At 70.3% G+C, this 47,645-nt stretch carries 43 protein-coding genes and 2 pseudogenes; 21 read left to right on the top strand and 24 right to left on the bottom strand.

Annotated elements, in window-relative coordinates:
- From A3IC_RS70225 to A3IC_RS69780, 3 genes and pseudogenes are all read right to left on the bottom strand, one after another.
- A pseudogene (locus A3IC_RS70225) lies at nucleotides 1-191 on the bottom strand (hypothetical protein); the annotation flags it as partial.
- A 239-nt stretch (nucleotides 192-430) separates the two neighbouring features.
- On the bottom strand, nucleotides 431-7,678 hold the full coding sequence (locus A3IC_RS62850) for a LamG domain-containing protein (RefSeq protein WP_052173881.1): 7,248 nt from the start codon (nucleotides 7,676-7,678) through the stop codon (nucleotides 431-433).
- 335 nt (nucleotides 7,679-8,013) lie between these two features.
- Nucleotides 8,014-8,352 carry a hypothetical protein gene (locus A3IC_RS69780; RefSeq protein ID WP_169400944.1) on the bottom strand — a complete coding sequence of 113 codons (339 nt, stop codon included), beginning with the start codon at nucleotides 8,350-8,352 and terminating at the stop codon, nucleotides 8,014-8,016.
- Between A3IC_RS69780 and A3IC_RS71490 the strand changes: the two genes are divergently transcribed.
- Complete coding sequence (locus A3IC_RS71490) at nucleotides 8,257-8,739, top strand: transposase (RefSeq protein ID WP_245599702.1); 483 nt, start codon at nucleotides 8,257-8,259, stop codon at nucleotides 8,737-8,739. The genes A3IC_RS69780 and A3IC_RS71490 overlap by 96 nt on opposite strands.
- Here A3IC_RS71490 and A3IC_RS57395 read toward each other — a convergent pair.
- Nucleotides 8,645-10,360 (bottom strand): ATP-binding SpoIIE family protein phosphatase, encoded by a 1,716-nt coding sequence (locus A3IC_RS57395; RefSeq protein ID WP_020553873.1) that lies wholly within the window; start codon nucleotides 10,358-10,360, stop codon nucleotides 8,645-8,647. The two genes, A3IC_RS71490 and A3IC_RS57395, sit on opposite strands and share 95 nt — an antisense overlap.
- Before the next feature lie 166 nt (nucleotides 10,361-10,526).
- Here A3IC_RS57395 and A3IC_RS72670 point away from each other — a divergent pair, with 166 nt between their 5' ends.
- Nucleotides 10,527-10,649, top strand: a complete 123-nt coding sequence (locus A3IC_RS72670; protein WP_020553872.1) for a hypothetical protein — start codon at nucleotides 10,527-10,529, stop codon at nucleotides 10,647-10,649.
- A 540-nt stretch (nucleotides 10,650-11,189) separates the two neighbouring features.
- Here A3IC_RS72670 and A3IC_RS0130485 read toward each other — a convergent pair.
- On the bottom strand, nucleotides 11,190-12,074 hold the full coding sequence (locus A3IC_RS0130485; RefSeq protein ID WP_020553871.1) for a LysR family transcriptional regulator: 885 nt from the start codon (nucleotides 12,072-12,074) through the stop codon (nucleotides 11,190-11,192).
- Between the two features lie 84 nt (nucleotides 12,075-12,158).
- Here A3IC_RS0130485 and A3IC_RS0130480 point away from each other — a divergent pair, with 84 nt between their 5' ends.
- From A3IC_RS0130480 to A3IC_RS0130470, 3 genes are read left to right on the top strand one after another with little or no spacing between them, the layout of a single operon-like run.
- On the top strand, nucleotides 12,159-13,367 hold the full coding sequence (locus A3IC_RS0130480; RefSeq protein ID WP_086018497.1) for a thiolase family protein: 1,209 nt from the start codon (nucleotides 12,159-12,161) through the stop codon (nucleotides 13,365-13,367).
- Entirely contained in the window at nucleotides 13,364-14,032 is a 669-nt protein-coding gene (locus A3IC_RS0130475; protein WP_020553869.1) for a 3-oxoacid CoA-transferase subunit A, read from the top strand. The genes A3IC_RS0130480 and A3IC_RS0130475 overlap by 4 nt, the downstream gene beginning before the upstream one ends.
- A 59-nt stretch (nucleotides 14,033-14,091) precedes the next feature.
- Complete coding sequence (locus tag A3IC_RS0130470; protein ID WP_040877409.1) at nucleotides 14,092-14,709, top strand: 3-oxoacid CoA-transferase subunit B; 618 nt, start codon at nucleotides 14,092-14,094, stop codon at nucleotides 14,707-14,709.
- A 395-nt stretch (nucleotides 14,710-15,104) separates the two neighbouring features.
- Here the strand turns inward: A3IC_RS0130470 and A3IC_RS0130465 are convergent, their stop codons facing one another.
- From A3IC_RS0130465 to A3IC_RS57390, 3 genes are all read right to left on the bottom strand, one after another.
- A complete protein-coding gene (locus A3IC_RS0130465; protein ID WP_020553867.1) occupies nucleotides 15,105-15,896 on the bottom strand; it encodes an IclR family transcriptional regulator domain-containing protein in 792 nt (263 codons plus the stop codon).
- Nucleotides 15,896-16,666, bottom strand: a complete 771-nt coding sequence (gene pcaD, locus A3IC_RS0130460) for a 3-oxoadipate enol-lactonase (RefSeq protein ID WP_020553866.1) — start codon at nucleotides 16,664-16,666, stop codon at nucleotides 15,896-15,898. Before pcaD ends, A3IC_RS0130465 begins: the two co-directional genes overlap by 1 nt.
- Nucleotides 16,667-16,845: 179 nt before the next feature.
- Nucleotides 16,846-17,754, bottom strand: a complete 909-nt coding sequence (locus A3IC_RS57390) for a LysR family transcriptional regulator (RefSeq protein WP_020553865.1) — start codon at nucleotides 17,752-17,754, stop codon at nucleotides 16,846-16,848.
- Between the two features lie 164 nt (nucleotides 17,755-17,918).
- On the opposite strand from A3IC_RS57390, the gene A3IC_RS0130450 reads away from it, so the two are divergent.
- The 4 genes from A3IC_RS0130450 to A3IC_RS0130435 all read left to right on the top strand — a co-directional run bounded on the left by A3IC_RS0130450 (nucleotide 17,919) and on the right by A3IC_RS0130435 (nucleotide 20,817).
- On the top strand, nucleotides 17,919-18,521 hold the full coding sequence (locus A3IC_RS0130450; RefSeq protein ID WP_026218916.1) for a hypothetical protein: 603 nt from the start codon (nucleotides 17,919-17,921) through the stop codon (nucleotides 18,519-18,521).
- Nucleotides 18,518-19,294: an SDR family NAD(P)-dependent oxidoreductase gene (locus tag A3IC_RS0130445; protein ID WP_020553863.1), complete on the top strand. Its 777-nt coding sequence runs from the start codon at nucleotides 18,518-18,520 to the stop codon at nucleotides 19,292-19,294. Before A3IC_RS0130450 ends, A3IC_RS0130445 begins: the two co-directional genes overlap by 4 nt.
- Nucleotides 19,295-19,589: 295 nt before the next feature.
- Entirely contained in the window at nucleotides 19,590-20,147 is a 558-nt protein-coding gene (locus A3IC_RS0130440) for a nuclear transport factor 2 family protein (RefSeq protein WP_020553861.1), read from the top strand.
- A gap of 40 nt (nucleotides 20,148-20,187) precedes the next feature.
- Nucleotides 20,188-20,817: a response regulator transcription factor gene (locus A3IC_RS0130435; protein WP_020553860.1), complete on the top strand. Its 630-nt coding sequence runs from the start codon at nucleotides 20,188-20,190 to the stop codon at nucleotides 20,815-20,817.
- On the opposite strand, the gene A3IC_RS0130430 is transcribed toward A3IC_RS0130435, so the two are convergent.
- The 4 genes from A3IC_RS0130430 to A3IC_RS57385 form a co-directional block, all read right to left on the bottom strand.
- On the bottom strand, nucleotides 20,807-22,090 hold the full coding sequence (locus A3IC_RS0130430; RefSeq protein ID WP_020553859.1) for an amidase: 1,284 nt from the start codon (nucleotides 22,088-22,090) through the stop codon (nucleotides 20,807-20,809). The two genes, A3IC_RS0130435 and A3IC_RS0130430, sit on opposite strands and share 11 nt — an antisense overlap.
- Nucleotides 22,087-22,353 carry a hypothetical protein gene (locus A3IC_RS0130425; protein ID WP_040877408.1) on the bottom strand — a complete coding sequence of 89 codons (267 nt, stop codon included), beginning with the start codon at nucleotides 22,351-22,353 and terminating at the stop codon, nucleotides 22,087-22,089. The genes A3IC_RS0130430 and A3IC_RS0130425 overlap by 4 nt, the downstream gene beginning before the upstream one ends.
- Before the next feature lie 244 nt (nucleotides 22,354-22,597).
- Nucleotides 22,598-23,110, bottom strand: coding sequence for a flavin reductase (locus tag A3IC_RS0130420; protein WP_020553857.1), 513 nt, complete (start codon nucleotides 23,108-23,110; stop codon nucleotides 22,598-22,600).
- A gap of 115 nt (nucleotides 23,111-23,225) precedes the next feature.
- Entirely contained in the window at nucleotides 23,226-24,755 is a 1,530-nt protein-coding gene (locus tag A3IC_RS57385) for a PAS domain-containing sensor histidine kinase (RefSeq protein WP_020553856.1), read from the bottom strand.
- 133 nt (nucleotides 24,756-24,888) lie between these two features.
- Here A3IC_RS57385 and A3IC_RS0130410 point away from each other — a divergent pair, with 133 nt between their 5' ends.
- The 9 genes from A3IC_RS0130410 (at nucleotide 24,889) to catC (ending at nucleotide 32,475) form a co-directional block, all read left to right on the top strand.
- The gene (locus A3IC_RS0130410; protein WP_020553855.1) at nucleotides 24,889-26,067 is read left to right on the top strand and encodes an acyl-CoA dehydrogenase family protein; all 1,179 of its coding nucleotides are present in this window, start codon (nucleotides 24,889-24,891) and stop codon (nucleotides 26,065-26,067) included.
- Nucleotides 26,068-26,096: 29 nt separating this feature from the next.
- Complete coding sequence (locus A3IC_RS0130405; RefSeq protein ID WP_020553854.1) at nucleotides 26,097-26,477, top strand: hypothetical protein; 381 nt, start codon at nucleotides 26,097-26,099, stop codon at nucleotides 26,475-26,477.
- A 19-nt stretch (nucleotides 26,478-26,496) separates the two neighbouring features.
- Entirely contained in the window at nucleotides 26,497-27,774 is a 1,278-nt protein-coding gene (locus A3IC_RS0130400) for an aromatic ring-hydroxylating oxygenase subunit alpha (protein ID WP_020553853.1), read from the top strand.
- The gene (locus A3IC_RS0130395; protein WP_052173880.1) at nucleotides 27,767-28,288 is read left to right on the top strand and encodes an aromatic-ring-hydroxylating dioxygenase subunit beta; all 522 of its coding nucleotides are present in this window, start codon (nucleotides 27,767-27,769) and stop codon (nucleotides 28,286-28,288) included. Before A3IC_RS0130400 ends, A3IC_RS0130395 begins: the two co-directional genes overlap by 8 nt.
- Nucleotides 28,285-29,040: an SDR family NAD(P)-dependent oxidoreductase gene (locus A3IC_RS0130390; RefSeq protein ID WP_020553851.1), complete on the top strand. Its 756-nt coding sequence runs from the start codon at nucleotides 28,285-28,287 to the stop codon at nucleotides 29,038-29,040. Before A3IC_RS0130395 ends, A3IC_RS0130390 begins: the two co-directional genes overlap by 4 nt.
- 13 nt (nucleotides 29,041-29,053) lie before the next feature.
- The gene (locus tag A3IC_RS0130385) at nucleotides 29,054-30,010 is read left to right on the top strand and encodes a PDR/VanB family oxidoreductase (RefSeq protein WP_020553850.1); all 957 of its coding nucleotides are present in this window, start codon (nucleotides 29,054-29,056) and stop codon (nucleotides 30,008-30,010) included.
- Between the two features lie 148 nt (nucleotides 30,011-30,158).
- Complete coding sequence (locus A3IC_RS0130380; RefSeq protein ID WP_026218914.1) at nucleotides 30,159-31,262, top strand: mandelate racemase/muconate lactonizing enzyme family protein; 1,104 nt, start codon at nucleotides 30,159-30,161, stop codon at nucleotides 31,260-31,262.
- Between the two features lie 47 nt (nucleotides 31,263-31,309).
- A complete protein-coding gene (gene catA / locus A3IC_RS0130375) occupies nucleotides 31,310-32,167 on the top strand; it encodes a catechol 1,2-dioxygenase (RefSeq protein WP_020553848.1) in 858 nt (285 codons plus the stop codon).
- Nucleotides 32,168-32,181: 14 nt separating this feature from the next.
- Nucleotides 32,182-32,475 carry a muconolactone Delta-isomerase gene (gene catC / locus A3IC_RS0130370; RefSeq protein WP_020553847.1) on the top strand — a complete coding sequence of 98 codons (294 nt, stop codon included), beginning with the start codon at nucleotides 32,182-32,184 and terminating at the stop codon, nucleotides 32,473-32,475.
- A gap of 98 nt (nucleotides 32,476-32,573) precedes the next feature.
- Here catC and A3IC_RS69010 read toward each other — a convergent pair whose 3' ends face one another.
- Nucleotides 32,574-32,906, bottom strand: a complete 333-nt coding sequence (locus A3IC_RS69010; RefSeq protein WP_020553846.1) for a hypothetical protein — start codon at nucleotides 32,904-32,906, stop codon at nucleotides 32,574-32,576.
- A gap of 14 nt (nucleotides 32,907-32,920) precedes the next feature.
- Nucleotides 32,921-33,070 (bottom strand): annotated as a pseudogene (locus A3IC_RS73705) (creatininase family protein); the annotation flags it as partial.
- A gap of 17 nt (nucleotides 33,071-33,087) precedes the next feature.
- On the opposite strand from A3IC_RS73705, the gene A3IC_RS57380 reads away from it, so the two are divergent.
- The 3 genes from A3IC_RS57380 (at nucleotide 33,088) to A3IC_RS0130340 (ending at nucleotide 35,455) form a co-directional block, all read left to right on the top strand.
- The gene (locus A3IC_RS57380; RefSeq protein ID WP_158696154.1) at nucleotides 33,088-33,444 is read left to right on the top strand and encodes a hypothetical protein; all 357 of its coding nucleotides are present in this window, start codon (nucleotides 33,088-33,090) and stop codon (nucleotides 33,442-33,444) included.
- A 470-nt stretch (nucleotides 33,445-33,914) separates the two neighbouring features.
- Nucleotides 33,915-34,517 (top strand): aminotransferase class I/II-fold pyridoxal phosphate-dependent enzyme, encoded by a 603-nt coding sequence (locus A3IC_RS57375; protein ID WP_321184149.1) that lies wholly within the window; start codon nucleotides 33,915-33,917, stop codon nucleotides 34,515-34,517.
- Nucleotides 34,514-35,455: an ornithine cyclodeaminase family protein gene (locus A3IC_RS0130340; RefSeq protein WP_020553842.1), complete on the top strand. Its 942-nt coding sequence runs from the start codon at nucleotides 34,514-34,516 to the stop codon at nucleotides 35,453-35,455. Before A3IC_RS57375 ends, A3IC_RS0130340 begins: the two co-directional genes overlap by 4 nt.
- A 180-nt stretch (nucleotides 35,456-35,635) precedes the next feature.
- Here A3IC_RS0130340 and A3IC_RS0130335 read toward each other — a convergent pair whose 3' ends face one another.
- From A3IC_RS0130335 to A3IC_RS0130290, 10 genes are read right to left on the bottom strand one after another with little or no spacing between them, the layout of a single operon-like run.
- Nucleotides 35,636-37,216, bottom strand: a complete 1,581-nt coding sequence (locus A3IC_RS0130335) for an AMP-binding protein (RefSeq protein ID WP_020553841.1) — start codon at nucleotides 37,214-37,216, stop codon at nucleotides 35,636-35,638.
- A gap of 52 nt (nucleotides 37,217-37,268) precedes the next feature.
- Nucleotides 37,269-38,159, bottom strand: a complete 891-nt coding sequence (locus A3IC_RS0130330) for a phytanoyl-CoA dioxygenase family protein (RefSeq protein WP_020553840.1) — start codon at nucleotides 38,157-38,159, stop codon at nucleotides 37,269-37,271.
- Between the two features lie 10 nt (nucleotides 38,160-38,169).
- Nucleotides 38,170-39,048, bottom strand: a complete 879-nt coding sequence (locus tag A3IC_RS0130325; protein ID WP_020553839.1) for an NAD(P)-dependent oxidoreductase — start codon at nucleotides 39,046-39,048, stop codon at nucleotides 38,170-38,172.
- Nucleotides 39,045-40,535, bottom strand: coding sequence for a flavin-containing monooxygenase (locus A3IC_RS0130320; RefSeq protein WP_020553838.1), 1,491 nt, complete (start codon nucleotides 40,533-40,535; stop codon nucleotides 39,045-39,047). The genes A3IC_RS0130325 and A3IC_RS0130320 overlap by 4 nt, the downstream gene beginning before the upstream one ends.
- A 13-nt stretch (nucleotides 40,536-40,548) precedes the next feature.
- A complete protein-coding gene (locus A3IC_RS0130315; RefSeq protein ID WP_020553837.1) occupies nucleotides 40,549-42,033 on the bottom strand; it encodes an aldehyde dehydrogenase family protein in 1,485 nt (494 codons plus the stop codon).
- Nucleotides 42,030-43,529: an amidase gene (locus A3IC_RS0130310; RefSeq protein ID WP_020553836.1), complete on the bottom strand. Its 1,500-nt coding sequence runs from the start codon at nucleotides 43,527-43,529 to the stop codon at nucleotides 42,030-42,032. The genes A3IC_RS0130315 and A3IC_RS0130310 overlap by 4 nt, the downstream gene beginning before the upstream one ends.
- A complete protein-coding gene (locus A3IC_RS0130305) occupies nucleotides 43,516-44,277 on the bottom strand; it encodes a gamma-glutamyl-gamma-aminobutyrate hydrolase family protein (RefSeq protein ID WP_020553835.1) in 762 nt (253 codons plus the stop codon). Before A3IC_RS0130305 ends, A3IC_RS0130310 begins: the two co-directional genes overlap by 14 nt.
- A complete protein-coding gene (locus tag A3IC_RS0130300) occupies nucleotides 44,255-45,340 on the bottom strand; it encodes a Zn-dependent alcohol dehydrogenase (protein ID WP_020553834.1) in 1,086 nt (361 codons plus the stop codon). Before A3IC_RS0130300 ends, A3IC_RS0130305 begins: the two co-directional genes overlap by 23 nt.
- A 22-nt stretch (nucleotides 45,341-45,362) precedes the next feature.
- Nucleotides 45,363-46,742, bottom strand: a complete 1,380-nt coding sequence (locus A3IC_RS0130295) for a glutamine synthetase family protein (RefSeq protein ID WP_040877393.1) — start codon at nucleotides 46,740-46,742, stop codon at nucleotides 45,363-45,365.
- A complete protein-coding gene (locus tag A3IC_RS0130290) occupies nucleotides 46,735-47,412 on the bottom strand; it encodes a hypothetical protein (RefSeq protein WP_020553832.1) in 678 nt (225 codons plus the stop codon). The genes A3IC_RS0130295 and A3IC_RS0130290 overlap by 8 nt, the downstream gene beginning before the upstream one ends.
- Nucleotides 47,413-47,645 lie beyond the last annotated feature (233 nt).

Here is a 47,645-nt window from a genome sequence, read left to right as displayed (position 1 = left end):
ACCCGGGCCGACGCGGACGGCACCGCGCGGTCCGGCCACGACAGTCGCGGCCTCGGGGTCGTCCGGCGCGGCACCACGACCTCGTGGCGCAGAGCGGGTATCTCCGCGTCCTCCGACGCGTGCGACCGCGCGAACAGAGCGAGCCACGTGATCACCCGAACGACGAGCCGGTACACCAAGTCGACCGCCATGACCGGTGATCATCCGATCAGACGAACACGCTGGTCAAACCCTGCGGCCGAGTATTCGACCAGGACAGGCGAGAACGCCCTACACGCGCGGCACCCGAGGCGACGGGCGAGGGCGCGGCACGGCGCCGGCCCGCGCACCTGAAGGCACCGGCGGGGACCCAAGTGCGGGTCCCCGCCGGTGTGTTCGCTGTGCTCTCACGGCCGCCGGGGATTCCGGCGGCCTGGGGTGGGCGGCGGCGTCAGGTGATCGTGACGGTGGTCGGGCCGCCGAGCGGCGTGTAGCCGTCGTTGTGCAGGTACCAGGCCGTGTACGTTCCGGGGGCGCATCCGGTGGTCGGCAGTGCGACGGTGCCCGTCGCGGCGGGGGCGTACCTCCAGACAAGGGCTTCGCCGTTGCCGGGGCTGGTCCCGGCGCGGTAGAGCCCGACCCAGTTCTTGGGCGCGACGGTCGCCGACGGTGTGGAGTAGGCGAAGGTGATCTCGCCGCCGCGGGCGACGGTGGGGTTGGCGGCCATCAGCACGGGTGTCGTGGCCGGGGCGGGTGCGGCGGGCAGCGCGGGTGCGCCGGGGTTGTAGTAGGCGGTGACGCGGGCGGTGATGGCGTCGGTGTAGGGGACGAGGGTCGGGAAGCGCGCGGCGATGGTGTCCTTGGTGGCGGTGGCCAGCGCCGCGGGACTGCCGGTGGACCGGGCCAGGTGCGGCTCCAGTTGCTTGAGCAACTGGTAGTCGCTGGGGATGCCGAGCGCGCCCATCGCCCTGGCCAGGGAGGGCGCCGCCGTGCCGGTGTCCTGGACGCGGCTGACGTACGTCACCCGGTGCAGGACGCGCCAGCACGGGGGCTTGCGGTCGCCCTGCCGGGTCTGGCGCAGCGCGCGGGCGGCGGCCCCGGTGTCTCGGTCCAGCCATTCCGGGTCGATGACCTTGCCGTAGAAGTCCTCGTAGTTGTCGCTGGAGCTGTCGAGGTAGAACGTCATGAACCGGTAGGCGTCGACCCGGCCCGGCGCCAGGACGGGCTTGCGGTCGATGTCGAAGACGGGTTTGCCGTCCTCGTACTTCTGCAGGTTGCGGCCGGGGTCGGCGACGACGTCGAGGCTGAACGTACGGGTGGCCTGTTTGGTCTTGCTGCGGGTGATCGCGTAGGCGCTGCCGAAGGACATGCTGAGGTTGAGCTTGATCTCCCAGGCGACGGCCTTGACTTCGACGCCGACCGTGAGGGAGTCATTGGTGACCAGGCTGTACTGGCCGGAGACGACCTCGCTGACCTGGTTGGTCGTGGTGGTCGTCTCGGAGAACAGGCCGCCGGCGGCGGTCCACACGAAGGTGTTGGCCATGTGCCGGCGTGACGCGTCCTGGGCGGCCTTGCGTGTCGCCGCAGGGTCGGAGCTGTCCTCCTCCTGGGGCGGTTTGACGCCGCCGAGCATCCCGCGCAGGACCCGGTCGGCCTGGTCGCGCACCGGGTTGCGCGACTTGCGGGAGGCAAGGGTGGTGTGGCTCGTGGAGAGGGACTCGTAGAAGCTCTGGAGTTGCTGTTCCTCGCGCTGGATGCGTCGTTTGAGGGCGTAGGCCTCGCGGGGTCGGTAGTAGCTGTACTCGCCGTTGTCCCCGGCGTTGGGGAACGCGGGGTCCGGGAAGGGCTGCAGGGCCCCCGACGTTCCCTTGGGGGCGTAGCCGACCAGGCCGTCGAGGGAGCCCTGCTTGGTGTAGCGGGGGTTGATCGGGAAGGCGAGGATGTTCCAGTCGCGGGGGATGTCGGCGTTGGGGACCATCCGGTAGGCCACCAGTGCTCCGGTGTGGGCAACGCGCAGGGCGTAGAGGTCGGCGGTCGCGGACTGGACGACGGCGAAGCCGGTGTTGGCCGGCACCCACCGGCGTCCCGCGGCCGGATTGACCTGGCCGCTTGCGGCTGCTTCCTCCCACTGGCCGGTGAGGCTGACCTTGCTGGTGCGCGTGGTCCCGGTGCCCTGCGAGACCTGGACGTTGTTCGACCAGCCGTGGGAGTTCTTCACCTCGGTCTCGTACTTGGCCACGCCCTTGACCTGCAGGGGTTTGGCTTCGCCCACGCCGAGCGGTGCGGTGACGATGTTGGTGACGTACGTGAGCGAGCCTTCCAGGGACATCTTGGCGGAGGCGTCGGAACTGTCCTTCCTGTCATGGGAGATCGTGTTGGTGATCGAGTCCGCCTGGACGAAGGCCACCGATGCCGTGCCGGAGTATTCGCCCGTGCCCCAGACCAGGTTCTCGGACGGCACGGGCGGGGCGCCCTCCAGGAATCCGATCAACTGTGGGTCGAACTGCGCCTGTCCGACCCATGTCGTGGTCAGGTTCCCTATCTTGTACCCGGTGCGCAGGTGCCACCGGTTGTGCCGGATGTACGCGTAGACCCGCTTCATGACACCGGCGGGCCGGCCATTGGCGTCGACTTGCAGGTCGCCGTACTCGGATGCCGCCGGCGTGGTGTCGACGCCGGAGTTGAAGGTGCTGGAGATGCCGGTCAGTGCGGACCGGACCTCGGGCGCGTCCGTGGAGATCGGCGCGGTGGAGACCACGTTCTGCGGCGCCGGGGACGACGGGGTCAGGTCGACGCCGCGCGGTCCGGCGTCCTTGACCTTGGCGCCGGGCGTGGTGGACGCGCCGTCGAACGGGTAGTACACGACCAGGTCGTTCTGCTCGCCGCGCAGTCGGCCGAACATGTTGTCGAGGATCTGCTCGCGGCTACGGCAGGTCCGCCACACCCGGAGTTCGTCGAGTGCGCCGACGAACGGGGCGCCGAGGTCCACCTCGGTCTGCCCGGCCGGCGGCGTCGGGGCAGGCGCCCCCTGCGAGATCTGCGCCGTCGCGGGCACGCCGTTGACGTAGAAGGTGCCCTGGTTGCCGTCCAGGTCGGGGGTCCGGATGCGACGTGCGCCCCGGAGCTTCGCCGGGAAGGCTCCGCACGCGTCCTCGGTGATCGGGCCGTCCTTCTCGGGGAAGTTCCACCAGGCGACCAGTCCCGGGGTGTCGGGCTTGACCGGCAGGCCGATCTGTTTGGCGTCTCTGGCGATGTTCCAGATCCGCACGTCCATGAGGCAGCCCCGCAACCGGTTCGCGTCGTTGCCCCAGCGGGTGCGACCCAGTTCGCAGTCCTCCTCGTTCCCGATCGGCGGGGCCCCCTCGAACTCGTAGGTCGACGTCGACACGTAGGTGCCCGCGATGTACATGGTGATGGCGTGTTTGCCCCTGCCGTCGCTCTTGCGGGTGATCGCGAGTCGGGCGACGGACTTCACCTGCAACGGCTTCTGCGAGCGGTAGCTCGTCACTCCGCCCCGGCCGTCCCCGGATTCGAACGCGAACCCGAGGTGCCCGTCGGCCTCCACCCACATCGAATAGGGCACGGCCGTTCCCGCGCGTCCGCCGCCGAGCGCTCCCTTGCCGACCAGGCCGTGCACGACCCCGAGTCGGTCCAGGTACACGCTTGCCTCGATGGTCAGGTCGCCGGTCAGATCCAGTCCCCCGGGTCCGCCCGCGTCCAGGTGTCCGCCGTCCGTGGCCATTGCCCACTTCTGCTTGTGTGCGAAGGCGATGTGCGACCAGTCCCCGAACGGGATCTTCGCCGTATTGAGGGAGAACCCCTGCTCGCCGACGGTCACCGCCGGCCGGTAGCCGAGCAGCGGGGACCGGGTGCTGCGGAAGGGGCCGGTGAGTGTGGCGTCGTGGCCGTTGCCGGAACGGTCGACCGTCAGCTTGTCTTCGAACTGCCAGTACGCCAGCAGGTCGGCCTCACCGCCGCGGAGCCTGCGCTGCAGACCCGCCCTGATCTGTGTCTCGCTCCTGGTGGTGCCCCATACCCGCACTTCGTCGATGCCGACCGGAGAGGAGAGGGCCTGCGGTTCAGCGCCGATCCGGGTCCTGAGGGGACCGCCGGTGAATACCACCGTCTCCGTGTAGCGGTGGGCGCCGCCGGGGTTCGGGTTGTTGCCGGAGGCGTTGATCAGCCCTACGGCCGCGCCGTCCCGGTACACCTGGAACCGACCCGACGAGAAGACGACGCTCCACTGCTCCCAACTGCCGAAGGTTCCCGTGTTGGTGGTCACGAGGTTCAGGGGGGTGGGCCCGGACACGGTGATGGAGAGCGCACCCTGCAGGATGTCGATGGAGAACGCGGTGTCGCTGCCCTGGCCGTAGGTGACGAGGTTGCGGTGATTGCCGTTGGTGAGGCATACCCGCATCTCGACGGTGAAGTCACGTCCGTTCAGGTCGAGGCGGTCGCCGCAGTCGAGCCAGTTGTCGGGTTCCAACGTCAGGCTCTGGTGGAGGTGGCCAGTGATCAGCTCCATGAGTACGCGGGGTGAGCCGGTCGCGGAGACCTGTGCGACGCGGTACTGCTTCGTGCCGGGGTCGCCGATCTTTCGGCCCGGGGCGACGCCGGGTTTGACCCAGGCTTCCACGGTGACGTCCGCGTCCGTGTCGAAGTTCGCGGCGGCAGACCCACGCAGCGTCTGCGTTCCGTCGAATGTCGGTGCCCGGCCCGGGGCGTGGCCGCGCCAGTGCGGGCCGACACCGTCGCCGGCATCGGTCGCGATGCCGTCCGGTACGGCGCCGGTGGCGTCGCGGGGGACGGCACCGACGATCTGCGAGCCGCAGGACAGGTCGACGCCGGGCACGTTGCAGGTGGCGTCGGCGTAGTCGTAGAGGACTGCCGTGACCTGTGTACCGGCTCCGGCGGTCACCGCGTCGCCGGTGACCGTGAACGTGGTCGCGCCGACGGGGGCGGTGGCGTCGAGTCTGCGGATCCGGCCGCCCACCGACACCCGGCTTCCGACGGCCAGCGGTTCGGCCAGTGGGGTGGCGAGTTCGACGAGCCGGTCCTTGACCGACCGCACACTGCCCAGGACCGTGCCGACCGGCGGATTGCCGTTGAGGACCGCCGTGAGCGACGCCGCGGCGCGCGGCACACCCCGGAACGTCTCGGTACGCGTCCCACGGGTGACGGTGACGGTACACAGGTCCGCGGCGGCGTCCGCGGCCACCTGGACGGTGAAGTCCTTCATGCGGGTGCTCGTGTCGCGGGCGACGAACTGCACGGATCCGTTGCCGACCTTGGTGCTGCGGGTGGCCCGGGAGACCAGGGCGGAGTAGTAGGCGCTGAAGAACTGGCCGGTGCCGCCGCGGAAGTACAGCACGACGTCGCCGGTGGACGAGTCCAGCAGGAACGGCGCCTTGTCGGTCCAGGCGAACGCCAGAAGCGCGCCGAACACCGTCAACCCGTCCCGGTCGGTCGACACCAGCGGCATCTCGACGACCACGTCCCCGCCGCCGAGGGTGCCGCCCGACACCATGACCAACTGGTTCTCGGCCGCGTCCAACTCCGCCTGCCGACTGCCCAGTCGCTGCTGCGCGGCCTGCGCCGCCCGCAGCCGGAGGGCCAACCCGGCCTCCAGCATGAAGCGCGGGCTGCCCAGGTCCCAGCGGCGATTCAGCTCCAGCCACCACACGTTCACGTTGTTGGCGGCGCATTCCGCAAGGATCTGTGGGATCTGGGCGGCAAGCACGCGGTCGGCGGCCAGTGCGGCGCGTGCCGCGTCCACGGCCGCCTGAGCGTCGGCGACGGTGATCGCGGCGTCGCCGAACAACGCGGTCTTGCCGCGTTCGGGCAGCGTGACGGACGTGGGTGCCCACGCCAGGCGGCCGTCCCGGGTCACGCCGAAGTCCACGGCCGTGACATAGCTGCGGTTCGCGTCCCCGCCCGCCGGGGCGGGCCCGGTCGTGCCGCAGACCAGCAGCAGCCGGGTCTGGCGCTTCTCCTGCACGACCGTGGTGCCGCCGTAGCCGGACACGGCGGGTTCCTGCTGGGTGTACAGCGTGGCCGCGAGTCCCGTCGACACCGTGCGTCCGACGATCCCGAAGACATCCCGCGCCAGTCCCGTACCGTCTCCGACCGGCGCGCCGGAGCCCACCCACTCCGGGGTGTTCCGGGCCTCCGCGTGGCGGCGTGCCCGGGTGTGGTCCCCGACGACCGTGCCGGTGCCCTCGTCGAAGCGGTAGTACCCGGACAGGCCCGGCTCGATCCCGGTCAACCGCCGCCCGCGGTCGGCGAACTCGTTTGTCTGCCGGGCGCGTTCCCAGATCCGGACTTCGTCGACGTCGCCGTCGAGGCTGTACTGCGGCGCGTCCGCGCCCAGCCGCGCGCCGATGACGGCCGCCGCGCCCGCGTTGGGCACGGCCGTCGCCGCGACACTGCCGACCGTGTCGCCGTTGACGTAGAGCACCGCCTTGCCGCCGTCGTACACGGCGGCGATGTGCGTGTACGTGTCGAGCAGCACCGGCTGGGCGGACACAACACGGGTGCCGCCGAAGTCGGCGACCGGTTTGAGGTCGCGGTCCAGTTCCAGGGCGAAGGTGCTGGTGGGTGAACTCGCGGGGTGGTGCGACACGATCGTGCCCGGGGTCGCCCTCGCTTTGACCCAGGCTTCCACGGTGTAGCCCTTGGGCGTGGCGGACTCGGCGCCGGGCAGCGCGGGCACCCGCACGTGGGTCGACTTCGCCGGGTCGAACCTGAGCGCGGTCCCCGCACGGTCGCTCACCGCGGGCACCAGGACCAGCGGCCGTCTGGTGAACGGGCATGTGCCCGGCGCGCGTTCGAGCACCGACGGGGCGAACTTCGGGTCCGGGCTCGTGTACAGCTCCGTGCCGGCCACGTCGAAGGCGCCGTCCTCGCGCTGGGCGCAGTTGTAACCCTCCACCGCACCAGCCGCGTTCGTGGCGAACAGCTCCCACCGGAACTTCCCCGCGACCGCCGTGGGGATCAGCAGCGCGGCGAACTGCCCGTCCCGTACCTGTCCGACGAACGACAGCTTGGACGTCGGCTCATGGAACGGGTTGCCCTCCATGTCCCGGGTGCCGAGCGAGTCGCTGTCCGACGCGCCCTGCCTCTTCGACCGGGACCGCTGGAAGCGCACCTCCACGACCGGCTGCAACGCCGAGCCCGCCAGGACGAACCGGTCGCACAGCAGCGACCGGTCCACCACCGCCGTCGCGGGCGCCGTGCTTCCGGTCGGCGTGTGCAGAACCATGTCCCGGTGCGCCGCCTCGACGGACTCCCGGAACAGGATGAGGTAGCGACCGTCCGAGACCACCTGGAACTGCTGCGCGGCGCTGAGCCTGGCCGTCGTGGACAGGAACCCGTCGCGCTCGTCCTCGGGCACCGGCGTACCGACGACCGCCGTGCGGCTGCCCTTGCGCACCACCGGCATCCGCAGCGCCGTCAGAGACAGGCCGGTGGCCGCCGCCCCCGGGCCCGCCACCTCGACCAGTTCACCGGGGAACGGCACCAAGGCCGGTTCCTCGTTCCAGTACTTCGCGTCCAACGGCCCGCGCTTGGCGGACGCCTGCTCCAGATCCAGAACGGTGTAGTAGATCCGCCGCTGATCGTCCATCGCGAACGCCACGGTGGTGCCGTTGTGCTGCACCATCGTCGTCCACTGGTACCGGCGATCCCGATAGACCCTCACCGAACCCTCGTCAAACACCACGAAATCCCCCCGAAGCCCGTGCCCGCGCGCAGGCGGGCGCCATGACCGTGCACGGCATGGCGGCGCGTCCCGGCGCATGCCGAGGCGCGCACGCGGACAACCGCGCACGGAACCGGATACACAACAGAAGCGACACGGCCGACCGGCCGCCGCACACGCACGTCGACGGACACGAAGCCCCCACCGGCCCCGCGACCCGCTGTGGCCCTTCGTCACCCCGGACGGGCAAGACCTCTGCGTACCAGCGCAGTCGATGCGAAACGCTACCTTCGGAACCCGGTCCGGAACGGGAACAACCGGCCGTCTTCACCGAATCAACACAACCGCACGCGCCGTCCGGCCTGGTCGGAGGTCTCCGTGCGGGCCTCGCGGAGATCGGCGATGCCGACTCCGAGGCCGGCGTCGGCGAAGGCGGTTTCGATGCTTTCGGGCTCGGGCGGTTCCAGCGCCGTGTCGCCGAGAGTGAAGCCGACGGGTGCCTTCTCGTCGTGGTGCATGTCCGCGGTGTGTCCGGCGACGCCGGTCAGGCCGAGCGCGCTGGTCGTCGTCGAGCAACCATCCCGTACAACGGTGACGAGCAGCAGACAGCCGAGTGGCAGGCCCGCTACGCGGTCCGCTCCGGAGTCGAGGGCACCGTCAACGAACTTGCCCACGGACACGGCATCGGCCGCTGCCGCTACCGCGGACGGCCGAAGGCCCATGTGCAGCACGTGCCGACACGGGGTTCGAATCGGGGTTCCACTCGGGGCCGACTCGGAGGTCGATTCGAGACTGTGCGCCGGCCTGCCCCCGCGCGGCGAGACGGCCCTTGGAGACGCCGCAGCGCCATCACTGGACGGGTCATTCGAGGCATTGGAACGCATGTCCTCGACGAGGAAGTCACGCACCTTCCGGTGGCTCGCGGGAGCGGGTCGTCGAACGCTGCTCGCTCCCCTGCGTGGCCATCTATCCTCGGGCGCTCCCGGCCCTTCGGTCCAGCTGCTGCTCCGCCCAGATGGTCTTGCCGTCGGGTCCGAATCTGCAGCCCCAGCGTTCGGTGACCTGGGACACGAGGAACAGCCCGCGACCGCCCTCGTCGGTGCTGCGGGCTCGCCTGATGCGAGGCTGGGTGCTGCTGCCGTCGCCGACCTCGCACACCAGCAGGTCCTTCCCTCGGATCAGCCGAACCGTCATCGAATCGCCGCCGTAGCGGACGGCGTTTCCCGCCAACTCGCTGATCACCAGTTCCGTGGCGAATGCCTCCTCGTCGAGTTGCCACACCGCCAACTGCCCGGTCACCAGCCTGCGGATCTCGGGCACCGCCTCCGCCCGAGCCGGAAACACCCACCGGACCGTGTTCGCGGGGGATATCGAGCGCATCCGGGCGCACAGCAGGACCACGTCCGTCGACTCGCCGTCGGGCGCGAGCTCTTTCACCACGTCCCGAGACACGTCGGCCATGGAGCGGCCCGCCCGGCACCGCCGAGCGATCGAGCGCCGCAGTCGGCGCGGACCCGCGCCGGCCGAATCCCCCTGGCGATCGAGGAACCCACTGCCGGCGAAGACGAGCACCGAGGAAGGCCCCAGTTCCAACTCCGCCGTCTCGAACGGGGTACCGCCCACACCCAGAGGCGGCCCGGGCGGAAGTTCGACCAGGGCCGGCTCGCGGTCGGGGGCAACGAGCAGCGGGGCGTGATGGCCGGCGTCCGCGAACACGCAGCGCGAGGTGACCGGGTCGTACACGGCATAGACACACCTCGCGCCCACCGGGTCCGCGCCGGGCTCCGTCTCCACGCCCAGGCGCCGGACGAGATCGTCCACGTGGGTAAGCAACTCGTCCGGTTCCAGGTCGAGGTGGGCGAGGGTGAGCATCGCCGCCCGCACCCGGCCCATCGTCGCGGTCGCGACCAGCCCCCGGCCGAAGGCCTCGCCGACGACCAGGCCGATGCGTGCCGACGACAGGGGGATCACGTCGAACCATTCACCGCCGACTCCCGCCCCTTCCCCGGCCGGACGGTAGATCGCCGTGGTCTCGGCCGCGTCGGTGTCCGTGGTGCCCCGGGGCAGCAGCATGCGTTGCAACCCGACCGCCGTGGCGTGCTCGCGCGCGTACCGGCGGGCGTTGTCGACGGCCAGCCCGCCGCGCAAGGCGATCTCCTGCAGGATCTCGACATCGTCGGGACGCATGGCCCGCGCCCGGTCCTGCCACACGATCAACACCCCCAACAGCCGCCCTCGCGCGAACAGCGGGGCGACGATCCCCCGCGAAACGCGATCGGGCACCATTTGCCGCGCCGGCTCGACACCGTGCCGCGAGGTGATGAACCCCCAGGCGTCCTCGATCACCGCCACGTTCCCGGCCGTCAGGGCGGCGTCATACGGGCCTATCGACAGCGACGGCACCCGCTCGCCCGCCGTGATCATGCCTTCCGGAAGGTCACCACAGACCGCGAAACGCGCGATCATCCCCTGCGGCGGAGGAGACACACCCACCGCGTCCTCCCCCGCGGAGACAGCCTCGTACAGGTCGACGGTCGCCAGTTTCCCCAAGGCCGGTACAACCACGTCGACGATGTCCTGCGTCGTCCGGCGCAGATCCAGATGGGCACCGATACGCGCCGCGGCCTCGTACATCAACCGCACCCGCAAGCGCAGCCGCTCAACCTCGTCCTCCGCGCCCATCGGAACACCTCCGAGTCCTGCCCACGCTACCCGCGCACCACATCCACTGCTCGGCAGGAACAACACCAGACGCCACCGACGTACTCCACGGACCGTCTTGCGTAAGTCAACGCCGGCCTTCGATGCCGTCACCTGTGGGTGGGAAGCGCCTCGGGACGATGGACCGGTGGCCCACGTGCACGCCTACGCGATGGTCGGTCTCGGTGTACGGGCGGGCCCGGCGATGGGCGCCGTCGACTACGGGTGGTCGGCGCGGCGGCGGGCGGATCGGGCGCGGGCCTCGCGGTGACGTGCTCGAACTCGCGCACCGAACCGAACCGCCCAACGCACCCGCCCCGACCGCGCGTACGATCGGGGCCACTCCCCCACCCGAACACACCGCACGCCACGTGGAATTCACAACCGCGTTGCCCGACCTTCTCGAACCCGGCAACACCGCAGGTCAACGACCCCTCGCCGACGAACACACCCGACACCACACACCGAAACCCCAGGTCACGAAACACGAACCACCATTCTCGATCCGGGCCTCAACGCCGGGGCCGAGCGCTTCGCCGCGCTCTCGCCGGGACCTCGCGAGGGTTGCGGTTCCGGTTCGACGACCGGGTGCGGGAGCGTCTCCGGGCCGAGAGCGCCGCCATGCTTTCGCTGGGGCGACGCGGCGACACCCACCGCGCCCCCCGATAGCCGACAACGCGGCCTGGAGTCGGCCGCGCCGGCCGGCACCACGACCCGCTCCCTGTTCGACATGCTCATCTCGCCGCGTGTCGCACGGGCCGTCCCCCGCCGGGCGGGCGTCGGGGGGCGTCCGCGTGTGGCGAGATCTTGTTCAGGTGCGCACGCATTCCTCGATGATCGCGGCGACCTGTCGGATGGCGGGTGAGTCGCGATGTGCGCGGTGGCCCAGGACCAGGTCGACGGTTTCCGCCTCGGCGAGCGCTACGTAGGTCACGCCGTCGAGGCGCAGGCTCTGCACCGACTGCGGGACGAGGGCCGCTCCGTGTCCGGCGGCCACGAGGACGACGATGGTGGAGGTCTCGCCGACCTCGACGAGGGAGGGTGGGCGGAAGCCGGCGCGGTCGCAGGCCGAGAGCACGCGGTCGTACATGGCGGACCGGGGCCGGGACGAGTGGATGACGAAGGGTTCGCCCGCCAGCGCGCTCAGCGGGATTACGGGGTCGGCGGCCAGCCGATGGTGAGCCGGCAACACAGCGACAAGGCGTTCGGTGCGCAGCGGCGTGAGGGTCGTGCCCTCGGTGGCGGCGCCGGGGCGCAGGACCGCCAGGTCGTAGGTGCCGGCGGTCAGGCCGTCCACGAGTTGCGGGGTGAGCAGTTCGCCGCGCAGGTCCAGAGTGACGTGGGGCAGTCGGGCCCGGACGGTGCGGGCGACGCGGGGCAGTACGTCGTAGGTGGCGGTGCCGATGAAGCCGACGGCGACCCGGCCCGCGCGCCCGGTGGCGAGTTCCGCCATGTGCAGGCGCGCGCGTTCGGCCTCGACGACCAGCGTGCGCGCGTAGCCGGTCAGGTGCCGTCCCGCCTCGGTGAGTTCGACGCGCCGGGTGGATCGCGCGAACAGAGGGGTGCCCAGTTCGTGTTCCAGTTGCTTGATCTGCTGGGAGAGCGCGGGTTGGGCGATGTGCAGGCGGGCCGCCGCGCGGCCGAAGTGACACTCTTCCGCGAGCGTGAGGAAGTAGCGGACCTGACGGAGCTCCATGGACCCGATTATATAAAAGGGCCTTATCAATGGAGAAGAATTCCGTCTTGGACGTGATGAATCGGCGCCCCTACCGTGAACCGGGTGACCGACAGTTATGTGTACGCAGCGACAAGAACACCCTTCGGACGGTTCTCCGGTGCGCTCGCCTGCATCCGGCCGGACGACCTCGCGGCGCTCGCCATCGGCGGCGTCCTGGCCCGTGTGCCGACGTTCGACCCGGCCGGGATCGACGATGTGGTGTGGGGGAACGCCAACGGCGCCGGCGAGGACAATCGCAACGTCGGCCGGATGGCCGTGCTCCTGGCCGGACTGCCCACCTCGGTTCCGGCCACGACGGTCAACCGACTGTGCGGATCCTCCCTGGACGCAGTGATGATCGGGTCCCGCGCGATCGAGAGCGGCGACGCGGACGTCGTGCTGACCGGTGGCGTGGAGTCGATGAGCCGGGCGCCATGGGTACTGCCCAAGCCGGAACGGGCGTACCCCGCGGGGGACGTGACCGCGGTGTCCAGCACGCTGGGATGGCGGCTCGTCAACGAGCGCATGCCGAAGGAATGGACGGTCTCCCTGGGCGAGGCCAACGAGCAGCTCGCCGAAGGTTTCCACATCTCGCGGGAGCGGCAGGACGAGTTCGCCGTGCGCTCCCACCGACTGGCCGACGCGGCCTGGGAGGCGGGCTTCTACGAGGCCCTGGTGGTGTCGGTCGCGGTGGGCGACGGCGAGGGTGCCGTTCTCGTGCGGGACGAGGGCATCAGGCTCGGATCCACGGTCGACACGCTCGCCGGGCTCGAGCCGGCGTTTCGACCGGACGGGGTGATCACGGCGGGCAACGCCTCGCCGCTGAGCGACGGCGCCTCGGCCGTGCTCCTCGGCTCGCGGGCCGCCGCGGGCCGTATCGGCGTCGATCCGCTGGCCCGGGTCGCGGGGCGGGGGGCGTTCGCCCTGGATCCACGGATGTTCGGTTTCGCGCCGGTGGAGGCGGCGAACCGAGCCCTGAGGCGTGCCGGAATCACGTGGTCCGACGTCTCGGCGGTCGAACTCAACGAGGCGTTCGCCGTCCAGGCGCTGGCCTGCGTGGACGCCTGGGACGTCGACCCGGACACGGTCAACGCCAAGGGCGGCGCGATCGCGCTCGGCCATCCGCTGGGGGCCTCCGGGGGCAGGCTCCTCGGGACGCTGGCCCATCGGCTGCGGGAGTCCGGTGGGCGCTGGGGTGTCGCCGCGGTGTGCATCGGGGTCGGCCAGGCGCTGGCGATGGTCCTGGAGAACGTCGCGGAGGCGAACCGATGACGGCGCGGGTGTACGTCGACGCCGACGAGGCGGTCGAGGGAATCCGGGACGGGTCCACGGTCCTGGTCGGCGGCTTCGGCATGGCAGGCATGCCTGTGCGGCTGATCGACGCGCTCATCCGCCAGGGCGCCGAGGACCTGACGGTTGTGTCCAACAACGCCGGCAACGGCGACAAGGGCTTGGCGGCGTTGCTGGCGAAGCGGCGGGTGCGCAGGCTGGTCTGCTCTTTCCCCCGACAAGCCGACTCCTACGTCTTCGACGGGTTGTACCGAGCCGGCGAGATCGAGTTGGAAGTGGTGCCGCAGGGCACCCTCGCGGAGCGCATGCGGGCCGCCGGGGCGGGTATCGGGGCGTTCTTCTGTCCCACCGGTGCCGGGACGATGCTCGCCGAGGGCAAGGAGACGCGCGTGATCGACGGCCGCACCCACGTCCTGGAGTATCCGATCAAGGGCGACGTCGCGCTGATCGGCGCGTACCGGGCGGACCGCATGGGCAACCTCGTCTACCGCAAGACCGCCCGGAACTTCGGGCCGGTCATGGCCACCGCCGCGACCACCGTGATCGCGCAGGTCCGCGAGGTCGTCGACACCGGCCGCATCGATCCGGAGGCCGTGGTGACGCCGGGCATCTACGTCGACCGTGTGGTGCAGGAGGCGGACGCGTGAACCCCGACCAGCCCGTAGCCGGTGCGCGGCACGAGCGGCGACCGTTGGACGGCGACGCGATGGCCGCCCTGGTGGCCCGGGACATTCCTCGCGGGGCGTTCGTCAACCTGGGCATCGGCCGGCCGACGCTCGTCGCCGACCACCTGGCGCCCGACGCCGCCGTGGTACTCCACACCGAGAACGGCATGCTCAACATGGGCCCCGCCGCCCGGGGCGACGAGATCGACCCCGACCTCACCAACGCCGGCAAGGTCCCGGTGACGGAGCTGCCCGGGGCGGCGTACTTCCACCAGGCCGACTCCTTCGCGATGATGCGCGGCGGGCACCTCGACATCTGCGTCCTGGGAGCCTTCCAGGTCTCCGCGACGGGCGATCTCGCCAACTGGCACACCGGTGCGTCGGATGCCATCCCCGCCGTCGGCGGGGCCATGGACCTGGCGGTCGGAGCCGGGCAGGTCTTCGTGATGATGACGCTGTTCACCAAGAGGGGCGCGCCCAAGCTGGTGCCCCGGTGTACCTATCCGCTGACCGGGCAGGCATGCGTGAACCGGGTCTACAGCGATTTGGCCGTCCTCGACATCACCCCGCGCGGCGTCGAGGTCCGGGAGACGTTCGGTATCGGCGTCGACGAACTCGCGGGGCGCCTGGAACTGCCGCTGATGGCCGCCGGGTCCTGATCCCTGCCAAGGGCCCGGATTCGGGTTCGGGTTTGGGTTTGGATGCGGGTTCGGCCCCGGACCCGCGCCCGATCCACGAAGGCGCGGGTCGTCGGCGTCGGGTCCCACCTCGTGGAACCGTGTAGTCGTTTGACGTGAGGGCCGCGCGGATCATGGCCGCCACGGGCCGGTCCGCGGCCGGCCCGGATCGTTCGTGCTCCGGCGTCGGCGTGCGTCTCGTCGGCATCGACGGGCCCGGTCGGGACGGTGGTCCGCGGGTCGGGGTGACGTGTCGGAGAATCCGCCCCGGGTGGCGGCGCATTGGTCCTTGACGTGTTCCGGCAGCATTCGGGACCGGCCGCTGCCGAGGAGAGATCCTCGGCCGTCGAGGCAGTGGACGGGGTCGAGCGTCGGCTTCATCGTGCCCCGCCCTCGGCCCGTGGCGTGAACGCGAGATCGCGTGCGATTCCTGCCGCCGCCTCCAGCAGCGGGGGCAGCAGGTCGGAGCGCATCGCGTCGAGGGTGGATCGGCCGGCTTGGCTGGACACGTTCACCGCCGCCACGACCCGCCCGGTCCGGTCGTGCACCGGAGCCGCGACCGAGCGGATGCCCTCCTCCAGTTCCTGGTCGACCAGCGCCCAGCCCTGGGCCCGGACACGCACCAACTCGGCCCGCAGCGCCACCGCACTCGTGATCGTGCGCCGGGTGAACCGTTCCAGGGTCGCCTCGGCCAGGTAGCGCGTCACCGCGTCCTCCCCCAGCCCGGCAAGCAGGACGTGGCCCATGGACGTGGCGTAAGCGGGGAACCGGGTTCCCACGTTGATCGACACGGTCATGATGCGCGACACCGCGACCCTGGCCACGTACACCACATCGGTGCCGTCCAGAATCGACAACGAGCACGACTCGCACACCGACGCGGCCAGCCGTTCCAGGTGCGGCTGCGCCAGTTCGGGCAGGGGCAGCCCGGACAGGAACGCGTACCCCAGTTCGAGCACGCGCGCGGTCAGCGCGAATTGTTTGCCGTCGGTGCGGACGTACCCGAGATCGGCCAGGGTGAGCAGGAAACGGCGGGCGGTGGCCCTGGTCATCCCCGTCGACTTGGCCACCTCGCTGAGCGTCATCTCCGGCGTGTTCGCGCCGAACGCGCGGATCACCGCGAGACCCCGCTCCAGCGACTGCACGTAGTGGGCGCCGCGTTCGTCCATCAGCGCTCTCGGATGTGGTCGAGCATCAGGCGGTTGAACTCGTCGGCCCGCTCGTAGTTGCCCACGTGCGCGGCGTCCTCGATCAGTTCGAGGCGCGCTCCGGGTACGCCGTCCGCGATGAGTCTGCCGTGCTCGGCCGGGAACGCCGGGTCCCGGCCGCCCGAGATCACCAGGGCCGGCGCGGTGATGCGCGGCAGATCGGCGACCAGGTCCGCGGTGCCCAGGGCCTCGCAGCAGCTCGCGTATCCCTCGTTCGGCGTGTTCGCCGTCATCGCGCGGAGCCGGGCCGCTTCGTCGGGATGCTCGGTCCGCCAGCGCTGTGTGCACCACCGGGTGATGCTGCCGTCGGCGATGGCGGACAGCCCCTCTCGTCGGGCCAGCGACGATCGATCCTTCCACATCGGGGCATTGCCCGGCCGGGCCGAGGTGAACGCCGCCACGAGCGTGCGGACAAGGTCCGGTCGGTGGCGGGCCAGCCAGAGCCCGGTCATGCCGCCGATCGACACGCCGACCCAGTGCGCGCTCGGCACGTTCAGGGTGTCCAGCAGCGCCGACGCGTCCTCGCCGAGGTCGGCCAGTGTGTACGGGCCGGGCGGGACCGGGGAGCGGCCGTGACCGCGCAGGTCGTACCGGATCACCCGAAAACCCTTGTCCAGCAACGGTTTCCGTTGACGTTCCCAGATCCCGACGTCGCTGCCGATCGACCCGCTGAGCACCACGACCGGGCCATCGGCCGGTCCCTCGTCGACGTGGAACACCTCGATCGCCATGACACCTCCGGGCACGCGGGACAGGGGCGGCGGGGTCGCCGGGCCGGATCTCCACCCCTGACATCCGCCTGTGTTCGCATAGCGCACACATGTTCTCCAACTGAACACTATGCCGTCGACGACCGAGGGGTCAACGGCGCCCGGTCCGATGGCGGTGGCTCCCATCGCCGGCGAATGCGTCAGGTCCCGGTGTGTTCGCCCCAGGGGTGCAGCACGCGCGCCGCCGTGCGCAGTGCCACGACGAGCGGTGACGTGTCGGCGGCTCGCGTGCACAGGGAGACGGGGCAGGGCTCGACATCGGTGATCGGGACGAACGCGACTTCGGGGTGGCGATATCCGTCGGCGACGAAGCTGCCCGTGATCACGACGGCCTGCCCGGCCGCGACGGCCTCCAGCATCTCGTCCATGGTGCGCACCGACGGGCCATAGCGGACGGGCACACCGCTGGGGCGGGGGTCGCAGGACCACCAGCGCACCCATGCGGGGTCGGCTTCGTCGTCGGTGAGGTGGGTTTCGCCGTCGAGGTCCGCGAGTTCGATCGTTGCGCGTGCCGCGAGGCGGTGTGTGGCGGGCAGCACCGCGATCCGCGGCTCGTAGTGCACGACGTCGAGGCGCAGGCCGGTCGCGTCGGCGATCGGGGGGCGTATTACGGCGGCGTCCACGAATCCGTCGCGCACCGCGGTGGCCTGCCGCGGCCAGGGCAACTCCACGAGCCGGATCGACAGTCCGGGCACCTCGCGGCGCGTCTCGTCGACGATGCGTCGGACGAGCGGGCCGGCGGCGGCGCTCATGAATCCGAGCCTCAGCGTGGCGGCGAGTTCGCGGCGGTGGGCCTCGACGGCGGCGACGGCCCGATCGGCCGCGGCCAGGGCGTGTCGCGCCTCGGCGAGGAAGCGGTGGCCGGCGGGGGTGGGGCGGACGGGGTGGGCGGAGCGGTCGACGAGTTCGACGCCGAGCGTGCGCTCCAGTTTGCGGATCTGCTGGCTCAGCGCCGGCGCGCTGATGTAGAGCTTCTCCGCCGCGCGGCCGAAGTGTCCCTCGTCGACGACCGCGACGAGGTAGCGCACGAGGTGCAGATTGAGGTCCACGTCGGCTCCTTACGCCGCCCGCAGTGGCGCAGCTCACTCGACTGTAGCGCCTTGACCTGTGGGATTAACCGATCGTCTTACTGATCGACGCATGGTTGTCATGGACGCCCGCGAGCGGCGAGCCGAGGATGTGCGCACTCCAACCGACGCGAAGAGGAGCCAGGGTGAGTCCCTACGAACACGATTTTCGGCACATGTTCGCCGGCCTCGAAAAGCAGATCGCGCAGACCGACAATCCGCGGCATCGGGCGATCCTGAAGAACTATCGTCTGCACGCGCTGCTGGAGGTCTCGGGGCGCTACGAGGAACTGCTCGCGCCGAGCATGACCGTCGAACAGCCGCACTACCGCATCCACGAGGGCGGCAAGTCCTTGATCCTGGACGGCATGGCCGAGGTCGTCGGGTTCTACAGATCCCTGATCGAGGCCAACGCGCAGGTCATGTGGGTGGGCAGGCAGGATATCGCGGTCAATGACCACGGATTCTCGGGCGAACTGGAGTTCTTCGAGTTCGTGCCCGGCGCGATGCTCGGCGAGACGACCATGTTCGGCTCGATGCGGGCCGGGGACGACCCCGGCGACGTCTACCTCGCCAAGCGCACGCTCGCGTTCTACTGGCCCTACGACGAGCGCTGCCGACTGATCGGCGAGCACGTCTACGAGGACTCCGCCTCCCGGGAGTTCACCAAGGTCGATCCGGCCGACGTCATCTCCCCGGCACGGGCGGCCGAACTGCTCGCCCCCGAGATCGAAAAGGTGCTGCCGTGAGCGTCGCACTCGTCACCGGTGCCGCGGGCGGCCTCGGCGCCGCCATCGCCGCCCGCCTGGCGCAGGAACACGCCGTACTGCTCACCGACGTCGACGCCTCCCGTGTCGCCGACACCGCCGCCGACCTGGCCGCGAGCGGCGCCAAGGTCGCGCACGCGGTCTGCGACGTCGCCCGGGAAACCTCGGTGGAGGAAGCGTTCGCCGCCGCCGAGGAACAACTCGGCGAGGTCGACATGCCGGCCAATGTCGCGGGCATCGGCGGGGTGATGACCGAGTTCACCACGCTGACCGAGGAACAGTGGGACCGCACCTTCGCGGTCAACACGCGAGGAACGTTTCTGACCTGCCGGGAACTCGTCCGCCGCCGCGCCGGCCGCCCGGGGGCGATCGTCAACATCGCCTCCATCGGCGCCCGCCTCGGCTGGGAGGGCATCGCCGACTACGGCGCGTCCAAGGCCGCGGTCCTGGAACTGACCCACACGGTGGCCCGGGTCGGCGCCCCCACCGGACTGCGGGCCAACGCGGTCATGCCCGGCCTGATCTGGACCGACATGTGGCGGCACGCGACCGAGTGGATGATCGCGAACGACCCGGAGGCTGCCGGCGCCTCCCCGGAGCAGGTCTTCGCGAGCCACGTCGAGCGCATGGTCCCGATGAAGCGCCCACAGACCGCCACCGACATCGCCGAGGCGGTCGCGTTTCTGCTCTCCGACAAGGCGGCCAACATCACCGGCCAGACCATTTCCGTCGACGGAGGCGTGATCATGACCTGAACCGTCCCTCGCCGCACAGCGGCGGAGCGAACCTTCGAGTGAGACGGCCGACATCGGCAGGACGGTGAGTGTGCCGTCCGGAGCGCGTGGGTCGGCTCGCGGATGCCGTGTTCGGGGTCGCCGCCGCAGGCGACCCCGAACACGGCGCGGCGGAGCCTCGCGGTTTCGGCGCCTGCCGGGGATGTCGTCGGTCGGTGAGTCACACCGACCGGTGGCGGCCCGGCGACGTCGGCCGCCGGGGCGTTCGCGCCGACACCGAGATCAGGACCGTCACATCATTTCGCGAGGCAGCCCGATGACCCTGGACGAGACCGTCGCCGACCTGGCCCACCGCGTCGCGGTCCTGGAGGCCGAAGCCGAGATCCGCCGGATCCAGGCGCGGTACATGTTCCTCTGCGACACTCCGTGCCCCGAATTCGGCGTGCTCGACGACAATCGCCGAATCGACACGATCATGGAGCTCTACACCGCCGACGCGGTGTGGGAGGGCGTCGGCGAGTACTACGACGGCCAGTTCGGCCGGGCCGAGGGCAGCGACGCCATCCGCGCCCACTTCCAACGGTTCTGGGGCGCCGAGCGGGATCCGAGGCTGGTGTTGAACGCGCACTACCTGACGTCGGAACAGATCCACGTGGCCGGCGACCGGGCGACCGGGCAGTGGATCCACGTGCAGCCGTGGGTGTTCTCCGACGGCACGTCCCTGCTGCGCTCCAGCCGCCTCAACAACGCCTTCCGTCGCGTCGGCGGCACGTGGCGGATTACTCGTACCCGCACCGAGAACGTTTTCGTCGCCCCGTTGACACCGGGTTGGGCGATCGACCACCCGTCGACCTCGGTGTTGATGAAGCCGTGACCCGCCCGTGGGCCGGAGGATTCGTGGTGGGGTGGATTCGATGACGTTCCCCGAGACACGGCCCGACCCGGTCGTCCACGTCGTCGACGACGACGAGGACCTGCGGCAGTCGCTGGTGTTTCTCCTGGAAAGTGTCGGGATCCAGGCGCTGACCTACCCCGACGCGCGCACGTTCCTCGACGAGTTCGACCCGGGAGAACCGGCGGTGGTCATCGTCGACGTGCGCATGCCCGGTGTCGGCGGGTTCGGGGTGCAGGAGAGACTGACCGAACTCGGCTATCCCGCACCGGTCGTGTTCTGCTCGGCGCACGGCGACATCCCGATGTCCGTGCGCGCCCTCACCGCCGGCGCGGTCGACTTTCTGGAGAAGCCCTACCAGCCGCAGCGCATGGTGGAGGTCGTGCAGGCCCAGTTGGTCGAGGCGCGCCGCAGGTTCGCCGAGCACGCCGAGCGGCGAACCGTCGGCGCCCGGTTGGGGACCCTGACCCGGCGCGAACGCGAGGTACTCCGGCTGGTCGTCGACGGACTGCCGAGTCAGGTCATCGCCCACCGGCTGGGCACCAGTGTCAAGACAGTCGACGTGCACCGGGCCCGGATCAAGGCCAAGACCCGAGCCGACAGCCTCGGCACGCTGATCCGCGACATCCTGACCCACCGCGTCAACGTGTGAGCACGGACGGTCGGATTCCGCCGCGCAGCACGCCCTCCACCCAGCAGCCGATGCCGAGCAGCGCGGCCTCGCCTCGTGCCCGGCCGACGAGTTGTACGCCCAGTGGCAGGCGGGTGTCGCCGCGCAGACCCGGCACGGTGACCACCGGCAGACCGAGCGCCTGCCAGGCCCGGCTGAGCACGGGGTCGCCCGTGGACGCCAACCCGGCCGGCGCCGACCCTTGTGCTGCCGGTCCCAGTACGGCGTCGTAGGAGGCCGACACGAGGGCGAGTCGCTCCGCGGCTCGGGCCACGGCCCGCCGCGCCGCTTCGTAGTCTTCGTGCGGGATCGCCGCGCCGGTTCGAAGCAGGCTCCCCAACGGTTCGCTCAGTCGGTGTGCGACGGCCAGTTCCGCCGCTCGCTCCCGCGCCGCCTCGTAGGCCATCACGACCCGGTGGGCGATGGTCAGCGCCGAGATCGGCGATTCGTCGGCAATCTCGTCGACCACGGCGCCGGCGGCCCGCAGGCGGCTCGTCGCCGCGTCCATCGTGGCCCGCGTCGCCGGCTCGACACCGCTGTGCGCCTCGGCGCGCCACACGAGCAGGCGGGGCGGCCGTTGCTCGTCCAGTCCGGCATCAGGGTCACCGGTCAGCGCCGACCACGCGAGCGCGACGTCGGAGACCGTCGCGGCGAACAGGCCGTGGCTGTCCAAGCCGGGGCTGAGTCCCACGACGCCGTCGAGAGCGAACCTGCCCCGGCTCATCACCATCGCGGCGATCCCGCAGAACGCGGCCGGGCGGGTCACCGATCCGGCCGTCTGCGAGCCCAACGCGAGCGGTACGTGACCGGCGGCCACCGCGGCGGCCGACCCGCTGGACGAGCCTCCCGGGGTGTGCCCCGGCGCGGCCGGATTGCGGGTCGGCCCCGGGGCGAAGAACGCGAACTCGGTGGTCACGGTCTTGCCGATCGGCACGGCACCGGCATGGCGCCACGCGCGCACGATCGCCGCGTCGGACGCCGCGGGCCCGATGTCGACCCGCAGCGCCGAACCACAGCGGGTCGGCAGGCCTGCCACGTCGATGATGTCCTTCACCGCGAGCGGTACCCCGCCGAGCGGGCCCGCCGTCGCGGTCACGGCGGGCGCGGGGTCGCAGGCGACCCAGGCGCGCAACTCGGCGTCCGTCTCGGCGATCCTGCGACGGGCCCGGGCCAGCGCCTCGTCCGGCGTGGTCCGGCCGGCACGCAGGTCGGCGACGAGTTCGCGCAGGGGCCAGGGCCGGAACCGCGGCGTCATGGCCGTGCCCAGACGGCGTCGGCGATCCAGTAGTCCACACCGCTCCCGCCGATCCCGTGACGCCATTCGGATGTCCGCCGCAACAGCGGTTCGACGCGTGCGGTCACGGCGTCGGCCGCGTCCGGGCCGTCGCCGGGTGCCTGCCAGTGCACCCAGTCCAACTCTCGCCCCTCGGCGTCGTGGACGAACAGGTCCACATGTCGCCAGCCGTAGCCGTGGGTGTCGTTGTAGCAGGTCAGCGTCAAGCGATGGGCTGTGGTCATGGTGGGCCGATCCACGGGGTCCCATACCTTTCCTCGTAGGGATGTTCGGGTCGTTCGTAGGAGCAGGCAATCCCGGCCCTCGCCAGACGTCGGCCGAACGTGCTTCGGGCCCTCATCCGCGACGGCCGGACCGTCCGTGCCCGCCTGTGCGAACCAGCTGCCACCGCAGCGCGGGGAAGCTCCCGCGAGCCGCTCCCGGCGGCTTGACGACATCATGGGGAATCTCCTTTCGGCGAAGGGGCGGTCAGGCACGTAGCGGTTGGGCGGCCAGGCTGTGGAACCGGCGTTGGAAGTAGATCAACGCGCCGCTGCCCTCTCGGGTGATCACCTTCTCGACCTCGACGAACAGCACCGAGTGGGATCCTTGTGCCTGCTCGGCGACGATCCGGCCGACGACCGACACGGGCGCGCCGCGCAGGACGGGAACGCCTTCGGACTCGAGGTCCCAGCAGTCCTCGGTGAACCGCTGCGCCGTGGGTATCCGGGTCGCCCCGGCGAAGTGCATCGCCATGCGTTCGTGTTCGGCGCCGAGAACGTTGACGCAGATCCGGCCGTTGGCGATCAGGACGCTGTGGGATCGGCTGGACTGATTGATGCAGACCAGCACCGTCGGCGGCGAGTCGGTAACGGAGCAGGCCGCGCTCACCGTCATTCCGGCGAGACCGCGGGGCCCGTCGGTGGTGACGACGTTGACGGCCGCCGAAAGGTTGGCCATCGCGTCGCGGAATTCGCGCTGCGTCCGGGTCGGCTCGGACACGGTTCCTCCTAGCGGGCGAAAACGGAGTACCCGGTCGGTACCGGGGCCGTTCCGACGCTACGCAGCCGATCGTGTCCGGGATATCGACAGTTCTCCGGGTGCGTCTGAAGGATTCCTAACGCCGGTCGCCCGATCCGAGTTCGGCTTCGTCGGCAAGCGGCAGCGCGAACCCGAAGCGCGAGCCGCCTTCGGCACGACGCTCGGCCCAGATGCGGCCGTGCTGCCGGGTGATGACACGGTGACTCAGCGCCAGACCGAGCCCGCTGCCGTGCTCTTTGGTGGTGAACGACTCCTCGAACGGATTTCGCGGGAAGCCGCGGCCCCGGTCGTCGACGGTGAGCACCCCGGCGGCGGCCTCGATCCCCGTTTTGATGACGACCCGCCGTCGCGACCGCGGGCACTGGGCCATCTCGTCGATGGCGTTGAAGCACAGGTTCAGCACAACCTGACCGGTGAGGACGCGTTCGCAGCGGACCGGCACGGGCCGCGCGGCCGGCTCGAAGGCCACGTCGACGCCGGCGGACGCGGCGCGCAGGCGAACGAAGTACAGGCATTCCTCGACGATGGCGTTGAGGTCGACGACCTGCCGGATGTGTTCGAGATGTCCGACGAACGCGCGGACCGACTCGACGATGGTGCTCGCCCGCTCGATCTGCCGCATGGCGCCGTCGATGCCCTGGACGAGGCGCGCCGCCGCGACGTCCGGGTCGCCTGTCGCCGTCTCCGACTCCTGTGCCCGCGGTCGCACACCGGCGAGGAAGTTGCCTGCCGCGGCGAGCGGTTGGCCGAGTTCGTGGGCGATCGCCATCGCCATGTCCCCCATCGCCGTGTGGCGCGCCAGGTAGTTCTCCCGGTGCAGCTCACGTTCTCGGCGGACCTCGTCGCGCACACGCCCGGAGACGTCGTGCAGCAGCATCAGCAGCGCGTCGCCGTCGCCCTCCTCGAACCGCTCCAGGCTCCCCTCGAGCCACACCGGTTCACCGCCGTCCCCGGCGGGCACCTCCAGGCTCACCGACGTGACAGGCCGGGCCTGATCCACCACGTCGTCCCAGGTGGACACTCGGCCGTTCATCCGCAACGCGACGTGGTCGGTCAACCGCCCCGGCGCCTCGTCGGCGCTCGCGCCGAGCACCGCGACGGCGGTGTCGGTCGCGAATCGCACCGTGCCCGACGAGTCGAGCATCAGCACGAGAGCCGACGTGTGGTGGGCGAGCGCGGCAACCCAGGACGTCGTCAGTCGCAATTGCCGCTCGATCTCCTGTTCACGCTCGATGTCGCGGAACTGCACCATCACCGCCGGCCCCTGCGCGAGCTCGACCCGCACGGCGACCGCGTCGGTCGGAATCACCCGGCCGGACTTCGCGCGATAGTGCCATTCGACGCGGCCGACACCCTTCTCCACCGCCTCCTGGAGCCAGGCGCGTCCGACGACCCGGTCGTACTGCCACGCGGAACTGCTCATGTCGTCGGCCTTGAGCGGCCGCAGCTCGGTGACGTCCCACCCGAGCATGTCGCACGCCGCCGGGTTGGCCCACAGGATGTCCTTCGTCGCGCCGTCGTGGACGAGCACGCACATCCGGGTGGCGTTCATCATCGCCACGAAATCTTGCGTCGTCAGCTCCGGCGCACGAGGGTCGGCCTCCATCTCGCCAGCATAGGTGGCCGCGCCGCGACCCCACGCTGAAGAAATCCCTTACGTCCGCATAGGCAATACCGATTCCGCCCACCCGGGCACGTTTCGTAGCGTCTGGGAACACCCGGCCCGACAAGGAGCAGAGATGGTGCACACCGACGAGAACCGCCCCGAGGTCGCGGCGGCGATAACCGGCTCCGGGCGTGGCGCCGTCACCTTCGAGAGCGTTCTCGACGAGCTCGCCGAGCGCCGAGCCCGGTTCCAACAGCAGCGCCACGTTCCGACGGATTTCATCGCCCGGCTCAAGCAGGTCGGCATCTACCGGTCCGCCACACCCGCGAGGTTCGGCGGCGAGCCTCTGCCACCCGCCGAATTCCTCGACCGGATCGAGCAGATCTCGGTCGTCGACGGCTCCACAGGCTGGGTGGCGAGCTTCGGCTCGGCGTTGATCTACCTCGCCGCCCTCCCACTGGAGACGCAGGCCGAACTCTACCGGGACGGCCCGGATCTCGTGTTCGCCGGCGGACTGTTCCCGGTTCAGCCCGCCCCTCCGACCGAGCGGGGCTTTCGCGTCGACGGACGGTGGAAGTTCGCCAGCGGCTGCGTGGGCGCCGACATCCTGGGCGTGGGCATCCCCGGCGATGCGTCGACCGGCGGGAAGCCGCGCACCGCTCTGTTGCACCCCGACCAGGTCGAGATCGTCCGCGAGTGGGACGTCGTCGGCATGCGCGGCACGGGCTCGTTCGACCTGGTCGTCCGCGACGTCGAGGTCCCACGGGAATGGACGTTCGTCCGGGGCGGACAGCCGACCGTGGACGAACCGCTCTACCGCTATCCGACGATCGCCTACGCGGCACAGGTCCTCGCCGTCGTGGGCGCCGGGGTCGCCAGGGCCGCGCTGGACCACGCGGAGCGCGTCGGCGCCGGCTACGCGGGTGTCACCGGCGCTCCGAAGTCGGCCGACCGCGCCTACTACCGGACCGGAGTCGCCGAGGCCGAAGCCGCGTTGCGGTCGGCGAGGGCCTGGTTCTACGAGATCAGCGACGAGGTCTGGGCGACGGTGCTGGCCGGTGACGAGGCCACCCACGAGCACAACGCCCACCTGCGGCTCGCGTCGGCGCACTTGGCGAGGACCGCTTCCCAAGTCGTCGATCGCCTGGTGGAGATCTCCGGAACAGCGCCGATCCACACCGCACACCCCCTGCGAGCACTGCAAGGCGACGCTCTGGTGCCGAAACAGCACGCCTTCCTCGGCCCGGCCATGTTCGACGCCGCCGGCGCGGTCCTGATGGGACTGCCGGCCACGACGCCCGGCTTTCGCTGAACCGACGACCGCCACCACAAGGAGATCCCATGGCAACGCGGCCACTTCGCGTGCTCTTTTGCATCGGCATCAACCGGAGCTTCTTCGACCTCCCCCGGGACGGCCTCACGGCCGGCGACGTCTGGAAGGCGTTCGTGTCGATGACGGACCGGCTCAAGGCCCTGCCGGGCATCACGTTCATCGGCGACATCGACGACGACTCACACATGGTCGGCCCCTCCGACGGGTGGCCCTGGACCTGCTACATCCTCGCCGACGCCGACAACCGGGACACCGTCGAGGCGGCCTGCGACCTCTTTCGCACCACCCCGGTCGGCGACGGCGACCTCAAGCTATGGCGCTTCGCCAAGGTCGAGGCTCGCATCGGCCGAGCCCTGACCGTCCGCGACGACGTCGTCCTGCCCGACTGATCCGCACCCGGAGAGTCCGATGACCGACACCTTCCACGACCGCAGCCCGGCCGACCTCGTCGCCGAGGACCACGTCGCCGGCCGCCTCTACACCGACCCGGGCATCTTCGAGCAGGAGATCGCCATGATCTTCGAGCGCACCTGGGTATGGGTCGCCCACGAAAGCGAACTGCCCGCTGCGGGCAGTTTCAAGTCCACCCATGTCGGCCGGCAACCGGTGATCGTCACGCGCGACCGCAGAGGCGCGCTGCACACCCTCCTCAACCGCTGCCGCCACCGCGGGGCGAGCGTCTGCGAGAAGCCGCAGGGCCTGGCCAACGGATTCACCTGTCCTTACCACGCCTGGTCCTACGGCCTAGACGGCACGCTGCGCGGCATCCCCTACCCCGACGGCTACGAAGGGGTCGTCGACAAGGGCGACCTCTCCCTGCGGAAACTGCGCACCGAGTCCTACGGCGGCATGGTCTTCGCGACGTTCGACGACGACGTCGAACCCCTCGAGGACTTCCTCGGCGACGCCAGGCTGTGGATCGACCGCTTCATGAAGCAGGGCGGCGGCTACCCGATCAAGGTACTCGGCAGGCACCGGTTCAAGTTCCGCGGCAACTGGAAGATCCAGCTCGAGAACACCACCGACGGCTACCACTTCCCCATCGTGCACCGCTCCTGGATGGCCTCGGTCGACCCCGAGACCGCCGACATGATGTCGTTCATGACCGACCCCGCGGCGGTCACCCACGCGCTCGGCAACGGCCACAGCGTCATGCAGATGGTGCCCGAGCACTCCGACCTCGACGCGGACGACGGAACCGAGCCCTTGCAGAGCCGATTCGACCCCCTCGTCCGGGAGTTGTCGCGGACACTCGACCCCACACGGGTACGCAGGCTGATCCGCGCCATGCACGGCACCGGGTTCAACCTCAACCTCTTCCCCAACGTCTCGATGTCGGCGGCGTTCTTCCGGGTGCTGCGCCCGATCTCGGTCGACGAAACGTGGATCGAGCACATCGCCATCGGCGTCGACGGTCCGCCCGGGGTCGAGGCGGTCAACCGGGAACGGCTGCGCATCCACGAGCACTTCCAGGGGCCCTTCGGTTTCGGCACCCCCGACGACGCCGAAGGCTGGGACCGTGTCCAGCGCGGCGCCCGGGGCGCCCCCGAGATGCCGATCCTGATCAACCGCGGACTGGCCCGGGAGACCACGGGGCCCGACGGCCGACCCACCTCGCACGTCACCGACGAGACGGGCATGCGCGCCGCCTACGCCAAGTGGAAGGAGATGATGAGCGATGCCTGAGCGCACCGACGCGCCCGCCCCCATCCCGATGACCGACCCGCGCGTGACCCGCGCCGTCGAACTGGTCTGGCGTGAGGCCGAGTTGCTCGACCGCAAGGACTACGTGACGTGGAACGAGCTGTTCACCGACGACGGCCTCTACGTGATTCCGGTCGATCCGACCGGCGACGACTTCGCCGACACGCTGAACATGGTCTACGACGACGCGCGCATGCGGCGTATGCGCGTGACCCGGATGACCGAGGGCTACGCCATCGCCGCGGTCGACGCCGCGCGCACGGTGCGAACCGTGTCCCGGTTCGTGCCGCAGTCGGCGTCCGACGAGGAGGTCGTGCTGCGGTCCGCACAGATCCTGATCGCCTACAAACGTGGCAACCACGACATCTGGGCGGGCGAGGTACTGCATCGGATCCGATTGTCTCCCGAGGGCCCCGGAGGCGACCGGATCACACGGAAGGTCGTTCGGCTCGTCGACAGCGAAGAGGCCGTCCCGGCCGCGGGGTTCCTGCTGTGAGCGCCGACCCGACGCCCCGAATCGCCGTGGTCACCGGCGGTGCCCACGGACTGGGCGAGTTCATCGTGCGGCACCTGCACACCGAGGGCTACCGCGTCGCGATCGCGGATCTCGACGGCGACGCGGCGGCCACGCTCGCGAGGAACCTCGACGGCGCCGGCAGGTCCGCACGGGCCTACACCGTCGACGTCGGCGAACGCTCGGCCCTGGAACGGCTGAAGGCCGACGTCGTCCGCGACTTCGGCGCGGTGCACGTCCTGGTCAACAATGCCGCCCGAACCCGGGCAACGCCGCTGCTGGAGATCACGCCCGACGAACTGGACACCGTCATGGCGGTCAACTTCACCGGGACGTTCGTCGCCTGCCAGATCTTCGGCGCGCACTTCGCCGGACAAGGCTACGGACGGATCGTCAACATGGCCTCGCTGGCCGGCCAGAACGGCGGCACGGCGACCGGCGGACACTACGCCTCCTCCAAGGGCGCCGTCCTGTCCGCGACCAAGGTCTTCGCCCGCGAACTCGCACCCCACGGCGTGACCGTCAACGCCGTATCGCCCGGGCCGCTGGATGGCTCCACAGTGCGGTCGATCGTCGGCGTGGACAGTCTCGCGGCCTTCTCCAGGGACATCCCCGTCGGTCGACTCGGCGATCCAGCCTTCATCGCCCGCATGGTGGCGCTGCTGGCCGCTCCCGAGGCCGCATCGGTCACCGGGGCCTGCTGGGACGCCAACGGCGGGCTCCACCTGCGCTGAGAAGGGAGCGACGATGCCGAACATCCTGGTGCGCGTCGCCGCGGTGGTCGAGGAGACGCCCGACATCCGGGCGTTGCGCCTGGTCCGCGACGACGGTCGCCCGTTCGAGCCCTATCAGGCCGGTGCGCACGTCGACGTCACGGGCCCGACCGGAATCGTGCGGCAGTACTCGCTGTGCGGCCCACCCGACGACCCCACGGCACTGCTCATCGCAGTCAAACGCGAGGCAGAGTCACGGGGCGGCTCGGCGGCGCTGCACACGGTCGCGGAGGGCGACGAACTCCAAGTCGGCGCGCCTCGAAACCTGCTGACGCTCGCCGCCGATGCCGACCGGCACGTGCTGGTCGCGGGGGGAATCGGGGTCACCCCGCTGCTGGGTATGGCCCACCGACTGCACCGGGACGCGGCGGACTTCGAACTCCACTACTTCGCCCGCAGCCGAACCGACGCGGCCTTCACCGAGCTGCTCGAACGACGTATCAACTTCCGTGATCGGGTACACCTGCACTTCGGGGTCCCCCGCGACGATCAGCCGGCCGTCCTGGCCGGGGTCGCCGCCCGCCTGACCGCCGACTGTCATGTCTACACGTGCGGACCGCGAGGATTCATGGACCGGGTCGCCGGCGTGTTCGCACCCATGGTCGGCGAAGCGCACGTCCACATCGAGCACTTCACCGCTGCCGGGATCGACACCGGCGCCGATCGGCCGTTCATCGTCGAACTCGACACCGGGGAGGTCTTCGACGTCCCCGCCGACCGGTCGATTCTGTCGGTGCTGACCGAGAACGGCATCGACGTGTTCAAGTCCTGCGAGGAAGGCATCTGCGGGTCGTGCGTGTCGGGTGTCCTGGAAGGCACGCCCGACCACCGGGACGCCTGCCTGTCGGTGAGCGATAAGGCCGCCGGCGATCAGATGGCGCTCTGCGTGTCCCGCGCGCTGACGGACAAGCTGGTGATCGAACTCTATTGAGCGGCCCCTCGGCTCGCCGCGGCGCCCGTCCGGCGTGCGAAATCCGATCCTCGCGCCGGGAATCGAACCACGGGTTGCGCGGATGTCGGACGGGAGGCCGTCCGCCCACCACCGGCCCTTCCCACTACCGACCCTTTGAGAGGACCTGGTGAAAATAACCGGCGTGGAGGCGATTCCGTTCGCCATCCCGTACCGCAAGCCGCTGAGGTTCGCCTCCGGTGAGGTACACGTTGCCGAACATGTGCTGGTTCGGGTTCGGACCGACGACGGAATAGTCGGGGTCGCCGAGGCAGCGCCTCGCCCGTTCACCTACGGCGAGACCCAAACCGGGATTCGAGCCGTCATCGACGGGATCTTCGCCCCGCAACTCGTCGGACTGAACCTGCTGCAGCGTGAGCTGATCTCGGCCCGTCTCGCCCGCACGGTCGGCAATCCGGCCGCGAAGGCCGCGATCGACATGGCCGTGTGGGACGCGCTCGGCCGCAGCCTCGACGTCCGGGTCACCGAACTGCTGGGCGGCTACACCGACCGGATGCGGGTGTCGCACATGCTCGGTTTCGACGCGCCCGCGGCGATGGTCGCCGAGGCCGAGCGCATGGTCGACCGGTACGGCATCACCACGTTCAAGGTGAAAGTCGGCCGCCGGCCCGTGTCGCTGGACACCGCGGTCGTCCGGGCCCTGCGCACCGGGCTCGGCGACGACGTCGATCTCTACGTCGACGGCAACCGCGGTTGGACCGCGTCCGAAGCCGCCCGTGCGATGACGGAGATGAACGACCTCGGGCTGTCGTTCGCCGAAGAACTCTGCCCCGCCGACGACGTCCTCGGCCGACGATGGCTGGTCTCCCGGCTCGACGTGCCGTTCATCGCCGACGAATCCGCCGTCACCCCGGCCGATGTCACGCGGGAGATCCTCGGCGGCTCCGCGACCGCGGTCAACATCAAGACCGCGCGCACCGGATTCACCCGATCGCAGCGTACTCACCACCTCGCCGAAGGTCTCGGACTCGAAGTGGTGATGGGCAATCAAATCGACGGGCAGATCGGTTCACTGTGCACTGTCGCGTTCGGAGCCGCATACCCCCTGACCGCGCGACGCGCCGGCGAGCTGTCGAACTTCCTCGACATGAGCGACGACCTGCTCACCGAACCTCTCGAGATCACCGACGGTCAGCTGGCCATCCGTCCCGGCGCCGGGCTCGGTTTCGAGATCGATCCGGACAAACTCGACCACTACCGCCAAGACCACTGAACGAAACGACAGAGCCCCACGAAAGCCACGGAATCCAGGAGAATCCCATGACCACCGATCCCAAGGCTCCGACCGCCGCTGGGTCCGGCGCCGACGCGACCGACCGATTCAAGACCGACAAGGCCGGACCCGGTGCCGATACGCCCCCCGAGCGTGTCGATGTGCTCGCCCGCGAAGTGCTCGCGGCGGTGCACGCCATCATCCGGCGCCACACGGTCACCTACGCCGAGTACAACGCCCTCAAGGCGTGGATGATCGACGTCGGCGAGACCGGCGAATGGCCGCTGTTCCTGGACGTCTGGGTCGAGCATGTCGTCGAGGACGTCGCCACCGAACACCGCAAGGGCAACAAGGGCACCATCGAGGGCCCGTACTACGTGCCCAACGCTCCCGACCGGGGCCCGCGCGGCTCGGTCCCCACCCGGTCCGGCGAACCCGGTACCCCACTGGTGTGGACCGGGCAGGTCACCTCCACCGACGGCCGGGCACTGGCCGGGGCGAGAATCGAGCTTTGGCACGCCGACGCGAACGGCCTGTACTCCCAGTTCGCGCCGGGCATCCCCGAATGGAACCTGCGCGCCACCTTCACCGCCGACGACGAAGGCCGCTTCGAGATCCACACCGTGCGCCCCGCCCCCTACCGGATCCCCACCGACGGCGCCTGCGGCCGACTGATCGCCGCAGCCGGCTGGCACTCCTGGCGGCCCGCGCACCTGCACGTGAAGGTCTCCGCCCCCGGGCACGAACTGCTCACCGCCCAGCTCTACTTCTCCGGAGACGCCCACAACGACGACGACATCGCCTCGGCGGTCAAACCCGAACTCGTCCTCGAACCGAGGCCCACGACCGGCGGCGCGGGTGAAGGCGTCGCGTACGACTTCGCCCTCGACCCCGTCCGAGCCTGACCCTGGAGTCGCCGATGTTGTTCCACGTCCGGATGGATGTCCGCCTTCCGACCGACCTCGACCCCGCGACACGGGCCGACATCGTGGCTCGTGAGAAGGCCTACAGTCAGCGGCTCCAGCGCGAAGGCAAGTGGCCGCACCTGTGGCGAATCGTCGGCGAGTACTCGAATTTCTCGGTCTTCGACGTCGAATCGAACGACGAACTGCACGAGTTGCTCTCCGCGCTGCCCCTCTTCCCTTACATGGACATCGAGGTTACCGCCCTGGCGCGCCATCCCTCCAAGACGACCACGTGCGAAGCGCCCTGACCGGAACGACGTGGGGAACCTGCGGTCGCCGTCGCGTACACGGGCGACGGCCATCCCCCGCCCGCCGACCGGAGCTCGCACGCCGCCCTCCGGTTCGCCTACCCGGCCGCACCAGCCTGCCGACGCCCCCCGACACCCGCGTGCACGTCCTCGCCGAGGACACAGGCGCCGACACCCTGCTCGACCTGGACATGCCGGCCGACCCGGTCGCGCCGGACACCGAACCGATCCTCGCCCCACTGTCGCCGTCGCCGCCGCTGCTGCCGCACGGTGAACCGACCGTCGACAACCGGGCGGCGGTCGTCGGAGCCCTGCTGCCCCCGGAGGCCGTTGTCGTCGACGAGTCCATCACCGCCGGCATGGCCACCCTCTGCCAGGTCGACGCCCTCGACGGCCGGCGCGGTGTTCTCGAAGTGGCCGTTGACCAGCACGTGCCGCCGGTGCGGCGCACGAGGCGGCGGCGAAGCGCTCGGCGATGTGCGTGTCGGTGTCCCACCGGCAGGTGCGGGCCGTGCTGCTCGATCGAGCCGAGCGGCAGGAACAGCACCTCGTCCGCCGCCCGGGCGGCGATGTCTGGGCCGGTGAGGTCGCGCAGCCGGGAGGTCTCCCGCCATGAATTCCACCGCCTCCCGCGTGAACGGCGACGACACGACCACGGCGACTACGCCATCGAGACAACTCGGCGTGTACAACGCCTCCCCGCGGGGCCCACAGTCGGCCGCCACCGGCGTCACGTTCGACGTGATCGCGGTCGACGCGCCCCTCGGCCTGGCGGCCCTGCGGCTGCTGCACGAGCGTGCGGTACCACTCGGCGCGGTGATCCACGATCACCGGCGGCACCGCATCGGCTTCCTGGTGCCTCCTCGGAGCGAGGGATCCGCCTCCGATGTCGAACCGGGGGCGGCGTGCGTCAGGTCGGGCCGGGTTCCCGGGTCGTGCTGCCCAGCGGCGATCCGGACGCCACGGTGACATGGCTGCGGCCACCGTCGACCACCGCCCCCTCACCCCGACCCGGTTCGTCCGCGAGGCCCTCCGCGAGGCCGCGACCACCCGGCTGAGCCGGCCGAGCCGACGACACTCGTGACGGCAAGGTGATCAGGGCCTGACCGGTGGCCTCCGGGCAAGGCGCCCGACAACGCGACTCGGCGACGGCGGTTGTTGCGGGAACAGCAAGGATGTTTGCCGGCAGCACGACCGGAGAGGCACGCTCAAGGCGGAGGTGATCGCCATGAACGACACGACGAACAATGTACGAAACGCCGCCGCCGACGATGACGTGTACGACGTGGTGGTTGTTGGTGCGGGCGCGGCGGGACTGAACGCAGCCCTGCTCCTGGGCCGGGCCGGCGCCGGGTCGCGGTGGTCGATGTCGGGAGCCCGCGCAACGCTCCGGCCCCGCACATCGGGCCGACGCGGCCGACTTCGCCGCGCCGGCCCGGCTGTGCGACGAACGCGACATCCACCTCTTCGGCGACGAGGTCTATCGCGGCCTCGAGCGCGACACCCGACGCACGCTGCCCAACGCCGCCGATCTGTCCCCGCGCGCCCTGTCCCTGAACGTCACCTCGAAGTCCCTGGGTCTGCCCGGATTGCGCGTCGGCTGGATCACCTGCCGTGACGCCGCCCTGCGCTCGCGTCTGGAACGGGCCAAGCACTACACCACCATCTGCAACGCCGGGCCCAGCGAGGTCCTGGCCCGCATCGCCCTCAAGTCCCGCACCATCATCCTCGAACGCAACCGGGCCCTGATCGCCGCGAACCTCCCCGTGTTCGACGCGTTCTTCGCCTGGTTCCCCGAACACTTCGACTGGCAGGCCCCCGACGGCGGTTGCGTCGCGTACCCCCGCCACCTGGGAGCCGAGGGCGTCGAGACCTTCTGTACCCGCCTGGTCGAGGAAGCCGGCGTCCTCCTGCTGCCCGCAAGCATCTACCACTCCGACCTCACCCCGACACCCGTCGACCGGTTCCGCATCGGGATCGGCCGCGCCCACCCCGAACGGGGCCTGGACGCCTTCACCTCATGGATGCGAGACCACCGGTGAGCCTCCCCCTCTTCGACAGACCCGCCATCGCCGAGGCCGCGCCGCCCCATCTGGTCATGAAGACCGTCCGCGAGGCCCTGATCGCCCACGCCGAAGGCCGTACCACCGTCCCCGCACCCCTGCATCTGGACTTCCCCGACGCCGAAGGGGACTGTCACGTCAAAGCCGGCTGGATCGCCGGCTCCGACACCTTCACCGTCAAGATCGCCACCGGGTTCTACCGCAACCACCACGAGGGGCTCCCCTCCAACCACGGCCTGGTCTGCGCGCTCGACGCGCGCACCGGCCGAGTCCGCGCCCTCCTGAACGACGGCGGACTGTTGACCGCCCTGCGCACCGCGGCCGCAGGCGCACTGATCACCCACGCCCTGGCCCGCCCCGACGCCACAACCCTGGCCGTCTTCGGCACCGGCGAACAGGCCCGCCTCCAAGTGACGTGGCTCGCCCGGCTCCGCCCCCTCACCGATGTCCTGGTCCACAGCCGTGCCCCGCACCGGGCACAGGACCTCTGCGCGTGGCTGAACACGCAAGGGCTCCATGCCCGCCCCGCCGGCGCCCGCGCGGCAGCCGAAACCGACATCATCGTCACCGCCACCCCCGCCACCACCCCCGTCCTCGAGGCGCAGGCCGTCGGCGAGGGCACACACGTCACAGGCATCGGCGCCGACATGCCCCACAAGAACGAACTGCCCGCAGCCCTCTTCGGCCGCGCACAGCTGATAGCCACCGACGACCGCGAACAGTGCCTCGACCACGGCGACTTCGGCCACGCGGTCCGCAGCGGCATCGTGGACAGGCACGCCGACCACGCTGCGGGCCTGCTTCTGAAGGACCCACCCCACCGACCGCGCACCGCCATCACCGTCGCCGACCTCACCGGCGTCGGCGCGCTCGACGCCGCCCTCTCCTCGGCCGTCCTGCGCAACCTGCTGCCCTGAGCCGCCCCCGCCTGCCGCCCGACCCCACCGATGAACACGGTGACCCTTGCGCCACGCGCCCATGACCTCGCGCACGATGACGGTCCCGTCCCGGGACGCACCTCGACCTCGATGCGGAGATGCGGACCGTCACCCGTCCCCGGGCCGGAACCCACCACCGGCAATCCTTGGGGCGGAGGATCAGCCGCGGTGCAAGGCCCGCAGGTCCTTTCGCAGGATTTTTCCCGCGGCCGATTTGGGTATGGCGTCGATGAATTCCACCTGGCGCACCTTTTTGTGCGGGGAGACCCGGTCGGCGACGAACGACATCACGGCCTCCTCGGAGAGTTGCGCACCGTGCCCACGCACGACGAACGCCTTGGGTACCTCTCCCGCTTCGGTCGGTACGCCGATCACGGCGGCGTCGGTGATCATCGGGTGGCCGAGCAGAACCGCCTCCAGTTCGGCCGGAGGCACTTGGTAGCCCTTGTATTTGATGAGTTCCTTGAGTCGGTCGACGATATAGATCGTGGAGTCGGAGTCGACCACGGCGATGTCTCCGGTGTGCAGAAAACCCTCGGCGTCGATCGTCGCGCGGGTCTCGGCCTCGTTTCCCAGATACCCGGCCATGACGTTCGGTCCTTTGACCCAGAGTTCGCCCGGTGCGCTGCGGCCGTTCTCGGGCAGCGCCACCTCGATTCCCGTCTCGGGGTCGACGATCTTGTTGACGGTGTTCGCGACCGGTCTCCCGACGGAGTCGGCCGGGGCGTCTTCGTCGACGCCGACCGTGTGGCTCACCGGGCTGAGTTCGCTCATCCCGTATCCCTGGTAGACCCGGCACGCGAGTCGAGTCGCCACCGCTTGGGCCAGGGCCCCGTCCAACGGTGCCGCGCCCGAACAGATCGTGTGCACGCTCGACAGATCGTGGAGATCGACCGACGGGTCCTTGGCGAGTGCCAGAGCGACCGGTGGTGCGATCAGCAGATAGGTGCAACGGTGCCGTTCGATGGCGCCGAGGAAGTCGGCGAGGTCGAACCGCGGCATCGTGACGAGCGTGGCCCGGTGGTACAGGGCGGCGTTCAGGAGCGCGGTCAGTCCGTAGATGTGGAAGAACGGCAGTACCGCGAGGATTCGGTCGCTGTCCCTGATTCCGGTCGGCTTCGCGATCTGACAGACGTTGGCGACCAGGTTGTGATGCGTGAGCATGACGCCCTTGGGCCGCCCCGTGGTGCCGGAGGAGTAGGGGAGCACGGCCGTGTGCGTGCGCGGTTCGATCACCACGTCCGGTGCCGACAACCTCTGGTCGAGCAGTTCGCGAAGCGAGGGATGCCCGGCGGCCCCGTCCAGCACGATCACCCGTTCCACGGCCATCCCGACCAGATGGGCGGCCGAGCGTGCCTGTGGCAGGAGTGCGTCGACGGTGACGAGGAACTTCGCCGACGCGTCGCGCAATTGGGCGGCGATGTCGCCGGCGGTGTACAGCACGTTGATCGTGGTGGCGGTGCCGCCGGCGCGCAGGACGCCGTGCAGCACCGCCGCGAACGAGGGGCTGTTCGGTGCGTGGATGGCGACCACGTCGCCCGATGCGAGGCCCCTGCCGGCCAGCGCACCCGCGACGGCCTCGATCTCGTCGAGGAGTCGACGGTAGGTGACGATCGAGGACGTCGGGTCGTCGATCAGGGCGGGCTTGTCGAGGTGACCGTCCTCGAAGGCTCCGAACAGGAACCGGTGGACGGGTACTTCGGGTATGTCGACGTCCGGATGCGGACTGGCGAAGCTCAACGGAGGACTCCTTCGGAGGAGGACGCGGGGACGCTCCCGGTGCGAACCCGGGTCAGCGCACGGTGGGCAGTTCGACGGGTTCGTCCGCGAGCAGGGTGTGGACGTCGACCATCTGGCCGTCGCGTTCGACGTAGCCCATCAGGTTCGCGCCGGAGCCCCACCCCAGCAGCCGCTGGATCTCCTCGGACAGGCCGAGCAGCCGCTCTCGCGGGATCGACACATATTGGTTCTCCTCCTGGCGCAGGCACGCGAGGTCGAACGCCATGGTCACACCGGTCCGCGGGGCGTTCGAGGAGTTGTTGCCGCCGCCGTGATAGGTCGACCCGATCCAGATCAGTGCCGACCCCGCGCGCATGCGCGCGGAGACGGCCTCCTCGCGTCGGGGCGGGCGTTCGTCGTCCCATCGGTGGCTGCCCGCGACGACCAGGGTGCCGCCGTTGTCCGCGGTGAAGTCACTGACGGCGACCATGATCTGCACGCGTCCCTCGCGGCCGTAGTCGGGGTGCCGCCACAGGAAGCTGGAGTCGTCGCGGTGCAGCGGCTGTTCGCCCTGCCCGGGATGGATGCGGATGGCCTGGGTGACGCCGATCTGGATGTCCGGGACGATCTCGATCCGGTCCTGTCCGGCCCAGATCGGGACGGGCTTCTGGAGGATCTTCTTGGCGGCGCCGTGGTACAGGGGGTGCAGGGCGATCTGCGGCATCACGTCGAGTCGGCCGAACAGTCCGCCGGCGCGTCGGGTGTTCGTGCCGGCGAAGTACGCGTCGTCGCCGCATCGCGTTTCGTCGAGGATCGGCTCCAGTTGGCGGCGCAGTTCGGTGAGGACGGACGGCTCGAGGAAGCCGTCGACGATGACGCCGCCGTCGCGGCGGATAATGTCGACGACCTCGTCGACGGTGGTGGTGGCGCCGGGCAGGGTGGCCAGGCTCGTCGCGGTGGTCATGGGGTGTCCTTCAGCGGTCGGTGGTGTCGGACGGGGTGGACAGGATTTCGATCTGGGCGAAGACGCCCAGGTGGCCGTATCCGGCCGCGCAGGCGCGTTCGAGGTTTTCGAGGTTCGCCGTCATCAAGGCCGCGCGTTGTCCCGCGCGCAGCATCGACTGTTGCCACGACTTCGTGGCGGCGGCGTAGACGTCGAGCGTCGCCTGGTCGGTCGTGTAGTCGCCGGTCTCGAACGTGTCGACGGCCTCTTGGAGCAGTTCGAGCAGCTTGCCGGTCCACAGGTGGAGGATGTGGCGCATCTCGGAGACCGCGACGCCTTCGGCTCGCACGTAGGCGGCCGCCTCGTGGAAGGCCCCGAGCGCGACGTTGAAGAACGCGCCCGCCATCGCGGCGTCGATCACGTTCGCGGCACCGGGACGGGTTCCGACGAATCGCGACTGGGCGGCGAGGGGCAGGAGAAGGTCGCGAAGCTCTTCCCACGCCTGCTCGGATCCGGAGTAGTTGACGGCGGATGCCTCGGTTCCGATGTCCTGCGGGTAGGCCGCGATGGCGCCGTCGAGATACCGTGCGCCCTCGCTCTCGATCCACGCGGCGAGCGAGGTCGCCTCGTCGGGGGATTCGGTGGGCGTGTTGACGATGGTCTTGCCCGTCAACGGACCGCATTCGGCGAGAACCGATCTCGCGACGTCGTAGTCCAGGAGGCTGATGACGACGATCGGGCTCGCCTGCACCGCGCTGCGGGCGGACTCGGCCACGGCCGCGCCGGCGTCGGCGAGGGGCTCGCACTTGGCGGGTGTGCGGTTCCACACGGTCACCCGGACGCCGTTGCGTAGCAGTGCGTGGGCGAGCGCGGATCCCATCAGCCCGGTGCCCAGAAGCGATACGTTCATGTGGATCGGCCTTCCTGTGTGGTCAGTCGGCGGTAGTGCGACATGCGAAAGAACTTCGTGCGCAGCCAGTACTCGACCGTGGTCGCCGGCCAGAGAGTGTCGATGCGTCCGTCGGCGGACTGATACCAACTGGTGCAGCCGCCGGACGCCCATACCGTTCGCCGCATGCGTTTTTGGGTGGATGCGTAGTCGCGGGTCTGCGCCTTGCGGTCGAGGTCGACGGCATCGACGCCGGCCTCACGCGTGCGGCTTATCGCCGAGGCGATGTACCGGGCCTGTGCCTCGATCATGAAGACGATCGAGTTGTGTCCCAGCCCGGTGTTGGGTCCGTTGAGGAAGTACAGGTTCGGAAAGCCCGAGGTGGCGATGCCGAGTCTGGTCGCGGCGCCGTCCCGCCAGGCGTCGAGCAGTTCGATGCCGTCGCGGCCGAAGACCTTCATCGGGGCCAGGAAGTCGGTCGGGGTGAACCCGGTTGCGAAGACGATCGTGTCGACTTCGTGTTCGGTGCCGTCGGAGGTGACCACAGCGTGCGGTCGGATCTCGGCGATGGTGTCGGTGACCAGGTGTACGTTGGCGCGGCGGAGCGTGGGATACCAGTCGTCGGAGACGAGCCGCCGTTTGCAGCCGGGGTCGTAGTCGGGGGTGACCTTCGCTCGCAGGTGCGGATCCGGCACCTGCGCGTGCAGGTATTCGAGGGCGGATGCGCGAAATCGCTCGATCAGCTTGCGGTTTCCCAGGAAGGCCCGGGCGAGGGACTCGAATTCCCAGTAGGTGCGCCAGCGTCGCAGTCGCTGCCGGGCGGGACTGCGGGCGAACATCGCTCGCGTGGCCGCGGACAGCGGGGCGTCGCCGCGGGGCATGATCCAGTGCGGCGTGCGCTGGAAGACGTACAGCGTGTCGGCACGGCGGGCGATCTCGGGCACGAACTGGATGGCGCTGGCGCCGGAGCCGATCACGGCGACACGTCTGCCGGCGAGGCCGTGGTCGTGCTGCCACCGGGCCGAGTGGAAGATGGTGCCCTCGAAGGACTCCAGGCCGGTCAACCGGGGGATGAAGGGTCGGCTGAGCCCGCCCGAGCCGTTGACGACCACGGAGGCGTCGACGGTTTCACCGGAGGCGAGTTGGAGATCCCAGGTGAGGGTGCGCTCGTCGAAGCGCATCTCGCACACTTCGGTGCGGAATCGGATGTGCCGCAGGACGTCGAATCGCTCGGCGACCGACCGCAGGTAGGTGTGCAGTTCGTCCCACGGCGGGTAGATCCGGGTCCAGTTCGGGTTCTGTGCGAACGAGAACGAGTACAGGACGCCGGGCACGTCGCAGGCCGCGCCGGGATAGGTGTTCTCGCGCCAGGTGCCGCCGATGTCATCCGCGCGTTCGAACAGGGTGAAGTCGTGAATGCCCTTTCTCTTCAGCGCGATCGCCATGCACAGACCGGAGAATCCCGTCCCGATGATCGCGATGTGTCCGCTCTTGTCGCTGGTTGTCATGGTGCGCTTTCGGTCAGAGACGGATCCACGTCGTCTTCGTCGACGTGAACTTGTCGAGGGCGTGGATGCTCTTGTCCACGCTGTGGCCGGACAGCTTGCGACCGCCGAAGGGCACCGAAAGGTCCCCTTCCTCGTAGCAGTTCACCCAGACCAGTCCGGCGTCGATCTCCCGGGAGAGGCGGTGCGCGCGGGAGAGGTTCGAGGTCCACAGGCCGGCCCCGAGTCCGAACGGCGAATCGTTCGCCAGCCGGATCGCCTCGTCGGCGTCCGTGAAGGTGGTGACCGCGAGGACCGATCCGAACACCTCCTGCCGGAACAGGTCGTGCTCGGGCCGCACGTGGGTGCATACGATCGGATCCAGGTACGAACCCTCGCCCTCCCGCGCCTTCAGGGAGCCCAGCGCCGGCGTCGCTCCCTGCGCGACGGCGGTCCTGGCGTGCGCCAGGATGTCGGCGCGGTGCTGTGCGCTCGCGACCGGGCCGATCCGGGTCGAGGGGTCGAACGGGTCGCCGATCGGGGTGTTTTCGATCTCGGTGATCACGGCCGCGACGAACCGTTCGGCGATGGTGTCCTGGACCAGGAGCCGAGAGCCCGCCGTGCACATCTGACCGGCGTTGAAGGTGATCGCCCAGGCTACGGTTCTCGCGGCTTCGGCGAGGTCCGGCGCGTCGGCGAACACCAGTTGCGGGCTCTTGCCGCCGAGTTCGAGGTGCACCGCTTTCGCGTTCGACTCCCCGGAGTAGGTGAGCAACCGTTTGCCGACCTCGGGAGATCCGGTGAACGTGAGGCAGTCGACGTCCATGTGCCGTGCGAGGGCCGACCCGGTGCCGGCGCCGGCACCGGTGACGACCTGGAGCACGCCGTCGGGAAGGCCCGCCGCGGAGCCGAGCTCGGCCAGTCGCAGGAGGGACAGCGGCGACTGGGTCGCGGGCTTGACCACGATGCTGTTGCCGGCGAGCAGGGCCGGCGCGATCTTCCAGGCGCTCAGGGTCAGGGGGAAGTTGTACGGCGTGATGGCGGCGACGACCCCGACGGGCTCGCGGGTGACCAGCGCGACGGCGTCGGTCAGGCTCCGCGGGGCCTCGTCGAGCAACTTGTCGGCGATTTCGCCGTACCAGCGAAACGTCGCCTCGACGGCGTGCAGTTCGATGTCGCGTGCCTGCACCACCGGCTTCCCCATCTCGAGGGTGATCAGCGCGGCGAGCTCGTCTCGGCGCCGGTGGATCAGATCCGCCCAGCGGCGCAGCACCGCGCCCCGCTCCCGGGCGCCGATCCGCAACCATCGCCCGTCCCGAAATGCCGTACGCGCTCCGGCGACGGCCCGGTCGACCACCGCGGGTGTGGCCATCGGGACGCTCGCGACGGCCTTCCCCGTGTGCGGTGACACGACGTCGTGTCGAGCGCCGTCGGCACCGTCGCACCACTGTCCGTCCAGCCACATCGCGGACGGCACGGTGAGCGCCGACGCGAACCGGGTCCACTCGTCTCGGGTGTTCATCGTCCCTCGCCTTCTCGGTTCTCGGCTCGGTTCTCGGCCGCGGGGCGGCCCGGCCGCGGCACGGCCCGGGAGCCGCCCGCGTGGACGGGCGGAACGCGTGCGTGCCAGGGGGCCGCCTCTTCGAGCTGCGCGGCCACGGCCAGCAGCAGGTCTTCACGGCCCGGTGCCGCCGCCAGTTGGACCCCGACGGGCAGTCCCGCGGACATGCCCGTGGGCACCGAGATCGCCGGCCGACCGGTCACGTTGTGGACGGCGGTGAACGGCGAGTATCGCGACAGCGTGTCCACCCAGCCACGGGCGTCGATGCCGGGTCGGTTCGAGTCGAGTTCACCGATCGGCCAGGCCGTGGATCGCGTCACCGGGGACAGGACCAGGTCGAATCCGTCGAGGAAGTCGGCTGTGGAGCGGGTGAGTTCGTTCTGGTAAGCGCGTGCTCGGGACACGTCCTGCCACCGCAGCGACAGCCCGTGGCGCACCATCGCCGCAGTCGCGGTCTCCACGAGCGCGAGCGCGTCCTCCACGTCCTGCCCGCCGGTCAGCGCTCGGAGGGTGTCGGCGATCGAGGCGGACCAGAACGTCAAATGGAGATCGCGCAGACGTTCGTCGTCGACCACCGGTTCCGCCCATTCCACGCGCCCGCCGAACTCCTCCAGCAACCCGGCGACCCGGGCGACCTCGGCTGCGACGGCCGCGTCGGCGCGCGCGTCCGGCGAGCCCGTGGACACGGCCACGCGCAGGCCGCGAGGCCGATGCCCGAGCGCGGCGACGAACTCACCCGGAGCTCGACGCCGGAGGTGGTAGCGGTCGCCCGGCGCGCTTCCGTGCACCAAGTCCAGCAGCGCCGCGGCGTCCCTGACACTTCGGGTGACGGCGAACTCGGCCGTGAGGCCGAACAGCGGTTCGTCCGCGTCGGGACCGGGGGGCACGAGTCCGCGCGAGGGTTTGAGCCCGACCACACCGCACAGGGCGGCCGGCGTACGGATCGATCCTCCCGCGTCGTTCGCGTGGGCCCAGGGAAGTGCCCCCGCGGCCACCAACGCCGCGGATCCGCCGCTGGATCCCCCCGCCACGCGGTCCGGGTTCCAGGGGTTGCGGGTGGGAGCGTGCGTCGCCGGTTCGGTCGTCGCGCTGAAGCCGAATTCCGGTGTGCTCGTACGGCAGAGCACGGCGAGCCCGCCCGTCCGCCAGCGCGCCATGAGGTGCGAGTCGCGCGGCGACACGTGTCCGGCCATCAACGCGCTGCCGTTCTCGTTCCGCACCCCCGCCGCCGTACACAGCAGGTCCTTGACGGCGAAGGGAACACCGCCGAACGGCCCCGACGACGCGTAGGCCAAAGGCTCGTCGAATACCTCCCCGACCACGGCGCCGAGCACCGGATCGACCTGCTCGATCGCGGCGCGCGCCAGGTCGAACACCTCGCCGGGGGTGACTTCGCGCCGGTCCAGAAGGTCCTTGAGCCCGGTGGCGTCGGTGTGGGCGTACTCACGCAGTTCCATGGAGTTCCTCCTTGTGCGCCGATGCCGCCGCGCGGACGAGCCAGGAGAAGATCGGATCGTGCTTGCGCCACTCGGGATGCCACTGCACGGCGACCACCGGTGCGCCGCCCAGCTCGACGGCTTCCACGACGCCGTCGGGGGCCCACCCGGTGACGGTCAGTCCCGAGCCGGGCCGGTCGACGGCCTGGTGATGCAGCGAATTCACCAGGGTTCGATCTCCGTGGATCCCGGCCATGGTCGACCCGGCCCGGAACCGGACATCGTGGGTTTCGTCGGCGACCCCCCTTCCGGGCGATCGGTGGTCGATCGCGCCGGTGGCGAGGTCGGGAATCAACGTGCCCCCGAGCGCGACGTTGAGGATCTGCAGTCCTCGGCAGACGCCGAGCAGTGGCATCCCCCGTTCGATCGCGTCGGTGATCAACGCGATCTCGTGGAGGTCTCGGCGGGGATCGCTGTCGGGATCGGCGGGTGGTGCGTCGATGCCCAGCGTCGCGGGGTGGACGTCCTGGCCTCCGGACACCACGAGGGCGTCGAGCCGATCCACGAGGTCCCGGCCGACCGCCTCATAGGGCAGTTGCACCGGGACGGCGCCCGTCTCGGCCAGTCGCACCGCGAAGTCCGCGTAGTGCATGTCGAACTCGCGGGTGCGATAGCGGGGTTCGACGTCGAGCCGTCCGGCGCTCGCGCGCCGACCGGTGATCCCGATCAGCGGCCGTCGCGGCCGCTCAGGCGAATTCCACGACGACACGGTTCACCCCTCCCTCACGCAGGGACGCCAGACCCGATTCGAGGTCGTCGAAGCCGATCCGCCGCGAGATCATGCCGTCGAGTTCGAGACGGCCCTGCGCGTACAGCTCGGTCAGGCGGGGGATGTCGGCGGGGAAGTGATGGGAGCCCAGGAGCGAGCCCTGCAGCCTCTTCTCCCGGAAGAACAGCTCCGAGGCGGTGATGCGCAGGGGTTGGTCGTCGGGCACCATGCCCAGCACCGTCGCGACACCGCCCGGTGCGAGCACGGCGAACGCCTGCTCGACGGTGGCGCCCCGGCCGATGGCCTCGAACGCGTAGTCGACGCCGCCCGACGACAGGCGCCGTACCACGTCCACGACGTCCTCGGTCCTCGCGTTCACGCCGGCGGTCGCGCCGAGCCGACGCGCCTGCTCCAGGCTGTGCTCGTCGATGTCGACCGCGATGATCCGGCCGGCGCCCGCCAGACGGGCGCCCTGAACGACGGCCAGCCCCACGCCGCCGCAACCGATCACGGCCACGGTCGCTCCGGGCCGCACCCGAGCGCTGTGCCAAACGGCGCCGACTCCCGTGATCACGGCGCAACCCAGCAGGGCGGCACGGTCCAAGGGGATGTCTCGGCCGATGGGCACCACGCTGTTCTCGTGCACCAGCATCGTCTCGGCGAAGGCACCGATCCCGCCCATCCTTCCCACCGCGACACCGCGATGGTTCAGCAACGCCGGGCGCGGACGGGTGCGGAGCCTGGCATGGTCGACGCACAGGGTGAGCCGTCCCTCGACGCAGTATCGACAGCGCCCGCAGAAGGCCGTCATGCAGGTGACCACGTGATCACCCGGAGCCGCGGCGGTGACCTCGGTGCCCACCGCCTCGACGACGCCGGACGCCTCGTGCCCAAGGACTTCGGGCAGGGCGGTGGACCAGTGCGCGTCGATGTACTGCAGGTCGCTGTGGCACAGACCGACCGCCGCGGTGCGGACCACGACCTCCCGGGGGCCGGGTGTGTCGAGTTCGAGGTCTTCGACGTCGAGCCGACCGGGGGCGGCGTTGAGTACTGCGGCCCTCATCGGGGTCCTCCCTTTTGTGGGGTCACACGTGTTCGAAGTAGCGCTCGAGTTCCCAGTCCGAGACGCCGGCCTCGGGGTCTCCCCCGGTGGTGTGGAACTGGAGCCATTCCCAACGGCGGGTGCCGATCCAGTAGTCGACCAACTCGGCGCCCAGGATCTCGGTCAGCTCGGAGTCCGCAGCCAACGCCGCGACGGCCTGTGACAACGTGGCAGGCAGCCGCGGCGCCCCCGGGGGCAGTCCCCAGGCCATGACGGTGCAGGCCGGGCCGGGATCGACGCGCTCGCGCAGCCCGATGACCCCGCCGGCGAGGAACGCGGCCATCGCCAGGTGGATGTTGACGTCGGCGGACGGCACCCGGTACTCGACGCGGGTCAGCTTCGCCGAACCGCAGATCGCGCGCACCGCGGTGCTCTTGTTGTCCACGCCCCACGTCGCGGTCGTCGGCGGCCCGTCGAACTCGACGATCCGCCGGTAGGAATTGACCGTCGGGTATTGGAAGGAGCTTGCGGCGGGCAGCGTGCGCAGCACACCGCCGATGAAGCGCCGCATCGTCTCTGACGGTTGCCCGGGTGAGGTGGGGTCGACGAAGACGTCCTCGCCGTCCCGTCGCAGGGAGAGGTTGATGTGCGCGCCCTGACCGTACTGGTCCGGCGACCAGCGGGCCATGAACGTGACGGTGCGCCCGTGTTCGTAGGCGACCTCGCGCATCACCTGCTTGGTCCGCACGTACAGGTCGGCGGCGGTAAGCAGGTCGGTGGGCGGCAGGTTGATCTCGATCTGGCCGTGCGCGGATTCGTCGGCCCAGCCCTCCCACGGGATGCCGGCCTCGTCCATGCGCGCGGCCATCGCGTCCAGCAACGTGGTGAAGTCCCTGGAGCGGCTGAGCACGTAGATGCCCCCGTGCGTACCGCCGAGGGGATGCAGGTTCTTGAAGCCCTGGGCTCGGGCCTGTTCGACGGATTCCTCGAAGACGGTCGCCTCGATCTCGACGGCGGCCCTGCCGGTGTAGCCCAGCGCGGCGAGTTCCCCGATCACCCGCTTGAGCGTGGATCGTGAGCACACGGGAAGCGCAGTACCAGTGCGGTCGACGAGATCGCACATCACCGAGGCGAGTCCGGGCAGCGCCGCGTCCGGGGCGAGGGTGTCGAGGTCGGGCTTGAGGATCACGTCGCGCATCTCGCCGCGCCAGTCGCCGAAATCGAAGCCGAGTTGGGCGCTGTTGGCCAGGTCGACGGCGAGGGCCACGTCGGCGAAGCCCCAGCCGGACTCCGCTCCGGAGACGAACTTCCGCGGCGACAGGTGCTTTCCGACGAGCACACCGTCCAGGGTCACGGTCTGCACGCGGTACGCCCGTACTGCGTCGGCGTCGATCCGCTCGGCCACGGTGGGGGAATCAGACATCGTAGACCGCCTTCATCGAGGCTCCGGTGACCACGGACAGTTGACGATGCGTCCCCTCGATGGCGAACCGACCCGCACGCACGCTGTGCACGAGCCAGTCGAACCCGGCCGTCAACCGACGCAGATCCAGGTCGCTGCCGTGAATTTCGTACGGCCGCTCCTGGGGCCCGACGCGCACCACCTCGCCGGTGTCGAGGGCGTGCAGGACGAGGCCGGGCATGCCGGGCAGCGAGGCGGACAGCGCCCAGAACTCGTGGCCGGCGGCGGCGAGGGCCGGTGGTTCGGGGTTCACCAGGGCCGAGACGACCTCGACGGCGAGCACGTCGGCGTTCGCGGACGACACGGTGAGGGCGAGCGGGTCGACGTCCAGCGTCGTTGCCGGTGCGGCGGGGGCGGGCGTGTCCAGGTGCAGGCCCTCGGCGGTGCGGGTCAGCGTCACGCGCTGTGTGTCGACGCTCGAACGCAGCACGATCGGGCCCGGTCCGGGAAGGCGGTACAGGGCGCCGCGACCGCCGGGGCTGCGCAGCGCCACGCGGATCCGGGTCGCCACGGCCCGCACGATCGGCGTGGGGTCGGCTTCGGTGGTCACCGTCGGAGCGGGACGAGGGGGTTCGTCGATGCCGTCCGGGACCGGCGGACGCGGGTCCGCCGCCGCTCGGGTGTCGGTCATGGGGCCTTCTCTCTGGCGTCCCGGCCGGGAGCGGGGACTGCGCGAACGAGGGGGTCGCCGGCATCCGCGCGGACCGCCGGGTGGCGGAACGCTGCCGGCGACGGGCTACGAGGAGGAGTGCAGCCACTCAGCCAATGTCAGTCGGTCGACTGACTTGAATCAGGTGACTGAGATTAAGTGGGGGTCGGGATTCCGTCAATGGGTGCGTACGATCGGCGCCGAGAGCACGCGGC

This window comes from Embleya scabrispora DSM 41855, from assembly GCF_000372745.1.
GTDB lineage: Bacteria > Actinomycetota > Actinomycetes > Streptomycetales > Streptomycetaceae > Embleya > Embleya scabrispora.
Note: the sequence above shows the minus strand (reverse complement) of the source record. Positions and strands in the feature narration are given on the sequence as shown.

What these genes read in the sequence shown, in the direction of transcription:
- A3IC_RS0130325 (WP_020553839.1), bottom strand. Translation starts at nt 39,048, where the DNA reads ATGAACGTATCGCTTCTGGGCACCGGGCTGATGGGATCCGCGCTCGCC.
- A3IC_RS0130475 (WP_020553869.1), top strand. Translation starts at nt 13,364, where the DNA reads ATGACGGCGCGGGTGTACGTCGACGCCGACGAGGCGGTCGAGGGAATC.
- A3IC_RS0130310 (WP_020553836.1), bottom strand. Translation starts at nt 43,529, where the DNA reads ATGGAACTGCGTGAGTACGCCCACACCGACGCCACCGGGCTCAAGGAC.
- A3IC_RS57385 (WP_020553856.1), bottom strand. Translation starts at nt 24,755, where the DNA reads ATGGAGGCCGACCCTCGTGCGCCGGAGCTGACGACGCAAGATTTCGTG.
- A3IC_RS57380 (WP_158696154.1), top strand. Translation starts at nt 33,088, where the DNA reads ATGAATTCCACCGCCTCCCGCGTGAACGGCGACGACACGACCACGGCG.
- A3IC_RS0130385 (WP_020553850.1), top strand. Translation starts at nt 29,054, where the DNA reads ATGCCGAACATCCTGGTGCGCGTCGCCGCGGTGGTCGAGGAGACGCCC.
- A3IC_RS0130435 (WP_020553860.1), top strand. Translation starts at nt 20,188, where the DNA reads ATGACGTTCCCCGAGACACGGCCCGACCCGGTCGTCCACGTCGTCGAC.
- A3IC_RS0130470 (WP_040877409.1), top strand. Translation starts at nt 14,092, where the DNA reads ATGGCCGCCCTGGTGGCCCGGGACATTCCTCGCGGGGCGTTCGTCAAC.
- A3IC_RS0130425 (WP_040877408.1), bottom strand. Translation starts at nt 22,353, where the DNA reads ATGACCACAGCCCATCGCTTGACGCTGACCTGCTACAACGACACCCAC.
- A3IC_RS0130405 (WP_020553854.1), top strand. Translation starts at nt 26,097, where the DNA reads ATGGCAACGCGGCCACTTCGCGTGCTCTTTTGCATCGGCATCAACCGG.
- A3IC_RS0130320 (WP_020553838.1), bottom strand. Translation starts at nt 40,535, where the DNA reads ATGACAACCAGCGACAAGAGCGGACACATCGCGATCATCGGGACGGGA.
- A3IC_RS0130440 (WP_020553861.1), top strand. Translation starts at nt 19,590, where the DNA reads ATGACCCTGGACGAGACCGTCGCCGACCTGGCCCACCGCGTCGCGGTC.
- catA (WP_020553848.1), top strand. Translation starts at nt 31,310, where the DNA reads ATGACCACCGATCCCAAGGCTCCGACCGCCGCTGGGTCCGGCGCCGAC.
- catC (WP_020553847.1), top strand. Translation starts at nt 32,182, where the DNA reads ATGTTGTTCCACGTCCGGATGGATGTCCGCCTTCCGACCGACCTCGAC.
- A3IC_RS0130315 (WP_020553837.1), bottom strand. Translation starts at nt 42,033, where the DNA reads ATGAACACCCGAGACGAGTGGACCCGGTTCGCGTCGGCGCTCACCGTG.
- A3IC_RS0130400 (WP_020553853.1), top strand. Translation starts at nt 26,497, where the DNA reads ATGACCGACACCTTCCACGACCGCAGCCCGGCCGACCTCGTCGCCGAG.
- pcaD (WP_020553866.1), bottom strand. Translation starts at nt 16,666, where the DNA reads ATGGCGATCGAGGTGTTCCACGTCGACGAGGGACCGGCCGATGGCCCG.
- A3IC_RS0130395 (WP_052173880.1), top strand. Translation starts at nt 27,767, where the DNA reads ATGCCTGAGCGCACCGACGCGCCCGCCCCCATCCCGATGACCGACCCG.
- A3IC_RS0130465 (WP_020553867.1), bottom strand. Translation starts at nt 15,896, where the DNA reads ATGGACGAACGCGGCGCCCACTACGTGCAGTCGCTGGAGCGGGGTCTC.
- A3IC_RS57395 (WP_020553873.1), bottom strand. Translation starts at nt 10,360, where the DNA reads ATGGGCGCGGAGGACGAGGTTGAGCGGCTGCGCTTGCGGGTGCGGTTG.
- A3IC_RS0130295 (WP_040877393.1), bottom strand. Translation starts at nt 46,742, where the DNA reads ATGTCTGATTCCCCCACCGTGGCCGAGCGGATCGACGCCGACGCAGTA.
- A3IC_RS0130290 (WP_020553832.1), bottom strand. Translation starts at nt 47,412, where the DNA reads ATGACCGACACCCGAGCGGCGGCGGACCCGCGTCCGCCGGTCCCGGAC.
- A3IC_RS0130430 (WP_020553859.1), bottom strand. Translation starts at nt 22,090, where the DNA reads ATGACGCCGCGGTTCCGGCCCTGGCCCCTGCGCGAACTCGTCGCCGAC.
- A3IC_RS0130410 (WP_020553855.1), top strand. Translation starts at nt 24,889, where the DNA reads ATGGTGCACACCGACGAGAACCGCCCCGAGGTCGCGGCGGCGATAACC.
- A3IC_RS0130330 (WP_020553840.1), bottom strand. Translation starts at nt 38,159, where the DNA reads ATGACCACCGCGACGAGCCTGGCCACCCTGCCCGGCGCCACCACCACC.
- A3IC_RS0130485 (WP_020553871.1), bottom strand. Translation starts at nt 12,074, where the DNA reads ATGGAGCTCCGTCAGGTCCGCTACTTCCTCACGCTCGCGGAAGAGTGT.
- A3IC_RS0130300 (WP_020553834.1), bottom strand. Translation starts at nt 45,340, where the DNA reads ATGAGGGCCGCAGTACTCAACGCCGCCCCCGGTCGGCTCGACGTCGAA.